Consider the following 57,671-nt stretch of genomic DNA (forward strand, 5'->3'; position numbering starts at 1 on the left):
ATAATTTATTGTCTTATTATTCAATATTTAAATTATAAAAACTAATATATTAGTAAATTGCAATAAAGGAAATACCCAAGACAAGGTATTTTTTCGTAAGTCACCTACAATCTACATGTTAAAAGAAAAAACACAATCTTATTTAATTCAGCAAAATAGCCTTCACAGTATTCAAAACTGGTTCATTTATATAATTCAACCATACTTCGGCACAATATTTCTACCATTTCAGACATTCATCATGTAGCTTTAAGATAATACAGCTAAACATGGATAATCCTATTTTTTTAAACATGAGCAATCCCCCGAATTCAAATGAAACCCAGGCAACCCAGTTCTTAAAGAAAATGGGAATATTAGATCAACTTTTCGAAGCCATTGCACCTTATAGGCCTCAAAACATAGCTACCGAGGCAAAAAACACGGAAATGTTTTTGGACTACGAACAGAAATATGCTGATTTAGAAATTGAAAAGAGGTTATTATCATTGCTAAAGCAATTCTATTCTGAAGCTGACCTCCAAAAATTCAGCGTAATGGATGCCGATTCTATCTATGAAGCCGATAAATCAACATTTAAATCATTCGAAAAACAGATTGAAAGCTTATATGACGAAATCTATATAGCAGGCAACAGACTATCCTCAGGGGTAAAAATCGTTGGAACCCCTGATCAATCAAGACCCTTTGAATTTTTCACTGTAGAACGCCAAAACGGCATCTATGTGGCCAAAGCCTTTGATAGCTTTATGCCTCAAAACATACAACTCAGCCAAGTAGCATTGGTGGATCCTATGCACTTCGTTTCCATAGAGGCCAAAGACCAGGAATTACGGATCGAACTTTCTGCTGAAGGCCAGGAATTAATTTCCAAGCATTTTCAAGACAATCCTTACGAACCATTGGCTCTTTTGTTAAATCAGAGAATAATAAATATCGTGAGAGATACAGCAAATCTTCAAAACAACGTTTTATTAATTTGGAGTCCTTGGTCGGCTCAAGAACTTATTGAATTCACAAAATCAGCTAATAACGAATAAAAACAACATAATTAAACTATATCCTATGTTTGAAAAGACTCCGTTAATTCAGGCCATTGACAGTGGCAACTTCGACAACGCCGTTGAATTGTACAACCAAGGCGAAAGAATCCCCCACAGCCAACATGCCTACGATTATTCCCAGCTTTACGATACCCTAATCAGAAAAAAAGGCTACGAACTAATTAGCCTTATGTTTCAGAACAATGAAATCGAGAAGGACATCTATATGCTCGATAAAATTGATGAAAGTATTTTTTCTAAATTGATCCGAGTTAAAAATCCAGATGAAATATTTATTTCATTTTTCAAGGATCTATTAGAACAAGCTGAAAACATCAATGATGAAGTAGCCGGACAGACCTTGATCAGTTTCGCTGCTGAGAATGCAGCCGATCCGCAAATTATACAAGCCTTAATTGATGCTGGCTGTAGGGTTGATTTCAAGAACCAAGCGGAGGACAATTTGCTGAACATTAGCATTAGAAAACATGGCATAACTCCCGAACAGATAAATCGTTATATTGACATATTCCTTAAAGAAGGTTTAGATGTAAACGAAGCAAACAAGGTTGGCAAAACTTCCTTGCACGTCGCCTTGGAGAGCAACAATAAACATGTTTTGGAAAATCTGTTGCAGAATGGAGCAAGCCCGAACCAACAAGATCATGAGGGAAATTCAGCATTCTTTATTGCCGTTGCACATAAGCATGATTTTGAACAATACAAACAGCTTTCAGAATATGAGGGCATGGATTTCGAACAATCCAACAAACGTGGCGAAAAAGCCCTCCACGCCCACCTTAGAGTGGCAGATGGTGCGGATAACACGGAATTAATTTTGCAGATGATTGAAGATGGTGCAGATTTAAACAACACCGCCCCCCATTACGATAAACAGCTTTCTGCCTGGCATTGGATCGCCGAGAAAAAAGCACCATTTTTTGAACAGGTTTTCAAGGCCGCTCAACCGGACATCAATGAACAGGACGACTTGGGCAACACCTTATTACATAAAGTCGTTATGAAGGACAGCAACTATGATCAAAATGCTGCCAAGGAAACTTACAAAAAAGTAAAATTCCTATTGGATAACGGAGCAACAGCCAGCATCCTGAACAATAAGGAACAATCAGCCATGATGATTGCTTCGGAAGATAATTTAAAAGCAAAGACCGTCGAACTGCTATTAATCGCTCAACAAAAAGAAAACTAAGAAATTATGTCCATGTCATTTATTATCGCCTGTGAGGGCGGCAAACGTAAAATAGCCGAATTACTATTAGAGAACAATGAAGTCGATGTCAAGTATACAGATGAAAAAGGCAGAACCGCCATGCATTATGCAGCACATCGTGGCTACCTTGACCTGGTCAAACTATTGGCAGAAAAAGGTGCTGAACTGGATTATGAGGATCAACAGGGCGAAACTCCCCTATTCTTCGCATGTCTCCAAAAGCAGAAACAAACGGCCATATATCTGATTGAAGAAGATGCAAGGGTTGACATCAATGACCTCAAAGGCAACAGCCTCCTTCATTTGACAGCTTCAACTGGTCAAGGTGATATCCTCAAGACCTTGATCGAAAAAGGACTTGACGTCAATGCATTAAACAACAGTACCGAAAGTCCTTTGATGCTAGCTGTATTGAACAGAAGCCTTGAGGCAGCCAAAATCCTACTTGAGAATGGTGCTAATCCAGAAGCTAGCAACAAATCAGGAAACACGCCTTTATTAATTGCCGTAAAGAACAGGCACCTCCCTATGGTTGACCTGTTATTGGAAAACGGGGCAGATGTCAATCAGATCAATCAATTTGGCGAATCGGCCATCTTGGTTGCATGTTACGAAGGCAACAAAGCCATGGTTAAGACCCTGTTAGAAAATGGTGCTGATGTATCAATTAGCAGTTCTGAAGGAGTTTCTCCTATTTGGTATGCCTGCAGCCATAACCAAAAAGAAATCGTCTCCCTGCTTCTTGATAACGGCCTGGATGTAAACCACAGCCGACCAGTCACCGGAAACAGCCAAGCCATGTATGGATATCTGGACTTTGTAGAAACCAACAACAACCTGTCTATAGATGCCCAATTCAATTTTAATGTCAATGAATCCCAAGGTGGGGAAAGTTTGCTACAACATGCCGTTAAGAATGGACACCTAAGTATGGTCAAATTACTGATTGAACGTGGTGCCAATATCAATCAACAGGACGAGTCAGGAAATACAGCCCTGCACTATGCCGCAGCAAATGGCAAAAAAGATGTACTCAAATTCCTTTTAGAAAACAATGCTGACCCGCAATTGGTCAATGTAAAAGAGCAAAAAGCGATCGATTACTCCAACATCAAGGGTTTCAACGAAATCACGGCCTTACTGATCCAATTTGGATCTACCCAAGGAAAGGAGCAAGCAAATACCGCAACACCAAGTCCAGCGGCAAGCGCAGCAGCACCAGTGGATAAGAAAAAAGCCCTGATGGACCTAAAGGACCTAATGGATGCCGGCATTTTGACACAGGAAGAATTTGATGCTGAAAAGAAAAAGATATTAGCAGGTTAAAATTGTAAAAACATTTTTAACTAATTCATGTTGCATTGGGAAAAAGTTATTTATGACCAACACATCAATTGGAATCCTTCTTCTTCGAATTTTCATAGGCTTAAGGCTTATGTACGGCGTATCGGATAATCTGATCAGCTGGGACCATATGCAGGAATTTGCTGGCTTTTTGGGAAAATATAAATTCCCATTCCCAATGGTTTCTGCTATTACCTCAGTTGCTGTACAGATGATCGCTGGCTTCCTAATGTTGATTGGTTGGCAAACAAAGCTTTCCGCAGCAATTATTTTTATAAACTTTTTGATCGCCATTTTCATGGTTCACTTCCCTAATGGCGATAGCATAGACCTTATGACACCGGCTCTAGCTATGCTGTTTGTTTCGGCAAGCCTCTTTTTCACTGGGGCTGGAAAATATTCAATAGACAAGGTATAATTAAACTATAAAACAATGGAATTGACAAACTTTAAATAGAATCAGAAAAAACTAAACAATATGGCCATGATATTTCTGCTATTGGGAATTGCAGGCTTAGGTTTTGCATACTATAAATGGTTTGTAGACACATCATCCTACGTGGTTTCGATGGGGAAATATGGCAGTATATTTATTGCCATATTGGGCTTTGGGGCTTTTACCTACATGAAGTTATTTGGCAAAAAAGCTGATGAAATCGCCCTAAGTATTGGCACAAATGGAATAACGTCCAATACGACGCCGATTGCTAAGGCAGCGGAATTAATTGAATGGGATGATTTAGTAGATATCAATTTCCATGGAAACTACCTAGACATCCATGTCAAGGACCCCAAGAAATATGCCGACAGAATGAATAACTTCTTTGTCCGTGACACCTATCTAAAAGGCATGAAAGGAGTCATCCGTATTTCCATTGCCGAAGTTGATGGTTCTCCAGAAGAAATGTCCGCAGCCATCGGGAAATATTTAAACCTTTAGGGAGATTACCTGATATCGATACCTGTATACAGGTAATTTCCAATATTTTCTGTCCCTAACTCTTTTATTATTTTAGATTTGTTAGAAACAAAATCTATCCTAATATGAAAAAACAGTTTTTTATGGCATCACTAGTTCTGGGATGCAGTCTATTTGTCGCATGTGGCAGTTCGAATAATTCAGAGGAAGAGGGGGATTCAGAAGATACGGGGGTTATTGAGAACCTAAGCAATGCCGGCGAGGCCATCAAAGGTCTAAGTGGTCTTGAAAAAGCCATGAAGGATATTGAAGTTCAGATGAATGCCTTAAAAGAAAAGACACCTGTAAGTAACGATGAATTAAAAAAGGTCCTACCTGAAACATTAGAAGGCTTGAAAAGGACTTCCATCAACCTAGGTGAATCTGCATCCATTGGGATCTCCAGTGCAAATGCGACCTATCAAGACGAAGGTGCTACAAAAACAATTGAAGTATCCATCTTGGACGGAGCCGGTGAAGCGGCAAGCTCTATTACTGGTCTCGCATTTTATGGTTTCAACCAGGATTCGGAAAGAATCACGGACGATATGACCGAAAAAACGATGGAATATAAAGGTCAAAGAGCAAAACTAACAGAAGAAAAATACTACGATAAGCAGACCTCAAAAATAGAATGGCTCCATAAAAAAAGATACTTGATGAAGGTACAGGGAGAAGGATACAGCATTGACGAGGTGGGTAAGATCATGGATAATTTAGCGTTAGGAAATTTACCTGAATAACAACTACACTACATAACACAGATAAGGGGCAATGAAATTCATCGCCCCTTATCTTTTAATTTTATATTTCTTATTATTTTTTAGGTTTGGATGCCATTACAAACTGCAACTCTCCTCCATTTGAAATATCGGCATGCGAAATCTTAAAATCTTTCAGCTCTTGTCCATTCCACAACACCTTGCTCACATATACATTTTTCTCCGATTGGTTCTTTGCAAAAACCTTCAAGGTCTTCCCATTATCCAATTGTACTTCAGCTGATTTTACCAATGGACTACCCAACCAATAATGTGGATCTCCAGGCGCTACAGGATAAAATCCCAAAGAACTGAAGAGATACCAAGCAGACATTTGCCCGCAATCATCATTTCCTCCTAATCCAGCAGGACCATTATGATATTGGTTACGAATAATCTGTCTGATTCTTTCCTGAGCTTTCCAAGGGCTTTTGGTGATATTATACAGATAGGCAACATGGTGCGACGGTTCATTTCCATGCACATAGTTCCCAATGATGCCTTCACGGGTAATATCCTCGGTATTTTCAAAATACTTATCTGGAAGGTGCATGGTAAACAAGGAATCCAAATAAGTTTCAAATCGTTTCTGTCCGCCCATTGTCTCCATCAATTGAACTGGTTGGTGTGGTACATATAAAGAGTAATTCCAGGTATTTCCCTCAATAAAACCTTGCCCATGGGTATCTAGCACATCAAACTTCTCTCTGAACACCCCTTTGCTATCTTTAGGACGCATAAAACCGATTCGCTCATCATACAGGTTCTTCCAATTCTCGGCGCGTTTGTTAAATTCTGCAGCGATTTCCGCCTTACCCAATTTGTCTGCCAATTGAGCAATACACCAATCATCATAAGCATATTCCAAGGTATTCGACACTGAAGTCCCATTTTTATCATCCGGAACATAGCCCAAGTCGATGTAATCCCCAATACCTTCATATCTTCTTGCATTTGCCGTTTCAACACAGGCATTCAAGGCAGCTTCCGCATCTCCTTTATATACACCTTTCATAATAGCGTCTACCACCACCGATACCGAATGGTACCCACTCATACACCAGTTTTCATTCGCATAATGCGACCAGATTGGCAACATATTCAAGACCGACTGTTCATGATGCGCCATCATCGAAGAAACCATATCTGCATTTCTTTTCGGATCGACCAAATTCAGCCAAGGATGAAAAGCCCTAAAGGTATCCCATAAAGAAAAGGAGGTGTAATTCGTAAAACCCTCAGCTTTATGGATTTCTTGATCCAAACCCTTATACTCGCCATTTAGGTCCATATATACGGTTGGCATCAGGTTCGCATGATAAACGGAGGTATAAAAGTTAACCAGATCCTCTTGGTTCAACATATCGACCTTAAACTTCTCAAGCTCCTTATTCCAATCTGATTTCCCTTTGTTTACAATTTGTTCAAAATTCCAGTTTGGAGTCTCTGCTTGCATATTTTCCAATGCATTCTTCATGCTCACTGGACTCAATGCCACTTTCATCATCACTTGCTCCCGCTCTTTGGTATCAAAATCCAGATGCATCTTGATATTATGTGCGGCTAGATCTGGAAAGTTATCTTCTTGGTTGAATTTCCGCCAAAAGCCTTTGTACTGCACATTTTTATCCAAATACTTCGCTCCATAATTTTTGAATGCTTTGGAAGTTTTGATAGCAAAATAAACGGTTCTGGTTCTTGCCCAACCATTGGTCTGCCTATACCCTGTTATGGTGGAATCATTCAATACCCTGACCACGGTCCAAACATTTTTGCCATCATAGTTATAGATACCCGCTGTCAAGTCTAAGATCAAATGGGATTGATCGGATGCTGGAAAGGTATAGCGATGAACTCCAACACGGGTACTTGTAGTTAATTCCGCCTGAATATTATGCTTATCCAGTTTCACTTTATAGTAATTGGCTTCGGCAATTTCATTATCATGGCTATATGCCGATCTATACCCATCTTGTGGCCTATCGGCTGTTCCTGGGTTCAATTGCACCTTTCCTTGAGTTGGCATCACCAATATATCGCCAAGATCGGAATGTCCTGTTCCCGAGAAATGCGTATGACTGAAACCAACAATGGTTGGATCATCGTATTGATATCCTGCACAGTATTTATATACATCACCTGTGTACTGTCCATTGACTGCATAAGGGATGGTATCTGTCTCCGGGCTCAATTGTACCGACCCAAAAGGAACCGTTGCTCCAGGGAAAGTATGCCCCATTTTAGCCGTACCGATCAATGGTTTGACGTATTGACTCAGGTTTGGCTGCTGGGCATTCGATAATACCGGAATGACCATAAAAGCCAATACCTTGGCAAAATTCATATAGTTCTTTTTCATCATTTTAAATTGCGGGGTTTAAAGCATATTCTGCCCAAAGTTCATCGATCGTTTTTCCGGTTTCATTTGCCCAAAAAGAGTCCGAATAGGTCTTATTGCGCATAGCCAGGTCTAACTTTTTGACAAAGTTCTTTTTCTTATTATGCTCAATCCAATTGAAGAACCGAGCAGTAATCCTGTAAGAATCGGTATACTTCTGTTTTTCATTAAATTCAGGAAGCCTCCAATTGCCTGCTTCATTGGCGACACCATATTTAAATCGAATATAATCAGCAATCCCTTCTGTAATCCACCAAGGACCCGATCCATTTGGATAAGCCTGAACGATATGCATGACTTCATGCGTCACGACATCGATATCATGTGGATTTTTCTTCAACCAATTTGGACTATATCGAACAATCCCTCCTGCAGTGGCTGCAACACCATCATATTCAGGGTCAATAACAAAAGTCACTTCTTTTCTGGTTTTCTTATTGAATTTTTTGGCCAATTTAGGATAGTTGATAAAATAGGTGTCAATAAGCTGTTGTTTAGTTTCTGCACTAAATTCTTTATCCTTATTGATCCAGATCAGTGTATATCCCTTCTTCTTTAACGTGTCTACTTCTACTGCAACCTTGCGGTCGGCATCAGTATGTTCCCAGCTTTGTGCATAACTTGAAGAAACTGAAATACCCAAAAATATGCTTAAAGCAAATGTTAATGTGTTTTTTCTCATTGGGCTAATTGATTTATAAAAATTTGAGTCAACTCAAGTCAATAATTGCTGTTTTGAGCTGACTAAAACGAATAATCTAGTATTCAAATATATTTAAAAAGATTAGTAATACTATAAATTTCTAGGATTGTTACAACAGTATTTATTAACCTAAGTTCATTTTTTGAGCTTTAATTCTCCAGCATAAAAAAAACAACAAGGAAATGAGTCAAGAGGCTAAGCTAGGAAGTGGATTATTTTATATATTATATCTATAATCAAAAAGGGTCATATCATTCTGATATGACCCTTTTTTGATTACTTACAGTAAACCAAGTATAACCCTTTGCAGGAATCTTGACCGGTAAATTCACTTTATAATCTCTTGCTAACTGATACTTTTTCGGGTTCTCTCCTTCAAAAGCAATCTGTACATCCTTGTCCAAACCGGTATAGTAAAGCGGAAGGTCTATATGAATAACCATCTCGCTATCAGTTGGGTTATACAACATCCCCAAACCTTTCTCCTTTCCATTTGGATCAACATGCAATATCCCATCCCAATTTCTGCCATCCGCCCTTCGCAAATGGATGATATCCGCATTCAAGATATCTCTATACTTTTTGTACCAATCAATGACTTCTATGACCGTAGCCTTAGTCCTTTCAGTGTCATACAAACGGGGGCCTCTGTAACAGGCTTGAACCCCAGCTCCATAATATTGCATCATCAATTGTTTATAGTCATCCAAATGATCATTTAAGGGTTCTAAAACGGCATCAGCGCCACCACCATGATAGGCCGTCAGGGGTACAAAACCCCAACCCATCGAAGGTGTTTTTTCCCAAGTACCATCGTAGATATTTTGTCTGTTTAAAATCTTCTGTTGGTCTCGCGACAAAGAAAAATTCACCTCCCGATAGCCCAACGCAATTTTATTCGTTCCATCTAGAAAATACCAGTCCGGGGCATTGATATAAACTCCCATCTGATTCAATTCGTGGAAGATCGACTTCTGTATTTCCATCTGCGCAAATTGGGAATCTTCCAACCCATGGTGACCTGGGTGATCATGGGACGCACAGACATCGCCCGGATATGGCCCATCCATTTCTAAAATACTGAAACCAGTATTCCTGAAAAAGTCTTTAATGGCTTGCGCATAATCTAACCCCCACTGACTGCCAAAACAGGGTGCATTGCCAAAAAAAGCGCCCCCTGGCTTTCCTGTTTTCGGATTGATCACATCCGTTTCAGCGTTAATAGTCCTGGAACTGAATAAGGTGTAACCGCCCAATTTCACGCCTTTTGATTTCGCATAATCGGCCAGTTCCCGCCAATCTTTATGATTCTCTGGGGTATTTAACTCCATTTTCAGATGGCTTCCAAAACTCAGGATAACCGCCTCATAACCTGTTTCAGCACATTGATCGATAGCCGTGATCACCTCCTCCCTATTTTTACTGACTAAATGCATAAAGATTGGGTTAGCATTGGTCCAAGGAGTTAATTGACGGTACATTTTCCGTACAGCAAGCCCTCTACGCTCCTGATCATGGCTATCATGCAACAATTCAAAAGTCTTGACCGAGGTAAACTTCTGTTTCGGTAAAACATCAATCTTCGATACATCCTTCGGATAGATCAAGGCTTTTGCCGGAGTGGTCAGATCATAATTAACTTGAGAGGTATAGCTGCTATCCTGCTCCCAATGCAAAGTCTGTTCAGATAGTCGATATTTCATGGCATTGTTAAAAGCGTAATTGGTTTCAAAATAGATACCCGATTGCTTTTTCATATCCTCTGTACTTCCTACGACCGCTGATTCCTCTTCTACCAAGGAGAGGATTTCATTGACTAAGCGGTTTACCTGAATTTTGTTTTGACTCTCATTTCGCACTACTACCCATTTTCGAAGAACTGGCAATCCATCATAGATCTCATAATGTACATCCACGGAAACCCCAGCTAATTCAGGATGCTGAAATTCTAAAACTAAACCTATCCCTTTTGCCTTTTCAGAATTTGAGGACCAAAACGGACTATTGCTGTTCAAAGCCTGTTCTAGTGGCAGTTCCTTGGCCGACTTAAACACAAAAGCATCTGGATTCGCTTTTAAGGAAGGAAACCATTCTGTCAAGAAATAAGCTTTTTCTTTCTGTCCCTTCAACCCGCCTATCTCATAGTCCTTCCCATTAATATTGACGATTGCCTCTGGTTCTATCGCACGTATCAATTGCTGACCATTGCTCAGGTTGCTAAAATCATAACAAGCTAGGTTGGCAGCTTTCTTAAAGGCTCTTCTGATAAGTCCATTTTCAAGGACAATCCCATCCTTATTGTTAACAATTTTCGATTGAAAGCCTGTTGATTGGATTAACCAATCTTTGTGAACGAGTTGTGTTGTTTGCCCTTCTGCGTATTGAAAAGTTGAAACTGCCAATAAGGCTATCAGGATTAGTTTAGTGTTGATTCTCATAATTCAAAAAAATAGGCAGTAGAAAAAGGATACTACTGCCTGATGCATAATTAATTTTATAATCTAAAGACTTCTTGACAAATCGTTCAATAAGGTCTTAGCATTGTTCAATTCCTCATTCCACCCATCAAATCGCTGATTGGCCTCCATTTTATTGATTGCGGTCTGAAAGCTATCTATGGCTTTTTGATCGTTTTTCTCTTTCAGCGCTTTCATCACAATTCTCGCTTTTTCATAATCTTGGATACCTTCCAACATCCTTTCGTATCGAATTGATGAACGTCCCTTAGGATAGACGATATAGGTATCACCAGCAGGCCAGGTCCTGAACCTGGAATCCGTTAAAGGGTTTTCTACCCATGAATTATAGGCCCACCTCAACATCCCATCAAAGCCGGTTGCTAAAGCATACCAACCTAGGTAGGTCGATTCCGCAGGTTCTGAAAATGTAAACTGATTCGGAAAACCATCCGAACAACAGATATAAAAAGTACTGTTTAACCCTCTTTTATGGCGGTCCATGATATCAGCCTTTGAAAATGGATGCCCCACTGAAATGCTGATATCTTCCGAATTTGGAAACCTTTGATAGGTTTTTTGATTATCAGCATACGAAATCCCGATTTCCGGTGCTACCTTCTCCAATAAAGCAAATGCAGCATCCATTTGTTCCCTTTCGCGTTCATCCATGGCAATATTGGTTTTATCCAACCAGCCCTTTCCTTCAAGATGCTTAACGAAATCCTTTAAAAAAGGTGTCCAAAGTTCTTCAAAAATAGCTGTGCCCGGTTTTGTGACCACATTGACCAACTCTCCTTTAGTGGCATCCTTATAATGGATTTCATTGTTCCAAGGAATAATTGAATAACAGTTTATCATGTCATCAACACCCAGATCCATCATAAATTGCACCCAACGGTCAAATACGGAATAATCATAGGTCCATGTTCCATTGCTATTTTTGGTCCATGTGATCATATCGGCATAGGGATCATAGGTCTGAACATTCCAGGGGTCTTTGTTCAATGTGGTGGTTATTACTTTTTGGCCAGCATCAGCCAGCATTTGCATCACTGGTTTCATCGCTTCAAAATGGGCATCACTCCACATTTCCAAACCTTCAACACGAGCCACAGCTGATGGATGCTGCCATTGGTCTAGGTGATAGCTCCATTCCGTTGCTTTCGGCAAGGTTTGATTGATCACATCCAGCTCCAAGGCCAATTTTTGTGCAGGTTGACCTTTGGCAGAAATTGTTACAATAGCATTGTATAAACCTGCCTGTGCATTTTCGGGAATCTTTACACTAACCCAGACAGGTCTAGCTGTTTTCTTAGGGATATCGAAGGACTTTAAATTATCCAACATATCCGGAGCTAATGAGGAGGCGAAATCCTCAGGTTTCCGGTACCCACATCCGCCCGCAAACTCATCAGTCATGACATAGCGGACAAATCGTGCATCCGTCGCTGCTTGGGGAATCACCGCCTTATTTTTCGATACTAAATCCGAAATATCTACATGAACATCAGCAATATCGGAACTGGTCCATAAAAGGATCTGTGCAGATAGCTTCTCCCCTTTCCAACCTTCAATTTTCACCCTGTTTTGCTTGGCAATTTCTGGTGCCAAGGATTTGGCAAATCGCTTATCGATTGTTACAAAAGAGCTATGCAAACCTGGACCCACCTTTGACCAATCCGAATTGACATCGGCCGTGGGATCTGCTAATTCGATAAATGTTTCTGAAAGCGCAGTTTTACTTTGGGCGTTTGCTTCTTCAACGTTCAAGAACGCTAGGCCTAAACTCAGTAGAACCACCCATTTAGGAGTGTTGATTTTCATTTATTAAAAGTTTAGTTGATTAATCTGCAGCAATGTCTACTGCAAGAATATAGTTAACAATATACAGGAATTTAATTAAAAGTCGCCTTCAATTAGGCTCTGTAAACAAAATATTATCAAACCTTTCAAATACCGAAACAGCTTTATATCATCATGCAATTAACTGAACTTCAATTAATTTATTAATTATATAAAAATTGTTGCAAACAAACATTTTCATTCTATATTTGTACTTGTTTTTAATGAGTCTAAATAAACTAACCTCTACCTGTTAGTTTCGTTTATATTTTAGCACTATAATTCTTCATGTTTGTGGAGGGACGGTTTAAAGGACTGCTTATAAAACAAAATAGCGCCATGCTAAAGACGGCAATCTCTGCATGACGCCAAAAATCTAATATCAGCTGTAACTGCTATTAGTTGATTGACTCAATGAATCAATCACCTTTAACACACTGTAAGTATGAAAGGACCTGCAAGATAAAAAAAATTGGGCGCTCTCCCTATTTATTTATCCCAAGGTTCTTTCATAAACAGTTAATGGAATTTTTAACACTATACATTAACATTTATGATTTACAATCTTTTTTCTAATCACTCCCCTACGAGTAAAACTAGTTTTTTTACAAATCTTTTCTTTTCAGGGACTTGCAATGTACTTTTTCAGACCCTCATGTTTATTCTTTTTCCCTCTATTCTAAAATCGATCCAGTCCTATAATGAAAACTAACCTCTTAACCACTCTATTTATTATATTCTTAATAACATCCTCATACGCCCAAAATGGCATTATCAAAGGAACTATCCTGACACAGAAAGGAAATCCAGCCAAAAATGTGGTTGTCAAATTGAATGGTTCCCAAGAGATGGAAGTCGATTCTCTAGGAAAATACCAGTTCATTAATCTACCGGCTAAGACTTATGAGGTCAGGGCAAAACATATTGGTTTCACCTCCCAAGTCAGCACTATAGCATTAAAGGAAAATGAAACCCGAGTTTTGGATTTTACCCTTGAAGAAGGGACCAATACACTGCAAGAAGTTGTGGTTTCCGCCAAGAAACCCATAGTGGAACATGAATTATCCAATTCCTTAAGGGTTCAGACTCCAATTCTAGAACTTTCCCAGAATGTGCAAACCATAAATGCTGAAGTGCTTGCAAAACAACAAGCATTCAATTTAGCGGATGGTGCATTCAGGAATATCTCTGGGGTAAGCCGACAAACGCATTGGAATGATATGTACGTCAATATCCATATGCGTGGGTCACAAATACAGGCTTTCAGAAATGGGATGAATATTGTCAGTTCCTATTGGAGTCCACTATCTGAAGACATGGCAACCGTAGAAAAAATTGAATTCGTAAAAGGACCAGCCGGATTTATGATGTCCAGTGGAGATCCTGCAGGAATCTACAATGTGGTTACCAAAAAGCCAACCGGACAAAAAAATGCCGAGGTAACCTTTAGCCTAGGAAGTTTTGAAAATTACAGAACCACCTTAGATTTGGATGGCAAGGTCTCAAAAGATGGCAGGTTATTATATCGATTGAATATTGCCGGTTCTTCAAAAGCTTCATTCCGCCCGAATGAAGACAATAAAAGACTTGTAATCGCTCCTGTTCTATCTTACAAAATCAATGATAAGACAACCGCAACATTAGAATACACCTATCAGAAAGCAATCATGACTGATGTTGGATCCGGTTATTTAATGTCTCCTTTTGGTTATAAAACCCTTTCTAGAGAAATCTCCTTTTCTCAAAAAGGAACCGAACCTATGGACATTGATGAACACTCCGCATACATCAATATCGAGCATAAATTAAATGAAAATTGGAAATTAACTGCTCAGGGTGCCTATTTTAATTACAACCAAATCGGCGCAAGCAGTTGGCCAAAAGATATTCTTCCCAATGGCAAGGTCATCAGGAAATCAGACACCTGGGATGCACAAAGCACCATGTTATTAGGCCAAGTCTTCTTAAATGGTTCATTTAACACGGGACAAATCAAACATCAAATATTGGCAGGTATTGATCTAGGTAGTAAATCCTATTTGGCAGACTGGAATCAAAGTATTGTTCTGGATAGTTTGAATGGTGGTGAGTTTGATCCTAAGAATCCTGTTTACGGATTTGACTTTGGACTTCAGAATTTTGACCGATCACATTCCTTGGCCCAACGCGCAGCTGTAGGCGGTGGTATTATGGCCACGGATTACACCTCCGCCTATGTGCAAGATCAAATGAGCTTTTTTGAAAATGCTTTACGTTTGACTTTGGCTGCTCGCTATACCTCCATGTCTATCAGTACCTGGGGCGGAACACCAGTTAAAAGCGAAAAAGTCACGCCGAGAATTGGTCTATCCTACTCCATTGATAAAAATACCGCAGTCTATGCATTACTTGACCAAGCTTTTCTTCCCCAACAAGGAATTTTATTTGACGGTTCTAAAATAAAACCAATCACAGGTAACAATTATGAACTTGGTATCAAAAGAGATTGGTTCAAAGGAAAATGGAATAGTACCATCGCGATCTATCAAATCACCAAAAACCATGAAATAACATCCTATGGACCAAGACCTGAGATGTCAGTCGAAGTTGGGCAAAAAAGAATCCGCGGGCTCGAAGTCGATATCCGTGGTGAGGTATTAAGGGGATTGAACCTGATTGCGAACTATGCATATACCGACGGACAAGTAACCAAAATCAATGAAGGTGTTGATGCCTTTTTTGTTGGACAAAGACTTGATGGTGCCGATGTTCATATCGCCAACCTATGGCTGGACTATGAATTGACGCGAGGAAAGGCTAAAGGTTTGGCCTTCCAATTTGGAGGGATGTCAAATATCCAACGTGCCTTGGAATTCTATTCCAAGGATGAACCCGAAAAAAATATTGAAGACTATTTCCGCTTTGATGCCGGAATGGGCTACCGCATCGACAAATTCAGTGTCAATCTAAATGTACAGAACCTTTTGGATAAATACTTGATTGAGGGCGGTAGTTATTACACCAGCTACTTCAGTACCCCTGTTTACTCTTGGCAAGCCGGTGCACCAAGAAACTATAGATTAACATTTGCATATAAATTCTAAAACCATGAACACAAAAACATTATTGACAATTTTAATAAGCCTTGTAAGCCTTCAATTTGCAAGTGCACATGCATTATGGATTGAAACCCAAACAAATGGCAAATTGAACCAGAAACATACGGTCAAAGTTTATTACGGTGAATATGCCGAAGGTTTGGTAGACCCAATCGATAAATGGTATTCAGATGTCAAGGATTTCGACCTGATTTTAATTGCGCCAGATGGAAGTAAAAAAACCTTAGAGAAAACTGCATCAACGGACCATTTCGAAGCATCATTTTTACCTACTGAAAATGGATCCTATATCCTTTCAGTGGTAAAAGCTGCAAAAGAAGCCTATGAAACCATGAAATTCGAATTTTCTTCTACAGCCTTCGTCCAGGTCGGAAACGGATCGACTAAATTAAATAGCCTTCCTTTCCATGTTGAATCAACAGTCCAAAATCCAAAAGTTGGTGCAAGCCTGGAAGTCCAGGTATTGGAAGATGGTCAGGCTGAAAAAGAAAGAGAAGTGCTTATCATGGGACCTGAAGGATGGACCAAAACGCTCCATACCGATAATCAAGGAAAAGTTTCCTTTAAACCCTTGGTAAAAGGAAAATACATTATCGAAGCTTCTAAAACTGATGATAAAGTTGAAGATTGGCATGGCCAAAAGATTGAAAAAATCTGGAGAGGCAGCACTTATTCCATAAATGTAAATTAAGCTTATGCCTAGTAAAATGCTTGCCGGCATTTTACTAGGCTAATTTCCTTCTCAAATATTATGTACAGCCTGATCATATTTTTCGTTTTCACCGGTTCCTACTTCCTTTATTGTAGCAGCAAAAAAATGAAGAGCATCCATCAAATAGAATTCAGTATTTTAAAAATTTTTCAACCCAATCAACTGAAACTCGCAGGATTTATCCTTTTGGCAATTGCCGCTATCTTAACTCTTTGGAAACAAGGTCTAGAAGCGGGAAGTTTTGCGTTTAGCGTTTATTTAATGACTTTCCTAAGTCTTTTGAATTTGCTCTTCCCCTATAAGACCATTAACTGGAAACATATCCTTCTTCTTTTTTCCATATCCCTGACAATTGAAATTATTTTTTTCTAAATCCATCTTTACCCATGCCCGCAAACAAGAAATACCTAAGCTCTCCTTTCCAACGGTTTTTAAAAATCACCGCAGGTTTCTTTGCAGGATATATGCTCATGCTTGCCTTCCACAATTTCTTGACCCTATTCTGTGAAAGGAAAAACATTGTTATGCTGTCTGGTTTTTCTGGGTATATCATTTGGGCAATCCTGCTCCTATTGGCTTTTTTATCGAAAAATGGTTGGTACATCTGGGGAATATATCTTTGCCTAACCTTCCTTTTATCAATCCCTTTCATCTTTTAATTCATAATGAATACCAGAAATTATAACATCTATTTTAATACCCATACCATCAGTGGGATTATCATCTGTGCGATTCTCTATGTCATATTCTTTGCTGGTTCATTTTCATTTTTCAGAAATGAAATTGCAGCTTGGCAGCAAGGGGATTCGTTCTCAAAAATGACTACTGCCGATGTAGATTGCGATTATTTATTGGATTCCCTCGGACAAGACATGGAACTAAAGGGAAGAGATATTACCTTTTCCTTTTATCATAAGAATGCTCGATCCTACATGAGCTATACCGAATCCAAGGACAGCTTGCAACATGAGAAAAACTTAGCCATAATCAATGAAAAAGTAGCCAACAAAGCAGATTGGACGACTACAGATTCAAAATATTTCGGATATAACTTTATCAACAGGAAGTCCGGCAGTTATAGTGAAAACTATGACCTTGCCGAATTTTTATATAGACTGCATTTTTTGGCCCAATTGAATGAGCTGCCCATCAATATAGGCATTGGCCCATTTGGTTATGTAGTTGCAGGATTTACCTCCTTTATCTTTCTCTTTGCGCTGATCACGGGCTTATTGCTACATTGGGACAAGATCGTTTCCAATTTTTTCATCTTTCGTCCCTTTTCCAAATGGAAGACGGTCTGGACCGACTTGCACACTGCCTTAGGGGTTGTAGGCTTCCCTTTTCAATTTGTCTATGCCGTGACCGGTATCTTCTTAATCTTAAATTCTGTCTTAGCTATCCCATTTGAAAAGATAATCTACAAAGGTGATTCAGAAACGATGTACACTGACCTTGCCTTTAACCATAAAGTCAACCTGCCATACAGCTATTTAGCCTTAGTTCAAACCCCAACGGTCAATCCTTTATTGGATTCAGTAAAGAGAAAATGGCCGGATAGTCGTGTATTTCGTCTCAGCATAAAGAACTATGGGGACCAAAATATGCAAATCATTGCTGAAATTAGCCCAACCTACTCCAAGCACATGGCTGGTTATGGAATCTATAACATACGGGCGATGGATGGGAAAATACTGGAGGAGAAGACCCCCATGTACAATTCCACTTTTGTAGATCATGTCAAGAGTCTCTTGTATAGGTTACATTTTGGAGATTATGCTGGTTACCCCCTTAAATATCTTTCCTTTATTATGGGAATCATGGGTTGTTTGGTCATTTCATCGGGAATCATGATCTGGTTAGTCGCAAGAGACAAGAACAATGTACCAAAGCATAAAAGAAAATTCAACTTCTGGTTGGCGAACATATACCTAGCCATCTGTTTATCCATGTTCCCAACGACTGCAATTACCTTCATAGCGGTAAAATTAACTGCAAATGTAAATCAGGAATTCCTATATCAGGTTTATTTTTGGACTTGGCTCCTATTTAGCACTTATTATATAATCCGTAGAAATATCAACAGAACGAATAGGGAAACCCTATTGATCGGAAGCATCCTTGCCTTTATGATACCCATCGTCAATGGGGTCTTTGGTAAAAATTGGGTATGGAATAGTTTGATTGAGGGAAATATAGATCTGTTCAGTATCGATTTTCTTTGGATCTGTATTGGTCTGGTCGGCATATTTATCTATAGAAAAATCAATAAGCAGAACAAAGCAATAGCATAAGGTCAATTACCTCAATAAAGTCTCTTTAATTAAGATATATAAGCCTACAATAAGGATCATATATCCAAAGCCTTTTTTGAGGTTTTTGTTGCTGATTTTCTCTGAAAGGTAAAAACCAATGAAAATACCGATCACGGTACCACCGGTATAACCGATCAATAATTCCCAATCAAAGAGTTCAAACTTCTCCAGATCACCCATTACGCCAAAGAAAGAATTAATACTGATAATGATCAAGGAGGTAGCCACGGCCTTCCGCATGGGCAAATGGTAAAAATTGACCAATGCGGGAATAATGAGGAATCCTCCTCCAGCACCGACCAACCCTGTCACCAATCCAACCAAAGCTCCCTGAAACACAATAACCTCTATGGGCGTTTTCACATATTCCGGAGGCACTTCAGGGTTGTATTTAGCAGAGCGAATCATACTCAACGAGGAAGCTACCATAACAAAGGAAAACAAGATCATCAACAGTACATTTTGATGAAAGCTATATCCTGCTATGTGGATGACCTCTGGAACCAAAGGAAGAATGAAGGAACGCGTAATAAATACAACAATCAGAGAAGGAACACCAAAGGTCAAGACCTTTGGAAGGTCTGCTTCCTTTTTTATAATCCCCCGCACGGCACCGATCAATGAAGTGATACCAATGGCGAAAAGCGAATAGGTCGTGGAAAGTGTTGGTTCGACTGCCATAATGTAGACCAAGATCGGCACAGTCAATATGGTACCACCACTGCCAATTAACCCTAAAGTTATTCCGACCAAAATTGCTAATACACAGCCAAGGATTATCATATAATCAATAGATTGGTTAAAATATCATTATTCTTCCCACTCATAAAAGTAAAGGAAATTAATTAAAATAAACCATTTCCAAATCTTTTTCCCCAAAGCTGATAATTTTTATTCTTTTCCTTTAAATTGCATTTAATCTATACTACCCTGATCTAAATTTCCCGGAAAAATCGCAGCACATCAGAAATTTATTGGACAACAAAGGGGACTTGTTTTGGACACATTGCTAACCACAGCAATATCTCTCGAATATGCCTCGAATAAGGCCAGGCTAATTCCCGAAAAAAACATCCAAAAGTAGAATGTTCACCCCATCAGATTGGTCAGAAAAAAAGCCTGAAATTGGAAAAATCAGGCTTTGACTAACAAAAATATAAAAGAATGTGATTATTGGGCAGTATCTTGAACTGTAGTATCGACCTCCGTTGAATCTAAATTGATAACTTCAGCATCCGGAGCGTTTATGTTATAGCGTTCTGCATCTCCCCCCTGTTCAGGGTCTGGAAGAACTTCAGTTTCTGTTTCTGTATTTTCGCTATTGTTACAGCTGGTCATAGTAAAGAATCCCATGGCAAATATTCCAATTACTAATTTTAACTTATTCATATGCTTGTCATGTTGATTTGTTAATAAAACCATCCAAAAGAAGAAATGTTTTAATGACGATAAAAAAAACCTGACCTTCAAGAAGAAAGCCAGGTATCATTCAGGTTATTTTTAGTTAATAAAGGTCACAACTTTTCACCATGTTGGGAGATATCCAGACCAACCTCCTCATCGGCATCAGATACCCGTAACGGCGTAATCATATCAGTAAACTTCAATAAAATGAATGCCATTAATAGGATAAATACCGCAGCTAGAACCAGTCCTAGCATATGGGCTGAAAACAACTTCCATTCGCCATAAAACAATCCATTATCTGGGATAGCGGGATTAATGGCATTCGTAGCAAATACACCGGTCAAGATCATACCTACCATACCGCCTACACCGTGGCTTGGGAATACATCCAAGGTATCATCGATCCTGGAGCGTGTTCTCCAAGCAATCACTACCCTGCTGATCACAGCGGCAACAGCCCCTATGACCAGGGAATGTCCAAAAGTGACGAAACCTGCCGCTGGTGTAATGGCGACCAATCCCACTACGGCGCCAATGCAGACTCCCATTGCAGAGGGTTTGATCCCCTTGGCTGCATCAAAGAATATATACGTCAATGCAGCCGCTCCAGATGCGGTAGAGGTGGTAATCAATGCTGTCGCTGCTAATTCTGAAGCCGAAAATGCCGAACCAGCATTGAAACCTATCCAACCAAACCATAGTAATCCAGTACCCAATAGCACATAGGTGATTCGTGCCGGGCTATGACTATGCATATCTTTTCCTTTTCTCAAATATATTGCAGAAGCCAATGCCGTTAATCCTGCAGACATATGGACCACTGTTCCGCCAGCAAAGTCCAATACACCTAGCTTGAACAGGAAACCTTCGGGATGCCAAGTAGCATGTGCCAATGGCGCATAGATAAAAACAAAGAACAAACAGATAAAGAGCACATAGGAAGTAAATCGAATCCTTTCTGCAAATGCACCTGTAATAAGTGCAGGCGTAATAATGGCAAATTTTAACTGATAGATGGCAAAGAGTGCAAATGGAATCGTCGGCGCTGCATCCCAAGGTCCGCGCTCCAATACATTATTGAACATAAAAAATGTGAAAGGATTGCCAATAACCCCTCCTATTGACTCGCCGAAGACCAAACTGAACCCAAAGATTACCCAAATCACGGCAACCACAGCCATACAGATAAAACTTTGCAACATGGTGGAAATAACGTTCTTTTTTTTGACCATACCACCATAAAAGTAAGCCAAACCGGGGGTCATGATCAAAACTAGGGCCGTAGAAGTCAACATCCATGCGATATCGGCATAATTATACCCAGAATTTGAATGGATTTGAGGTGTTTTTGAAAAAACAAGCGATATTAACACTAAAACACTCATAAAAACGAGGGGAACATAAGACTTTTTACCTGACAACACCATAATTATTAAATTTTGTTCAACAAAAATACGTTTTTATTGATTTTATCAAAATTTATTTTGATTTTTTATGAAAATAAATCAATTATTTCGTTTAAACTTTAAATAAATACCAAATTAAATTGAACAAAACCATCAAATAACAGCAAACAGCAACAATTAACAGTGTATTTCGAAGTTTAAAATTGATAATTATTAAAATATTGTAAAAACCTAACCGATTTTAAATAAAGACTAGAAAATACTAGGTGATTTTCAATTACTACCCTATTTTTCCAATTCTATTTGAGTTAAAAAGCTGAAATTTTGATTTTGGAACAAACAATTCGACAAAAATTGAGATATTTAATAGAAACATTGGCTGATACATGGAAGATCTGTTCAAAATATATAAGGTAGATAATAAAGAGGCATTAAACATACAAAGCCAGAGCAATGAGCCCCATAATCATCAATTTGAGGAACTCATCATTGGAATGAAAGGAAAAATTGAGCATTTCATCGATTTCAAAAATGAGACCTATACAGCTCCTTTTGTTTGTTTTGTAAGTCGAGGGAAAATCCATCGGATAGTGCCGATGTTGGAAAATGGAGCCTGTGATTTTTGGGTACTGCGATTTAAAAGTGAATTTATTCCTGAAACCACCTTTAACCTATATGGTTATTTCCATGATAATGCGAACCTGGCTTTCCCTGCGGGACGGTGTTTTGAACGGCTGGAGCAAATCTGCAAAATGATATACGATGAGATGCAACAGGAAAAGCCTGAACTTGCCATTGTAAGGGAATTATTGAACAGCTTATTTACCATGATCGAAGCAGAAAGGAAAAAGCAACAACCCGACCATTTGAACCTCTTTAAAAATCAAGACATTACGTTCAAGAACTTCCTCAACATTTTGGAAGAGAACTTTCGCAGGCCTGAAGGCGTAAATTATTATGCAGAGAAGCTCTTTATGAGTCCCCGGAACCTAAACAGCATCACCCAAAATATTCTCCAACAGAGTGTTTCCGAAATTATTGAGACCCGAAAACTCATTGAAGCCAAAAACCTGTTGATCAGCAGCAATAAAACCATTTCAGAAATTGGTTTTGAATTGGGTTATTCCGACAAGGCCTATTTTACCAGTGTTTTCAAGAAGAAGTCAGGACAGACGCCCACGGAATTCAGGGAAGAAATGAACCGCTTGATTTCCTAATTCTTATACATTTCTTCCAAATTCTCATACCACCGACCAACATATCCTAGCGATATTTGTAAATACATTGGAAAGGAATTTATAATGGAAGATATGACTAGAAAACAGTTTTTAGCTGCAGCCGCCACCTTGCCTTTGGCAGGTGCCGCAGTGAAGTTGAAAAGTCTGAATAAATTTATAGATGGACTGAACAGTAGCAGCAATATGCCGGTGCTGTTTTTGGGCCATGGTAGTCCGATGAACGCTATTGAGGACAATGAATTTGTTCAAGGGTTCAAAAATATAGGTAAGGAAATCGAAAAACCAACGGCTATCCTCGTTATCTCGGCTCACTGGGAAACCAAGGGAACCTATGTAACGGCAATGGAAATGCCAAGAACCATCCATGATTTTGGTGGATTCCCGCAAGCACTGTTCGATGTACAATATCCGGCTCCCGGCTCTCCTGAATTGGCAGCGGCAGTAAAAGATATCGTGCACAGCAAAGAGGTTCACTTGGATGATAAATGGGGCTTGGACCATGGATCTTGGTCGGTAGTAAAACACCTCTACCCCAATGCCGATGTTCCCATTATCCAAATGAGCATCGACTACAGCATGCCTGCCGCCCATCATTATGCATTAGCCAAGGAATTAGCTGCCCTACGCAAGAAAGGTGTATTGATCATCGGGTCAGGAAACAATGTACATAACCTGAGAATGGTGTCTTGGAAGCATCTCAACACGGTTGGTTTTGCTTTTGATTGGGCACAAGAGGCTAACGAAAAAATGAAGGAATATATTTTGGACGGCAACCACCAACCTTTGATAGACTTTCAAAAGCAAGGTTCTGCCTTTCAAATGGCAATTCCTACAGCAGAACACTATCTGCCAATGATCTATGCTTTGGCCCTGCAAGAGAAAAATGAAGATCTACAGATATTCAATGATGCCGCAGTAGCTGGTGCATTGACCATGACATCCTTTAAAATAGGTTAATACCTGATATTTAGAAGGTTAATTGTTAAGAAGCTATCGAGAATTCGATAGCTTCTTTTTTGTTTTCTATTCCTGCCATTCACCGAAACGAATTTTTTGCAGGGTTTTTTCGCCGAATAATCTTCAAGTTTTACCGAGTTTTCCAAAGGCCTTGCCTATTCTCCCTGTTCGCGCCTCTGTTTTACATATACCTTTGAATCAAACAATTACAAACATAAAAACTAATAAATTAAAAATTCAAAATCATGAAAACGCTAATCTCACTAATCGCAGCAACAGTATTTACACTTGTCAGTTCATTTGTATTTGCTAACAGTAAACCAGAACCTGTAAAGTTCATTAAGGTAGAATCTATTATCGATCACTATATCGATGCCACCAACAATGGCGAAGTAGCATTGGTAGACCATCTATTCACTGAAAACTTCAAATACGCAACGCCAAACAACGGTCAACGTGAGCTTGTTGGAAGAAGTACCTTGGTCAATCACTTGAAAAAGCAAAAAGGAGTAAAATTAAGAGCTGAAACATCCTACAATTTCGTGGAGAAAAACGATGACTGTAGCATTGTAAGAATCGCCACTAAATTTGAGCATTTCACTAGATATGATTATGTAACCCTATGCAACAACAAAGACGGATGGAAAATAAGCAATGTAACCGTAACATACCCTGTAAAATAAGTCCCTCTTCGTTTATAAGTAGATTTTTGCCCAAAAGGTGTAACTGAACGTTATGCCTTTTTTCTTTAATACCCCAACCCATTCTTAGTCTAGGCTTAACCTAGTTCCCAAGAGCTAGAACCAATGAATTTGTAATCAGGGAAAATTTCTGTATTTTCAAATTCTTAAACCTATTTAAAAAATGAAAAACACTATTCTTTCACTGGCAGCAGTAGGCCTATTATTTTGCAGCACAAGTCAAGCACAACAAAATCCTGTTTTCGAAGGCTGGTATGCCGATCCCGAAGGCATCATTTATAATAATGAATATTGGATATTCCCAACATATTCTGCTCCGTACGAAGAACAGATTAAGTTTGACGCCTTTTCCTCAAAAGATCTTGTAAATTGGAAAAAGCATCCGAACATCTTGAACAATACGGAGGTAAAATGGGCCAACAAAGCTATGTGGGCTCCATCTGTAATTGAGAAAGATGGAAAATACTATTTCTTCTTTGGAGCCAACGATGTGCATGAAGGAGAAATTGGTGGGATTGGGGTAGCAGTAGCAGACAAACCTGAAGGTCCGTACAAAGATTTAATTGGAAAACCATTGATCAATGAGATCGTTAATGGCGCTCAACCCATAGATCAATTTGTATTCAAGGATAAAGATGGCCAACACTACATGTTTTATGGTGGTTGGGGACATTGTAATGTTGTGAAATTAAGTGACGACTTTAAGAGCCTTGTTCCATTTGAAGATGGAACCATTTACAAGGATGTAACTCCAGAAAACTATACCGAAGGTCCATTCATGTTTATCAAGGACAATAAATATTACTTTATGTGGTCTGAAGGCGGATGGACAGGTCCTGATTATAAAGTAGCCTATGCCATTTCAGACACACCATTTGGTCCATTTGAAAGAATAGGCACAGTGCTTCAGCCTGATCCTAAAATCGCATATGGTGCAGGGCACCATTCGGTGATCAAGATCCCTAATGAGGACAAATACTATATGGTATACCACCGTCGTCCATTGGATAAAAAAGGAGCCAATGAACGCGAAACCTGTATCGATGAAATGAAATTCGATAAAGACGGTAAGATCCTGCCTGTACAGATGACATTTGAAGGCGTAAAGCATGTCTTGAAATAATGGATAAGAACCAAAAAGAAAAGCCATTCCTATACATGGGAATGGCTTTTCTATTTTTAACCTTATCTTAGTAGCCTCAAAGCATTTAACATGAAATTCGGAAAAGTAGACGATCCTAGCCATATTGATTTTTCTCTGCCAGCGACTCCCATAGAGACCGTCAAATTGTTGAACAAATATAAAAAAGATGATGATTTTGAAATGTTTGTGGGCTACCCGAAATGGTCAAAGGCTGATCTGAAAGGCTTTTATCCACGCGGTACGAAAGATGAACTGAACCTCTATTCCCAAAACTTCAATGCAGTTGAATTTAATGGCACATTCTACCGATCACCGAGCAAGGAACAGGTCTTGATCTGGAAGAACAGAACAACGGAAGATTTTAAATTCTGCCCGAAGTTTACCAATAGCATCAGCCATTATTCTAGATTAAACAATACCGATGAAAAGGTTGCGGCCTTTGTGGATTCTACGGTGCTTTTTGAAGAAAAGTTGGGCATGGCATTTCTGCAAATGCCAGAGAACTTTAGACCAAAGGCATTTGAAAGGTTGGAAGGTTTTTTGGAACGATTTCCAAAAGGATACCCCCTCGCCTTTGAAGTTCGTCATGAAGAATGGTATAATGACAAAGAGGTTTTAGAGAAATATCTGAAACTGCTGACCAGCACCAGGACAACCAACATCATTGTGGACACACCCGGGAGAAGGGATATGCTGAACTTTAGGCTGACCACTCCGGTAGCTTTTATACGATTTGTGTCATCTACCGAAATACATGACAAAGAACGGCTTGCCAATTGGGTCCTGAAGCTTAAAGAGTGGAAAGATGCGGGTCTGAAACAGGGTTATTTCTTTATCCACCAAAAAATTGATCCCGAAACTTCTTTCTTATCGACTGATTTTGTTGAAGAACTCAACAAAGAACTGCACTGCAATATTCCAATAGCAAAAAAGACGCTCTAAAAGCGTCTTTTTGTATTTCTGTTAAGGATATACCAAAGCTCCCGAAACGTTCCAAAAGCTAAAGCTATCGCCTTCGCGAGGTCCTTGTGGAATCTGTACTCGTACGGTATGTTTTCCAGCTTTCAGATCTCCCAAATCTATAAAGACAGGATTGGTAACTGTTCCTGGGCACCAATTCGACCTGCTCAAGTCGGAAGAAGACAATCCATCTTCAAAATTCCCACTGACTGGGTTATATAGTCGGTAGCTACCGCAATCTAATCGCCAAGGAGTGAACTGTGCCTGCAATTTACCATCCATAAAAATCTTATTGGGTTTAGGGACAAACTCATCTCCATTCCCCCAACCACCATGGCCAGTAGTAATATATCTTAGCTTTGCACCTTTGATATCCTCTGCTAGGTCAAAGGTCAACTCCAATCCCTTTTCATCAGCAAACATGGTCGGATAGATCTGACCGCCCATTTCCATGATATTAGTCGTATTGAACAATGGCATAATCTTCATACCACTTGCATAATTGGATCCACCGGGATGAATGGTCAGCTCTAAACTAACCTTGTGGCCACCTTTGTCATAGTTTCCAATATAAGTACCGATATATACTTCCTTGCCTGAAAGCACGGAAAGGAATTCGGAAATATCTTGCCGGTAGATTACGCTATCTTGCCAGGTTTTACCCTTTAAAGCCAATCGATCATTAAAGTGAGAGACTCCAAATGGGGTAAAAAATCGCATGAGCTCAAATACTGGCGAGAATTCTGAAGTACGGACCATACCAGGATAACTGACACCTGCAGAGTCTGTGACCTTTGGAAGGGTTTCCATTCCATTTTTCATTCCATCCAAAAAACTGATTTTTTGATCTTCAGCAATCAAGAAAACCGAGCCAGTCCTGTCATAGGCATCGCCATTTGATTTTTCGATCAACTGGATAAAGGCTTGGCTATTTTCGTCGACCTGAGGAACCTGTACTTTTTTGAGTATGACGGTACCTTCTGCAAACCTGAAAATAGAATCAGATTTGATTCCCGGTTGAAAACAGATCTGTTCATTTTGGAAAATAGGAATATGTACGAACCTACTCTTCCAAAGCTCGTCCCTATAGGATAGTTCATCTAGCAAATCTGCCTTATTAATTTCCGGAAGGTCCTTTGGCCAAGCTTTAAGCTTCTCAATTGAAGCAGCGACTAGCCCAGAATTGCCATTTCTGCGGTATTCTAATACCAATCCTAAGCCTTGCCCCAAGTCATTTGGAGCTGCATTGATCGATAGATCATTGCTGTATAATAATTCAATCTTATTGGAATTGACTGAGGTAACCGCTTTTTTAGTCTTATGCTTTAAGATTTCAGTTCCAGCACCCTGTTCTTCATAAGCATACTTAGTCAAGGTTGTACTATCCACGGTACTGATCTGCTTTGAGGCAGATAAATAGGCAATCCGATAGACCTTTTTATTGGAATAATCAAAACTGGAGACCTCTGCAGGATAACGTGCAGAACCCGAAACCAAACTCTCCTTGGTAATGAATGATTTTCCTTTCGTGGCGAAAACCACCACTGGATCTTGCTTCATCATGGCACCATCACGAAAATAATGGTAGGTGATTTTATAGGTTTCTTGGCCAAAGACGAGGTTGGCCAGTGAAAGAAACATTATGAGTACGAATCCTCTTTTCATTTTCAAATATTAATAGACTTCAATAGTAGTACCGTTTTCCATGGGATGTGAGGTACAGATCAAGCATCTTCCATTGTCCACCTCCCTGTCTGTCAAAACCTCATTGTAATCCATCCTGACAGCTCCTTTGGTAACTTGGGAGATGCAGGTACTGCACATTCCCGACTTGCAGGAATATGGCAATTTGATCTTATGCTCTAACCCGATGTCCAGGATCGTCTTATCGTATGGAATGGTCATTGGATAGTCCTTGCCCTGAAACTTCAGGACAATATCATAGCTGGTCATGTCCACCGGTTCTTCTTCCTTCTCGTCCTCGTCTTCCTCTTCTTCAGGGAAATGGAAAGTTTCCCTTTTGATATCCGCTTCCGGAACACCCATTCCCAATAAGGTAAAGCGGACCAAGTCCATATAAAACAGAGGTCCACAGGTGTAGAAAACAGCTTCCTGCCCATCATTTAAATGCTCACGGATAAGATTCAAGATATAGTCCCTGTTCAATCTTGCTGTCAAAAGGTTCTTGCTGTTGGACCAGATAAATTCAACATGCAATCGGTCCGGGTAGTCAGCTTGCCATTTTAGGAGCTCATCATAAAAGATGGTCTGCTCCTTGGAGCTATTGCTGTAGACCAAGACCACTTTAGTGCCAGTTTCCGCCACTAATGCAGTTTTCAGAATGGAAAACAAGGGAGTTACCCCTACTCCAGCCCCGAAAAGAAAAATTGTTCTTTTATTGTCTTCCGAAGGGATATAGGTAAATAATCCCTGTGGGTCCATTACTTGGATTTCATCGCCAACCTGCGTTTTATGGTGAAGCAATCTCGAAATCTCGCCATTATCCACCCGCTTTACGGTAATCTCATAAGGTTCATCAACCACCGGACTACTCGAAAATGAATAGGAACGTCTGACTTCGCGCTCACCAAAAGCAAAAGCCAAGGTTAAAAATTGCCCTGCTTTATATGGGGGATAGTTCCCTGAAATATCTTCAAATCGAATGGATATATTGTGATTGGGTTGTTGAATGATCTCTGAAATCCTGAATGTAAACATGATGTTAAAGATAACAGCTTACAATAGAATTTTCAAATAGAAATAGTCAATAGGACATCAATAAAACATAAGTAGGCAGCATTTTCCATAAATAATTGCGAAGCGGAGGTATTCCATAGTAAGTTTAAGTTGGCTCAGCGAGTTAGGCACAAAAAAAGAGGTTTAACCTTGCAGTTAAACCTCTTGTGTTATTTTGTTGAAGCCTTGGATTAAAGCTTACGTTTTACTTCTACTTGTTCGAATGCTTCTACAATATCTTTCTCTTGGATATCGTTGAATCTCTCAATGCTCAAACCACATTCGTAACCTTGTGCAACTTCTTTCACGTCGTCTTTGAAACGTTTCAATGAAGCTAATTTACCGGTATGGATTACTACACCATCCCTGATTATGCGCACATCGTTATTTCTGTTGATCTTACCATCAAGAACCATACATCCGGCGATTGAACCGACTTTGGAGATCTTGAATACCTCACGGATTTCAACCTCAGCAACGATTTTCTCTTCAAGTTTCGGTGCCAACATTCCTTCCATCGCAGATTTGATCTCTTCGATCGCATCATAGATGATGGAGTAAAGACGGATATCAATCTGTTCGTTCTCTGCCAACTTACGAGCATTTTGAGTAGGACGAACTTGGAAACCGATGATGATCGCATCTGAAGCAGAAGCTAATAATACGTCTGACTCAGAGATAGCACCAACTGATTTGTGAATGATATTAACTTGGATTTCATCCGTAGACAGTTTCAATAATGAATCGGATAATGCTTCGATTGAACCATCCACATCACCTTTAACAATGATGTTAAGTTCTTTAAAGTTACCGATCGCAAGACGTCTTCCGATTTCGTCAAGGGTAATGTGCTTAGTAGCACGCATACCTTGTTCACGTTGTAATTGTAGACGTTTGTTAGCAACTTGACGAGCTTCAGATTCACTTTCCATAACGTAAAGTTTATCACCCGCAGTTGGAGCACCAGACATACCTAAGATCTGTACCGGCATGGATGGTCCTGCTTCTTTTACGCGTTCGCCGCGCTCATTCGTCAAGGCCTTAACTTTACCAGAATAAGATCCCGCTAAGATTGGATCACCAATTTTCAAGGTACCTCCCTGTACAAGTACAGTCGTTACAATACCTCTACCTTTATCTAAAGCAGCTTCGATAACCGAACCTACAGCACGTTTTTTAGGGTCTGCTGTCAGTTCAAGTAATTCTGCTTCTAATAATACTTTCTCTAATAATAATTCAACGTTCTCACCAGTTTTAGCAGAGATTTCTTGAGCTTGGTATTTACCACCCCAATCCTCAACTAAAATGTTCATGATGGATAGTTGCTCACGGATCTTATCTGCATTTGCACCAGGCTTATCCACCTTGGTGAAAGCAAATACGATAGGAACGTTTGCAGCCATCGCGTGGTTGATTGCTTCTTTTGTTTGAGGCATCACCGCATCATCCGCTGCAATCACGATAATAACGATATCCGTTACTTGAGCACCACGAGCACGCATCGCCGTAAAGGCTTCGTGACCTGGAGTATCTAAGAATGTGATTTTCTTACCACCTTCTAATTGTACTGCATATGCACCAATGTGCTGGGTAATACCACCGGCTTCACCTTTGGTTACATTCGCTTTACGGATGTAGTCAAGTAAGGATGTTTTACCGTGGTCAACGTGTCCCATTACCGTAACGATAGGCGCTCTAGGAACCAAACGAGTTTCATCGTTTGCTTCTTCTAGTTCTGTTGTTTCCTCATCCTCAGGTTTGATAAATTCAATTTGGAATCCGAATTCATCCGCAACGATTGCCAATGTTTCAGCATCCAACCTTTGGTTGATCGAAACGAACATACCCAAGCTCATACAAGTACCGATAACCTGAGTAACAGGAACATCCATTAAGTTTGCCAATTCATTCGCTGTAACGAATTCTGTTACGCGCAATACTTTTGACATTGCTGCTTCTTCCATTGCTGCTTCTTCAGCAGAAAGCGCTATATCATCACGTTTTTGACGGCGTAATTTCGCACGTTGAGCAAATTTACCGGATTTACCAGCACCGCTCAAGCGAGCAAGTGTTGCTTTGATTTGATCTTGGATTTCCTTTTCAGTAGGTTCTTCCTTCGGTGTATCAGGTTTTCTGTTTCTATCATTACGACCTCTGTTGTTACCATGACGGTCGTTGTTAGGATGATTTCCACGGTTTGGTCTGTTTCCACCTTGGAATGGAGGGCGATTTCCGCCATCTTGTCTGTTGCCCTGTTGTTGTCCATGTCCCTGTCCAGCTTGACCTTGGTTTTGACCTTGTTGGCCTTGACCTTGATGTCCTTGACCTTGATGGCCTTGACCATGTCCAGGACCACCATGTCCAGTGTTAGGTTTGTTCGTACGCTTGCGCTTACGTTTGTTGTCATGTTGGTTCCCACCAGCATTATTTGACGATGAAGCAACTGGCTTGTGTGGTTTAGATACAGGCAACTGGATCTTGCCGACTACTTTAGGACCGCTTAAAGTCTCTGAACGTGCGCGGATTACATCATCGACAGGTTCGGCTTTAGCAGCAGGTTTTTCTACTTCTTTATTTTTTTTCACCTCTTCAGGTTGTTTTTCTATCTTTTCAGATTTCTGTGGCTGTGCAACCTTCTCAGGCTGTACTGGCTTTTCTGTTTGAACTGGTGCCTCTTCTTTCACAGGTTGAGCAGGTTTTACAGGTTGTTCAACAACCGGCTTCTTCTCTTCAACTTTGGCGACCTCTTCTTTCTTAGGCTCTACTTCCTGTTTCGCAACTGGAGCTTCTTCTTTCTTAACCTCTACTTTCTTCTCTGGTTCAGCAGGTTTTTCTTCTTTAGGCTCAGGTTTAGCAGCTGGCTTACCACGCTTCAAACTATCCAAGTCTATCTTACCTACCACCTTCAGCGCTGATCCCGAATCTTCTTTCTTCGTATCCTCAGCAGGCTGGGCATTCTCCGTAGAAGCATTTTTAATCAGGATTTCCTTCACATCAGCAGGGCTTTCCTTTTCTTCAGTAGATTCAGGGCTAGAGCTAGCAGTGCCTGTGGCTGGACCTTCTTCACGGCGAATCTTGCCGATAACTATTTGTTTAGCCTCGTCTTTAACAATCTTATCACCCTGAAATTCTTTCAAAAGAACGCCATACATCTCAGGGCTCAACTTCGAACTTGGTTTAGAGTCTACATCAAACCCTTTCTTAACCAAATATTCTACAGCCGTGCCTATCCCAATGTTGAGCTCTTTTGCCGCCTTAAGCAAGTTTATACTTTTACCTTCTGTCATCTACTATTTCCTAAATATAATTTCGTACTACAAAAATATGTTTTTTTACAAGGATTTAACAATTTATTATAAATTGTTAAACCCTCAGATTCGAACTTTTTATTATTCGAATTCCGCTTGTAAAATACGTAGGATCTCGCGAATGGTATCTTCTTCTAAATCCGTACGTCTTACAAGTTCTTCTTCGGACAGTGCTAATACAGATCTAGCTGTATCTAAACCAACGCGTTTAAACTCGTCGATAATCCATCCGTCAATTTCATCTGCAAATTCTTCGATGTCCACATCTTCCTCTTCTTCTCCGCTTTCACGGTAAACATCGATTTCATAGCCAGTTAATTTACCGGCCAATTTAATATTGTGCCCACCACGACCAATTGCCAAAGAAACCTGATCTGGTTTCAAGTAAACAGCCGCAGTTTTGTTTTCTTCATCAATCTTGATTGAAGTAATACGCGCAGGACTTAATGCACGCGTAATATATAAAGAGTGGTTGGTTGTAAAGTTGATTACGTCGATGTTCTCATTGCGCAGCTCACGAACGATACCATGGATACGAGATCCTTTCATACCAACACAAGCTCCAACTGGATCGATACGGTCATCATAAGACTCTACAGCTACCTTAGCGCGCTCTCCTGGTTCACGAACGATCTTCTTAATGGTAATCAAACCATCAAAGATCTCAGGAACTTCTAATTCAAACAATCTCTGCAAGAATTCCGGAGCAGTACGTGAGATAATAATCTTAGGATTATTGTTCATCATGTCAACTTTGTCGACAACCGCACGGATGCTATCTCCTTTTTTGAAATAATCCGCAGGGATTTGCTCATTCTTAGGAAGGATCAATTCATTTCCATCCTCATCTAATACTAAGATCTCTTTTTTCCAGATCTGATAAACCTCACCAATCACCAACTCTCCTTCACGATCTTTATATTTCTTGAAGACTTCGTCTTTCTCAAGCTCAAGGATTTTAGAAACCAATGTCTGACGAGCTGCTAAAATCGCACGTCTACCAAAGCTTTCTAAAGTAATTTGCTCAATGTAATCATCTCCTACTTCTAAATCTGGATCATATTTGTGCGCTTCTTCCAATTCGATCTCTAGATCATCATCTTCTGAGAAACCATCTTCCATAACTACACGCGTACGCCAGATCTCTAAGTCACCGTTATCTGGGTTGACAATAACGTCTACATTCTCGTCAGTTCCAAAACGTTTGCGGATCATACTGCGGAACACCTCCTCCAAAACGGTAATTACGGTTGGACGGTCGATGTTCTTAAAGTCTTTAAACTCTTGAAACGAGTCAATCAAGTTTATATTAGTACTCATTCTTATTTAAATGAAATTAACACCTTTGTTTCCTTTATATGTTCTAAGGGAATTTCAGCTTGTTGCAATACAGCTTTCTTTCCTTTTTCTTTTACTTTCTCTTCTATGCTGATCGACCCGTCATTGATTGCCAATAACTGCCCTTCTCTTTTGGTTCCATCCTGCATCTTAACCTGAACATCTCTACCGATATTCTTCTCGTACTGTCTGTTCAATAACAAAGGGGAATCAATTCCTGGAGAAGAAACCTCCAAGCGATAGGCTTTATCAATTACGTTTTCTTCTTCTAAATGAAAACCAACATGGCGACTCACTTGAACACAATCTTCAATTGCGATCCCATTATCTCCATCCAGAAGAATCTCTAAAACGCCATTCTTTAAAAACCGAACACTTACAATAAATAAATCCGGTCTGTCGGCGATTTTCTCTTCTACTAACTCGATTACTCGATTTTCAACCTGCATATTTTAAAAAATGAATTAAAAAAGGGGGCATACCATGCCCCCTTCCTTTCAGATAGTACAAAGGTACAAAATGTATTTCTTATTTACAAACCATGAATTAGATGTTAATTTTTATCGACTACTGAATTGATAGTTTTCTGCATTTGCGCCATCATGGTAGACAAAGCTTCCAAGGTCGGCTCTGGATTAGGCTCAGGTAATTCTGTACTCACAAAACCCTTCGCCTTCCACACCTCCAATATCTCATTTGCAGAAACCCAATATGGTTCGTAGGTCTTATTGTCTGATACCAGTTTCAGACCTTTATCTTCTTTAAACTTCTGACCAATCCTCTTATAAACGATCCCCTCGTCTGAAGACACGATCACATAAGTCTGGCCAGGTTTGATATCATGCCAATTCTCTACATATTCAGCGATGATCAATGATCCCGAGGCTAACGGCAACATGGAATCACCTTTGATCTCAAAAGCCCTATAGGTACCTTGATTGAACATCGGCAAAGAAAACTTTGGCAGCTCACTAACATATTCAGGATCTGCATAGCCATTCAAATATCCAGCACTCGCCTTAACCGGAACTAACTCAATATTTTCTCTATCATTGGAATCAACGGTCACACTTAGTACCCTCAGGTTGGAGGCATTGCTTTTTGGAGTAGGCTTCCATTTATCATCAATCTCATCATTGGCCAATTCATCCATACTCAAATCGTAGAACTCTGCTATCTTTTTTAGCAACTCATATTTAGGCTCTGCCCTATCCTCTTCATACGCGCCTACAGAAGCACGCTTAATTTCCATTAAATCAGCAAACTGCTGCTGGGTTAATCCTTTTTTCTTCCGAAGATATTTAAGATTTGATGAGATATTAGCCATAGATTTTTTTATTTAATTTTTGGAATACTAAATTTATTAGTATTATTGTACCAATAAAATTAGCAAAACGACTGCAAATTACCAAATAATTTAGCTAAAACAAGAATAAAATGAATAAATACTATACTTATATCGCAACAGATTCTAATCGCAAATTCTTACAGGCGGGATTTAGCCAAGATTTAAATTCAGTTTATCAAGATTTTCAGAGCACACAGGAGCCTACGCTCTTTTCCTTTGCCATGTTAAACCGTATCGTTCTAGTGGAAACCCATAACAGTTTGTTTGAAGCCGACAGAAGATTGCAGGAACTAAATTCTATGGGAAGGATTGTTAAAGAAAGATTGATCCGCAAGTCAAACCCTAATTGGCTTAGCTTATGTCCCAATCTATCAAAATTCGGCGCAAACAAAAAAGCCGTTGTTTATGCATAAGCTATAAACAACGGCCTTAACAACCTTTCCCTACACTAATCTCACTCTGCTCTCGCTCTTTTCTAAGTAGTTAGACTACCAACCCGGCGCAAAGTTTAATCCAAAGGTTCCAAATTTCTCCCTTGTAGGATTATTCAACTGAATAGCATAATAAGGCTCTAATATCATTGCCCCAAACAGGTTCACACGAAGTGATATACCAGCACTGAACACTGGCATGGTTACCCTTGGGTCATAACTGCTATAGGTCTGTCCATTGATGTTTTCACTAACGATATCATCATCTGTCTTCTTCCATTTCACGATACTGTTATTGCTCCAAGCCAAACCGCCATCAATAAAGAAGTTCAGGTCTGAAAATAGCAACCCCGAAGGTATTACGGCCAGTTTCTCAGGTCCTGTAAATGGCAATCTCACTTCAAAGTTTCCAACGACCATCTTAGAACCTGACAGGTCATTGTAGCCAATCATACTGTTAGGACCAAATGAATTGGACTCAAATCCACGGACCATATAAGGATAACCTATATATATATTGTAAAGCCTGTCGGCATCGGTTCCCATACGCATATAAGAATACACCCTTGCTGCGATTGTTACCGGTTTGATCCTTTGGTATTTTCTCAGATCGACATTCAGTGCAGTAAAACTATAGGTACCGAAATACTGCTCCGCACCTAGCCTGTATCTGAAGCCTTGCAAAGGAGCTGCAATACCGAAAACGGCGTTATCACCGACAAAACCTGCGTTTACCTGCATGAGGTTAAAAGGATCCAGATTAGATACACCTAAAGCTTTTGCGGCCTCATCATTAGGGACACGCTCGCGGTTGCCATAATAGTTATAATAGCTTTGGGTAAAACGGTCAACACGGTATGAGTTATAAGAAATGGCTCCACCAGTTTCAAAACGATGGTGCCTGTTAAATGGATAGGCCACGAACGCATCAGCCTGGCTCTGGAAAGACCTCACCAAATACTGATCGATCACCGGCTCTACGCCATTACCTAAATCCCTTTGATCAAAGTTATAGAAGCCAAAGCGGTATGGAATATGCGATAAAGATCCACCCCAATTCCAACGGCTTCTCTGATTGATATAAGCTACCTGCCCACCAAAATCATAGATTTCACCATTGATGTTCAAGGCTGCAAAAATCTGGTTGTAACCTAAGATATCTGAAAACATCCCTTGGATACCAGAGTTTATTCCTGCTCCGTACCTAGAACCCACGGACATCCCGACTCCACTATTCGCCAAGTAATCCAATTTGAATTTTGGTTTATATGGGATGTTCTGAATTTGCGAATTTGAGATCCTTCCATAAGCATTGAAGTTGTAAAGGTTGGTATTCACCACATCAACCCCTCTACTCTGAACTGGTGGCAACATGGCTGCCTCAAGGTTCACGACACCCGGATCAACGGATTTGGTTTCAAACTCAGAACTTTTCGCTTTATAAATTGAGAAGGAATTATTCTTGAAATAAGAATAGATGATGTCATCATTGGCAGAAACGCTCATTGCCGGTGAGTATTCCGTAATTCCACTGATCCCCGTAAAGAAATCAGTCATTCTCTCCACATGACCACCGTCTATCACGATACGGTACATATTTCTAAACCCATCACTATTTGACAAGAAATAGATCTCTTTTCCTGAAGATGAAAAATGAGGGTTTAGATTATTTGCCCCTGGAAAAACAGGGATATTTTTTATTTCTTTCGTATTGACATCGACAACAGCCAAGCCCATTGGAATATCAACGCTTCTGCTTGAAGATTCCAAGGACATCCTGTCCGTACTGAATACGATATACTTTCCATCCCTTGAAAAACTAGGTTGGAAATCTGAATATTTATCGTCAGTTAACTGCTTTAGGTCTTTTGACTCCAGATCATAGGTATAGATATCACTTCTTCCATTCTTCAAACCGGAGAAAGCCACCAAACTTCCATTTGGCGCCCAAGTAATATTGGTAAACTCTGTAATATCCCCCATTGCCTGCACCGTCAAAGTCCTACCCGTACCAATATCCACGATCATCAACTTATTCTTTCCCTCACTGAAGACAGAGAAAGCAAACTTCTTGCTATCTGGAGAAAATGTACCGGCAGATTCTATAAAACTAAATTCATCGATATCCTTATTGGTGAGTCGGCTCCCCAGCTTCCTTACAATATTACCCGTTTCGGCATCGGCCAGGAACAGGTCGATACTGAACATATCCATCTCAGACAAGAAAACCACATATTTACCATCAGGAGAAATTGCAGGAGAAACATTCATCCTTCCTGCATTCTTGGTAGATAGCAATAACTTACCAATCGGATTAGAAGTCGTATCCTTACCTATATTTCTATAGGAGTTCTCCATACTGTTCTTCCACAAGGTAGACATGGTCTGGGCATCATAGCCAAAAACACGTTTTATTGCGTTCTCATATCCGTATTTTGCAGTCTCAATAAATAGAGGCATAATTACGGTATCTCCATAAGTTGACCCTAAATACGACCAGAAAGCCTGGCCATACCGATAAGGGAAATACTTGCTTGACTGTTCTGTCATCTGCCTCAAGCTAGGCAGGTCATTTCTAGCATACGAATCGCGCATCCACATGGATGTAAAAGCATCTTTCTTTCCAATTGAAAAGTACTCAGCCATCCCTTCTACCATCCACAACGGCAGGTTTGCAATATTCTCCAATCGCGTTGAATCGCCACCTTCGATCAACACCCTATACTGGAATGCATGGACCAATTCGTGCCCCAATACATGCCTAGTCTGTTGGTTGATCTGCATGATCGGCATCACGACACGCTGTTTAAAAGCTTCCGTTACACCACCCGTACCTACACTGATCTCTCCCGAAATAGCGGTTGTTTGCTGGAATTCAGGATGGTTATTATATAGGATAATTGGGTTTTTTCTCGAAAAGGTATCTTGAAAGACCTGTTGATGCAATTCATACCACACCTCAGATTCCTTTGCAAGCCAATTCATCATGGAATCATTTTGCAAATAATAATAAATATTGAAATGTGGGGTATCATAAACTTTGAAATCAAGCTTCTTATACCTCATCTTATTCTGCCCGAAATATTGGGCACTAGCTTGTCCTGGCATCAAGGCCATACATACTGCCAAAACAAGATTAATGCATAAAATTCTCGCAAATAGCATATGGTTAAATTTCATAACTGATTATTAGTCAATAAAAATAATAAAATCAATTCACTTCAGTCGATTAATTCGTCTCCTCCTGTTGCTCTTCCGTGTTATTTTGATTAAGTAAATCAGGTAGAACAATATTAGGAATCTCAGCATCAGGATTCAAGCCCTCGGTACTGCTACTATCCTGACGAACACGCACTCTAGGTCCTGGACAGTTGTATTTCTTGGTAATTTCAACTGTTGATTCCGGAAATTTCCCAAAGGTCACCCCTAATTCAGGATGTTTATAAAGCTCTTCCATAAACAGGGCATAGATCGGTAATGCAGTCTTAGACCCTTCTCCAGTTGCAGAACTCTTAAAATGTATGCTTTGTTCATCACAACCTACCCACACTCCAGCAACCAAATCTTTCGTTACCCCCATGTACCAACCGTCAACATAATCTGAAGAAGTACCTGTTTTACCACCGATTTGATTCTCATCCTGAAAAAGGTCCCATTCCCATAAAGCTTGGGATGTGCCCCCCGACTCTTCGATGGTACCCCTAAGCATATAGCCCATTAACCAAGCATTTTCAGCAGTAATTGCCTCCTTCGTAGTGGTTTTGAATTCAGCCAATACCTTTCCATCCTTATCTTCAATCCTTGAAACCAATACAGGCTCCGTACGCTTTCCTTCATTCATGAAGGTGCTATAACCCCTGACCATTTCAAAAACGGAAACATCATTCGAGCCCAATCCAACTGACGGCACCGACTCCAATTTACTATCAATACCACATTTATGAGCCATCTCCACAACCTTATCCCAACCTACTTTCTCTGTGATCTGTGCAGTAACCGTATTTAATGAACGAGCCATGGCATGTCTTAGCGACAAGTCACTGTGAGAAAATGACCAATCCGCATTTTTTGGCTCCCAGATCTCATGTTCCCCTTTATTGTTTATGAATTCAATTTTTACTGGCTTATCGGTGAATTTATCACATGGTGCCATACCAGACTCCAAGGCTGCTGCATAAGCAAAAGGCTTAAAGGTAGATCCAGCCTGTCTTTTCGCTTGGTTTACATGGTCAAATTTGTAATAGTTGTGATTGATACCACCAACCCAAACTTTAATATTTCCATTGTATGGGTCCATGACCATCATTCCTGTATTCAACATGGTCAGGTAATGTTTCAGCGAATCCATGGTCGAATAATCCACTTTCTCCATTCCATCCCAGGTAAAGACCTCCATGGATTTTTTCTTGTTCAACTCCTCAAAAACCTTGGCTTCATCATTGTATTTTTTCATCAATGATGCATAAGCCGGAAGTTTTTTCGCATGGTCTTCCAAAAAATTAGGGATCACATTACCTTCTTTATCTCTCCATGGCAGATCATTTCCCCAAACATTGTCCAGACGCTGTTGCAATTCCTTCATCTTGGTTGAAACAACAGTTTCAGCAATTTCCTGCATCCTGGAATCAATAGTTGTATATATTTTCAGACCACTGGTATAGATATCAATTTCGTTTTCTTCACCCCATTCTTCCAACCATTTTTCGACTGCCGTACGAAGGTAGGAATCGTTGGAATTGCGAACTTCCTGATTATTCAGGTTCAAGCCCAAGGAATCTTTACTCAGGGTTGCTACTTCATCCTTTTTCAGATAACCTTCTTTTTCCATTTGGTTTAGAACGACGTTTCTACGTTGCAGAGCGTTCTTAGGATTTCTGATTGGATTATAATAGGTAGTACCCTTCAACATACCGACCAAAACAGCAGCTTCATTGACGGTAACTTCACTTGGCAGCTTATCAAAATACCTTACAGATGCCGACTTAATACCGTAGGCATTATTGCTAAACGAAACGGTATTCAGGTACATCGTCAAGATTTCTTCTTTGCTGTATTTGCTCTCCAATTTGAAGGCAGTCATCCATTCCTTGTACTTTGTGACCAACAGACCAACTCCCGGGATCTTCCCTAACAGTCCTTGAGCATCCTTGTAGCGAGTTCTATATAAATTCTTTGCAAGTTGCTGGGTAATAGTACTTGCACCTCGATCACTTCCACTTAAAGTTGAAAACACTCCGCCAAACAACCCAATAAAATCCACCCCATGATGCTTTCTAAAACGAACATCTTCAGTAGCAATTAGGGCATTAACGATATTTGGAGAAATACTATCATAAGGGACAGGATCACGATCTTGCTTGTAATAGCGACCGACTAAAACAGAGTCGGCGGTAAAAAGTTCGGAAGAAACATTCAGTTCAGGCAACAATATTTCTTTCTTAGTAGGCGATGATCCGAACAAGCCTAGGAAGTTAATTTGTACCGCGCAAGTAAATAAGATAATAAAGTAAATAACAATCAGTGCGATACGCAAAAATTTGTTCCGGACTCGTCTAAACATACGGTAAATATGAACAAAACTTTGGAAAAAATCATATCAATTCGCCCAAAAATGAACCTTGAAATGAAAATTAACGAAATTTAACAAATGAAATTTTTGGTTTTTAACTAGGCTGTTTTTCCGAGACTTATAATAGCAAAAACTGTTCCTAAATTCTCTTTTGTTTACAACAATTTTATCTTATTGAATATTATTCCCTATTTTTACCTGACTTATTTATCGGGGACATGTTAAAGCAAACACTACAACAAAAATTATTACAGAAACTTTCACCGCAACAAATTCAATTCATAAAATTGCTTCAGGTACCTACTGTATCATTAGATGCCCGTATCAAAGAAGAACTTGAAGAGAATCCAGCCTTGGAAGATGGTAGTTTGACCAACATGAACGACCCTGTCGAAGAATACCCAGACAAAGATCCGGATGACGACTTCAACATGGAAGACAATAGCTATGATGACGAATTCAGCGTAGATGAATATATCCAGGAAGACGACTATAAAGATTACGGTGGAGGTTATGACCATGATGATGAGGATGGTAAAAAAGAAATCCCTATCGCAGTCCAAGACTCCTTCTTTGAAAATCTTCAAAATCAGCTTGACTTACTTGCCCTTTCTGATAAAGATTATGTACTAGGCCAACAAATCATCGGTTCCTTGGATGATGATGGTTATCTGCGCCGACCTATCCTTTCTCTGATCGACGACCTAGCCTTTTCCCAAAATGTCATCGTTGAAGAAGATGAGGTTGAAGAGATGCTGAAAATTGTTCAAACCTTTGACCCAGCGGGAATTGGCGCCAGAAATCTTCAGGAATGCTTGAGCATACAACTTCGTAAGAAAGATCAAAATAATCCAATAATTCAACAGGCCCAATTGGTTGTAGAGAACTACTTGGATGAATTCACCAAAAAACATTACGATAAAATCGAAAAGCAATTGGGAGTAAACTCCGAAGAGCTTAAAGAAATTGTAAACGAAATCTTAAAACTGAATCCTAAACCAGGCGATTCAGGAGCTGTTGCTGGTAAGCAATTGCAGATTATCCCAGATTTCCATATCTCCAACAACGACGGTGTCCTGCACCTGACCTTAAATGGCAGGAACGCACCAGAGCTTCGTGTGTCCCGCTCCTACCAGGAAATGTTTGAACATTACGAAAAAGCCGAAAAGAACGACAAGAAAATGCGTGAGGCCGTTCAGTTTGTTAAACAGAAACTGGACTCTGCAAAATGGTTTATCGACGCCATCAAACAAAGACAGCAGACTTTGTTGAAAACCATGAATGCCATTATGGAATATCAATATGACTATTTCTTAACAGGTGATGACAGAATGCTGAAACCTATGATCTTGAAGGATATTGCCGACAAGATCGAAATGGACATTTCAACGGTTTCCCGTGTTGCGAATTCCAAGTATGTCCAAACCGAATTTGGCACTTTCCTTTTAAAATCTTTCTTCTCTGAAGCCATTCAGACTGAGTCCGGTGAAGAGGTTTCCAACAAGGAAGTCAAGAAAATCTTGGAAGAATGCATCGCCAATGAGGATAAGAGAAAACCTCTGGCAGATGAGAAACTAACAGAGATTTTAAAAGAAAAAGGCTATTCCATTGCCCGTAGGACAGTTGCAAAATATCGCGAGGCCATGAATATCCCTGTTGCCCGCCTGAGAAAAGAATTATAGAAAATTTTTATTTGACACTTGCATATTAAAATATAATCTACTAAGTTTGTAGAGTATTCAGAATTGCAGATGCAATACCAACCGAGTGACAGACACCGCGGTGGTAAATCGATACGGGCAACAAGCCAAAATAAACGAATATTGCAAAGTCTTTTAAGACGCCTCTGAATGCAATTATGGTTAAACCCTTTAAACATTAATTGTATGTCGAACACAACAAAACCCTTACACCAGCACCTAGTGGAGAAATTCCACCACTATTCCACCAACGAATTAGTTGTATTGAACAATGATTTGGTAAAATCCAATTGGGGTGCAAACAAAACAGCTTTTAGGACTGCATTGATTTCCGCACTATCCAATCGCGGAATCGATCTGTCAGCCATAATCAGTACGGAAGACGGCTTTACCCAGATCCAAAGTGTCCCAGTGAAACTATCTGAAAATAAATTAATTCCTTTATGTTAGGTTAGGGAGATGTGAGATATGAGATCTGAGATGTGAGATATAAAGGTTAATACCTTTGTACTCACATCTCAATACTTTAAAAATGAGTCAGTACGGTTAATATCTCAATACTCATATCTCACATCTCAATACAATAAAAATGAGTCAGTACGGTTAATATCCCAATACTCATATCTCACATCTCAATACTATCCCTAAAACCTCCCTATCGCGTACAGTGCGAACGTTCCTAGCCAATGGCTTCCCATATAGTCGTCTTCAGCACTTAAGTTAGCTATGGAGAAGTTAAAATGTTCTATAGCATTGCCTTTTAAATGCTTCAAACTTCCATCGATTTTACTGATGCCGGAAAGACATGCTGCTCGGCTATAATTCAAACCATCCAAATGAACCAATTTACCGTCCGTCCTATCCTTAACTATTTCGGGTTTCAATTCGAAGGAAGGGTCAAACAATCCTGGCATAAATCCTTTCAACCACGTTAAATACTCATTCTTTTCCATCAATTTACTCATCAAATAAGCTTCTTCTAAACATGGGGAAAGAAAATCATATCCACTCGGTTCATAGGCCAGATCACAATTCTTATCGTTTTGGAACAAACGCATTGAGTTTTCTTGAATGGATTTCTTAAAGGCCTCATCCCCTACGGAATTGGCATAATCCAAAGAAAGCGATAAACTAAAGGCCGAATTATCATGTTGTCCCGCCCTAATTGGGTATACCAATTTTGGGAGATATTCGATATATCGCTTGACCAACAGATCCACTAATGGCTGTAAAGCCACTTTCCAGCGCTGCCCATCCTCATCTTCCCAATTTGCCAGTTCTTCTTGCAACTTGAACAGCCAAGCCCAACCATAAGTCCTTTCAAACCCTAAATTGTTCTTGTCATTGAAAAAAGCAATTTCAGTTTGCACATTCTCAGGCGTAATATGGCTATTCAACACTTTCCTCATATTCCCTTCTTTATCTAGTTCAGGAAATGCCTTCAGCAATTTTATTACTGACCAATAACCATGAACAGAGGAATGCCAGTCAAAACATCCATAAAAGACAGGCCGAAGGGATTTGGGCGATTTAAGATCAGCTCCTGACCCCAAGACTTGGCCTAACTTATTGGGATACTCCACCTCAATACAATGGGTCGGCATGGCATAAATTTCCTGTGCTAATTCAAGGGATAATTTCACGTCTTCGACTTGCACTCCTTCTTCATTTTTCGATGGGTTATTGCAACCATAGAACAAAAGAACCGTAAGCGCAAAGATGTTTGAACATATTTTTTTCATACTAGTAAAATTGGCAATATATTTGAGTTATAAAAATAACATTTATAAACAATAACAATCTACAATATGAACATTAGTGACTTAATTTCAGGAAGCATTGGTTCACAAGCTACTGAAGGAATATCAGAAAAATTAGGACTTGATAAAAACCAAACCCAATGGGTTGTTTCTGCAGCTATCCCATTGATGATGTCTGCCTTGAATTACAATGCGCAAAAGGGCCCTGAACAAGCTCAAGGCATACAAAAAGCATTGGATAACCACTCTGGGGGGATATTCGATAACCTAGCAGGATTATTTAATCAAGGACCAACAGAAGATGAAGATAAAATTGTAAATCACATCTTTGGTCGCAACACCGATACGGTAAAACAATCCCTTTCTGAAAAATCAGGAATTAGCATGGGGAAAATCGGTGGCATTTTAGCACTATTGGCTCCTTTGGTAATGGGTTATTTAGGTAAAAAGAAACAAGCTGACGCTGGAACTGGCGGCGGAGGGATTGGAGACCTTTTAGGAAGCATCCTTGGAGGTGGCTCGTCAAATGCCGGTGCTTCAGGAGGCGGAATCGGTGATTTGATCGGAAGCGTATTAGGAGGCGGTGGTTCTAGCACTGCTAGCTCATCACAACCTAATATTGCAGGTGGTTTAGGTGATTTAGTTGGACAGTTTTTCGACCAGAAAAACGACAATAGTGCTAAAGGCAACATCTTGGATAGCCTTGCTGGAATGTTTGGAAAATAAACGAATAATTATACAACCACAAAGGGATTGGTCAATTTGATCAATCCTTTTTTTATTTTATTCCATCCGATTGCGAAAACGATTATATTTACACATGCAATCTAAAATAAGCTTCAAAAACGATTATAGTGAGGGTGCTCACCCCAATATATTAAACCTTCTATCCCAAACCAATCTTGATCAGGAAGCCGGTTATGGGGAAGATAACCTCAGCCTAAAAGCAAAATCTTTCATCAAAAAAAGAATCAACAATCCAGATGCTGAGATCTATTTTGTTTCTGGAGGTACCCAAGCAAACATGCTGGTCATTAGCCATCTCCTTAAACCATACGAATCCGTGATTGCTGCCGATACCGGACATATTGAGGTCCATGAAACTGGTGCCATTGAAAATACAGGACACAAAATCAATTGTATCCCCAACAAAGATGGTAAAATTTCCATTCCGGGAATACAAGCTGCCCTAGATTACCATACCGACAACCATATGGTCAAACCTGCTATGGTCTATATTTCGCAGTGCACAGAAATCGGAAGCATCTACAGCAAAGCAGAATTGGTAGAAATCTCCTCATTCTGTAAATCAAATGGATTGATATTATTTGTAGACGGTGCTAGGCTGGCTACTGCACTGACTTCAGCCTATGCTGACCTGAACATCGAAGATTTAGCAATTCTTGCAGATGTATTCTACATCGGGGCAACAAAAAATGCTGGATTATTAGGTGAAGCCATTGTATTCAAAAACAAAGAACTCGCTCATGGTTTCGATTACTATATCAAGCAAAAAGGAGCTCTAATGGCTAAAGGTCGAATCTTAGGGGCACAATTCTACGCACTGTTTGAAGACAACCTGTTTTTTGACCTAGGAAAACATGCCAACCAAATGGCCGCTAAAATAGCTGATGCATTCCAATCCAGAGGCTTTGAATTCTCTAGCAAACCCGTTAGCAACCAAATCTTCCCTATCCTTCCATATTCCGCCATAAAAGAACTCCATAAAAAATATGAATTCTATGTTTGGCAGAAGTTAAATAGTGATAAGGCCGTGGTACGGATAGTGACCTCCTGGGCAACAGCTGAATCAGTCATAGATCAGTTTATCGCAGATCTTCCTCAGGCTTTTTAGGTTAAATAGCCATAATTCCTTATTTTAGGAGAATACCCTAAATCTAGACTATGACTGTAGAAGAATTTGTGATATTGGTAGATCAACAGGACAATGAAATTGGCCAAATGGAAAAACAAGAGGCTCACCTTCAAAACCGAAAACATCGTGCTTTCTCTGTATTCCTTTTGGACGATCAAGGTAATCTGATATTACAACAACGTGCGGATTCAAAATACCACAGCCCCGGACTATGGACCAACAGCTGCTGCGGACATCCTCGACCTAATGAGACAACAATAGAAGCTGCCAAGAGACGAACTTTTGAAGAACTGGGAATCCACATAGACATCAAAGAGGTTTTCCAGCTGAGCTATGAAGAACACCTAGAAAATGGCCTTTGGGAAAATGAATTTGACCACATCTTCATCGGTAATTTCAATGAGGATATCCCAAACCCAAATCAAGATGAAGTTCAAGCTCTAAAATATAGCAGTGTTGCTCAAATCGAAAATGACCTCAAGAAAAACCCACAAGACTATACCTTCTGGTTTAAACTGATATTCCCTAAGATTAAACATTTATTAGAGAAATAAGACCATAGACATAAGACCTCAGAAGTGTAAACCTTCTATTTTCTCACTTCCAACTCTGAATAATAGCAAGATTCTGTTCGATTCTCTTTAATTCATCTAATCAGCCTTTTGGATAAAAGGCATTAGATTACTAAAGCTCTTGTGTCTTATGTCTTAAATCTCCTAACCTACCACCATTCTGCATTTGGCAAATAATAGTGGGCTGTATCTTTTTCATTTTGCCAAGGAGCCAATTCAAATAAATAGCCTTTTTGACTGACTTTCCAGGGATAATTGTAATCATATTCACCCCAACGAAATTCAACCTTATAGGTTTTTCCATCTGAACTCGTCAAGGTCCCAAACAGTCTGGGATAAGATGAACCAGAAACCCCATTGGTATACATGACAGCTTTATCAAAAACTAACTTGGCATTGGCCTCAACCGAATCGCTCAGTTTGATGACAGGTTCTTCGGCTTGCAACATAGCTGTATAGGACTTCCAAGAAGTTTGATTGGTATCAGACATCGCATAAGGATAATCCTTTTTTGTAGGGGTTTGCTCCATAAACAATCGCACTGGTCTATTTGTTACCAATTCCTTGCCCAAAACCTCCTTATATGGTGCTTTTTTACTGATGTTGGTAGACTTGGTCTTAACGGTCTGAATTATAGCAAGTACAAACAGAAAGAAGCCAACAATAATGCAAATAATAAATATCTTGATCACCTTTTTTGCAGTTATACCCTCTTTTATTCCCATATATTATTTTTTCTCGGTCAAACTAACTTCTAAACTACCGTCTTCAGAAACCAGGTCGATTTGATAGCTTTCCTGTCCTATTAATTTCATTGGCACAGTCTCCGTGTCAAAATCCGTACTATTCATTTCCATAGAAGTTTTAGCAGTAGTACTTTTTTCCCTTCCTTTAGCTATCAACAAGCTTCCTTCACCTGCATCCATTACCTTAAACCAACTAAAACCCGAACTTTTTGGAGCGCCTGTACCCGGGTTCTTTTCCGTAAACCTGCCAAAATACAAATCTCCGCCATGCATAGGTTCGGATAACTTGGAAACTCGCTCTTGCTGGTATGGATTCGGCTTCACCGTATCATATACTAAATAAGCAAAAAATCCAATAAAAGCTAGAATAAAGATATAACCAAAAATCGTTGGCTTCAGTCGGAAGGGGGCCTGACGTATATGTGGTTCACATTCCTTTACATAGCTTTTCATCCCATCGGACCATTTCCGCTTTGGGATAAACTTATCGGTTACACGATCATAATAACTAGGAGCAGCATTCTTGGAATAACCAGTATAGAATGCGGTAGAAAAATATGATCTATAAAACACCAAAATCATTTGATTTCCCGGATTCACAGGATTTTGCAAATGATCCGCTGAAAAACTCGCCTCTTCAATTTTCTTAAAATAAATAAACATATATGTTGCGTCTAGTTCTTATTGATTTTTTGTTCTGATTACCTCTGATTCCCAGCCACTATAGATTCCATTGAAGGATTTAGCTTTCTCCCATATCGGAAGACATAATTCGTCAATCTGTTCATAGCTTACATAGTCTTGCCTGGATATCCCTAATTTCCATAATTCATCCCGTTTCTCTTTCAAAAAGAGAACAAAGCGTTCGCTTTCCGCAAATTGGAGAAACTCATCCATATCCTTTTCTTCCCTGAAATCTAGGTAATGATGGACATTCCTGGACTCTTTAAGGTCATCCCCTGCTTCGGTCAACTGCCTCAGCACAATTCTGTTCTTGATCATTTCCATCTGGAATGGCAATGGATACGCCAAATTGAAATAATCACTCCAATTGGGATCATGTCTATGGTCAATTTGATAGGTTAATTTTTCACCAAAATCCTTGTCTAATTGTGAAAGAAAGGCTTTGCTATTTTCTACCTTATGACAATAATACATCTGTAATCGTTCTGAATTCATGGTCAAGGTTGAGACATGCAACATATTCTCTCCATACCGTACGATCAAATCCGAAATCTTATCTTCAACTTCATTGATTAGCTTATAACTTTCTATGGTAGGCAAGCCTTCCTCATTGGCATAGTCAAATGGGATAATCAGATAAAAAACTTCCGACAAGGAATTTATAGGGGCAATTTCAGCTACATTGATATCTACGATGACAGAGGTAACCTGGTTATTGATCCTAGAAAAATAAACCTGCCAATTTTCATCATGACTAGGTACCTGAATCTTTTTCCTGAATAATGATTTGAACATGCTTTCCTTTAGATAAATCAATCCATGGTGAATTACCCAAAAGTAAGCTCCTGTTTTTACTTGTCCGAGTGAAGGGTTGTCGAATTTATATAAATGAAACAGATAGAAACAGCTGAAAAACGCTATTTATTGGGTTCTTCTTTCAGATAGTCCAAAAATTGGGATGGAGTAACTCCAGTACTTTTTTTAAACGCTTTACTGAATATACTATGGGATGAGAATCCACTGACCTCTGCCAAATATGAAATCTTGTACTGCTCAAATTTTGGTTCGTTCTTGATTCTTTCAATTATATATCGGATCCTCAGACCGTTGATATAATCATTGAAATTCATTTCTTTATAGGTATTGATTATTTTAGAAAGGGTGATGGTATTTGTTTCTAGATAACTCGCTAAAAACGCCAAACTCATTTTGCTGTCAACAAATAGTTCTCCTTCCTCAAAATCCTCTAGCTTGTCCAATATTCTGCTAGTTTTTTCATCCATCTCCTTGGTCTGGGAGCTAGCATTTGGCTCTTGATCAACGGTTTCCTTTTTTCGGTTGGCAACCTCATCCTTATTCTTTTTATCTTTATTTAGCTGTTCCAGGTAATCAGAAATCTTTTGTTTGTTCTTCTTGTTTTCCTTCATTTGGTAAACCAAGATAATGGCCAAACCTGCAATCAGAACAGCTAATCCAAAAAGGATATACCTCAACATAAAATTGGTGCTGTCTTTTGCAGATATATCTTTCTGCAATTTGCCAACCTCCAGATTATTGATAAATGTATTGATGAAATTGGACCTTTTATTATCATTTAGCGCTTGATCTTGCTCCATAAACAGGCCTGAATACATCAGCGATTTCTCTGTATCCCCCAGCTGTTTGCTCGCCAAATAGGCATATCTATAGGATTCCATTTCATATTTGATGTAATCAGCGACAAGCATGTGGTTTTGGATGGCATCTTCCAAGTAATTAAGAGAAGTTTGATAATCTTCCAATTGATAATAGATCATGCCCAGAAAGACTTTCGCCATGTAGGCATATTCCTTGAAATCCTTTCGTTCATTGATATCTATCACTTCTTTAAAAAATGGAATGGCCTGATCAAATTCCTTTTTAAAGAAATGGTATTTACCTTTTACCAAGATCTCATGGACAAAGGTAGTGGTGGTATCTCCCTTAAAGTTTTCAGAATAGATATCTTCTACCAACTTCAGGTTCTTTTCAGCATTACTGAAATCTTCTTTCAGGATATAGCCACATGCTAAGTTCACGGAAAGAGTGGCGATTGCATTTAAATGAAAGCTTTTTTCCTCTTCGGGCAAACGGTCACTTTTCAACTTTTGGAGTTCCCCTATCAGTTTTTCCAATTCATGGTTATATACATCAAAGTTCCCACTCAGATAGTAGAAGTAATTGTACTCCGCATTGGCCAGTACACGTTCGATGCCAGGAGGATAATCATCTATGAATTTTTGGGCCTGCAAAAATGCTTCTTTACTTTTTGCATAATCAGACTTCTTATAATACACCTCGGCAATCCCCATTTTTGCAACAAATTGATTCACCGGATCTTTTGTTGCAACAGAAATGGAATCAAGCTTATTTAGATATTTTAAGGTACCATCCAAGTCACCATTCCCGGCCATAAGATAAAAAAACCAAGTGTAGACTTCCTTCTGTTGATCGGTAGTCAACTTCTTTTTCTCTAAATATTCTAAATAAACCGTGGAACGGGTTAGGTAAGCTTTATCCAATAATTCATCATGAGAATAATTAACCAAACTATCTGTTTTGTCCTGACCTTTTGTAACAAAACCATGAAACATTAAGCTTATAAAAACAATCCAATAAAATATTGAAATTTTCTTTCTCATGCACTGAACCTCAGTTAAATAATCATAGATATAGATGCCTTGAATTAATTTATTTACGAAGAACAATGGTAACTATTCGGGCATTTACGTAAATATAATTTTTTTTACCAATTATGACGTAGCATACCATCAAATAGATGCTATTTTTAAAATTTTAATTAGATGTTTGGACATTTAATTAAAATTCCATTTTTACACTGATCAGGAACATTGCTTTATGCTCATTACTTTCTTCATGACTGCCGGTAATTGCAATAGATCAAAGTCATGGTCAAAAAGAAGGTATCTTTTCTCCCATTTATTGGAATATTTATCCTTAAAGTCCTTTTGATTCTTGTATTTACGGTATCGTGGAAAAGTATTCGAAACGAAATGCATGATATGCTCTGCAGCAGTATCTGGCTCTTCAATCCCTACCAAAGGCACCATTCCCAAATTAATATATCGATAATCCTGTGACTTGGCATATTCAATAAGCTTAACGATCAATCCGTCCATACAGGCACTTGGAGCATCCATTTTTTTCCGAAACAGGTCATAAGTGCATTCATCCATTGCATAATCTGGAACGATGTTTAAAAAGGAAACTACATTTCCATCTTTATCATGAATACAGATCATATCTAATGAACGTAAGGTCTCATTGTCAAACTGCCCTTGCGAAAAGATCACCTCGCTCCGATTATTTCCTAATAACCATTCATCTGATACCGATCTTAATTCAGTGATAAACTTCTCGCTGTGTGGCGCATGATGGATCAATGCATGGTAGCCATTCTTCTCCAAAAAGTTCAATCCGTTTCGAAGGGACTTCCTTGATTTCCCATTTAAATTAAATTGAGATACATCTATGATCCCTTCAATTCCAATAAGCAATTTCTTCTTTCGCAGATACTGGAAATTGAACAAATTATCTTCTGAAACCCTAAAGTAAATGCTCTTTAGCCCCTGCTTACGGCAGTACTGATCAAATTCCTGGATGATATTTACCTTATCTGTCCAATGACAGACTGGCTCGTCCAATACTACAGCATATTTATTGGCAACCCGATAGGAAACAAAACCCAAAGCCAAATCCGAAAAATAAAGCTCCTTTTCCTTGGAGATCTTAAAATAATCCAAGGATGAATTACCAAACTTATCCAAAAGCATTTTAGCCATCGCTTTCTCATCCTGCCCATGGTCCTTTGCTATATACTTCTTCGATTGGAGGATCGTATAGAAAAACAAGATCCAACATGCAAAACCCAGAACATGGATGATATGGAGAAACTCCCGGCCAAAATTTGTCTTTGGTTCCAAGCCAGCATCGGAAAACAATAAAAAACCATTCAAGGCATATAAAAAAGATTCCTTCCAGCTAAAGTCTATCCCAAAATGCCTTTTATCAATAATATAAAAGCTAATGGTTTCAAAAAACAGAACCGCCAGAAATGAAACCAGAAAGGATAATATCCCGATCCGGACCCAATAGATATTGGCCTGAATGCGGTATTCTTTTCGATTATAGATCAAAAAGAGCAATGTAATTGCCGCAACAATGGACTCCTCATAGTCAATGCCCTTCATCAAGTGACCAAACAACGATAAAATACAGAATATACTAGCAAACCAATACGCCGTCCTATAACCCTTTAACAAATAGGTGGAACTCACCAATAGGCCAATTCCAATAATTAAAACGAGAAGTTTAGAAATTGACAAGGTCTCTGCAGGAAAGTAAAACTTTTCTAAATGTAACCTATCAGCAATTGGAGGTAATAAGACCGATATGATATTGAGAATCCCCAACAAGAAAATCATCACTGAAGGACCAATTCGGGTTATCAATTGTGCCCCTTTCATGGAAAAGGAAATAAATCCAAACAAGAGCGGCAACCAAAACTCAAAAACCCTATACAGCAGGGTAATTCCGAGACCTGCTTCTTGGCTATATCCAAATTTCTTAAAAATTAAAAACATGGAAAGCTCAACAGCTCCTAATCCTCGCAAAAATGGCGATACAATCATCAATAAAGTTGAAATGATATAGCCTAAAATCGCCGCTTCAAAAGAAAGTGGCAAGCCTAAGGCTTTCATGGCTATCAAAATATGGAAGATCCCACAAAATTCGACCAGAACAGAAAAGAACAAGGATAAAAACAGGTACCTTTTGTCCACTTCACTTGAAAACAGATTTGAAATCTGAATAACGGTATTCGGAAACCTTCTTTCTAAAAGTTGATAAAGCCTCGTTCTATACCTAATGCAATAAAAAACATAAAATGAAACAGCTAAAATTAAAGCCAATATGAGGAAGGGGACCAGCAAATTGCCGACCTGATCACTCTTCCATAGGCTATATAACAAAATTGGAATAGCAAGTAAAAAGACCGAAAACAAGGCAAGATATCCATAAAGGATGCTGGTCTGGTGGATTTGGGTCTTATTGAGGTTCATCCTTCTCAATTGAGTGGTATTATAAGCCAAAGAAGAGATTCCTCCGGCTGGCAAAAAAACACTCAAAAGATTCCTTTTCAAGAAAAGTTCCAAGGCAACTTTGATACTGATCTTGAGGCTCATCGCTCTAAAACTGGCCACATACATATAGCCTTCCATCAGAATAAAAAATAAAGTCAGTAAAACACCAGCTATTACCCAATAGATATTACAATTTTGTAAAAGCGGCATGATCTGTTCTATTTCCTTCCGCTGATCCCGAAAGAAAACGAAGGCCAATAAAATAATGAGAATTCCCAAAAGCTCCTTCCAGTATCGTAGGGGACTTATATTCTTAAGGTTTACAACTATTCTTTTTGGCATACTATAAAAAAACAATGCGATAATTTCTATAAATCTAATCAGCTCATGTTTACAATTAGTTAAAATTTTATAATCTAATTATAAACTATTCTTTTCTTTAAAATTCTTTAAAGGACTTTCCCTAAAATGTGTATGCTTTCCGTCTCATTTTAGTATATTTACTCTGATGATACATGTTGCTTGTGCCTTAATAGAAAAAGATCAACAGATATTGATCTGTCAGCGATCCGCAAAAATGAAATTGCCTCTAAAATGGGAGTTTCCAGGAGGAAAATTGGAAGAAGGTGAAACCCTGGAAGAATGCCTGGTTAGGGAAGTTTTAGAAGAGATCAATCTGAACATACAGATCCATGAACCCCTCACAAGAGTAGAATACCATTATCCCGACTTCTCTTTAACCCTTTACCCTTTTATTTGTTCCATTAAAAGTGGCAAACTGAAAGCCAATGAACATGAACAGGTAATCTGGGTTGATAGAACTGAATTGTTCCGTTTCGATTGGGCAAATGCCGACCTCCCTATTATTGAAGAATATATCAGGACACGAAGGGAAGAGGTGTAATCTCCTAAGGCAAATACCCAGAAAAAAATTAACAAATCAATAAAGATTGCATTGGCGTACTGCTCCTGCACCTTCGGTTTCCCCTTCCTGTCGTCCTGACGAAGGAAGGATCTCGGAATATTACAGACCTTTTCGATTAAGATATTGGGGATTGCATCGGCGTACAGTTCCTGCACCTTCCGTTTCCCCCCTTCCTGTCGTCCTGACGAAGGAAAGATCTCGGAACCATACAAATAAGATTGAATTAGCGTACTGCTCCTGCACTTTTTGCCTTACTGTCATGTTGAGGCACGAAACATCTCGGACCATTACAAACATTATCTAATAATAAATCAATAAAGATTGCATTGGCTGGCGGAAAGTTCCTGGACCTTCGGTGCAGCATGACATGCCTTAGTAGTAGAGAACCGTACAGATTCTTCACTGATCGTTCAGAATCAAAATTCGCTAAAGAGGGATTCAGAGTGAAACGAAGAATCTATTTTTTGTTTTTTAGGATCGCTGTCATCGTGAGCACAGCGAACGAACCGTTTTCTTTCTTTAACAAGAACTACTGAAAAACATTTCACCCACACTGTGGGTTGGCCATTACACACATCCAATTTCTACAAAGATTCCACCCCCTCTGGGGATTCACAAAACAAACAACCATTCTTCCGAAGGAAGCCCATTAGCTACTGGCTCATTTCAATTGGCGGAAAAATGGAAAGAATGCCGTTGCCTGGAGCGTTGGGATCGGCTTCCTCGACATCAAGACATTCTTTTCATGTGTTGTGGCTGCTGCGAAAAGCCATCATAAATTGGCCGAAGCGTATTTTAGAAAATTTGCAGCAATGAGAAATGGTGGTATTCACCCATTTGGGTAAATAATTATTGGAATATATGCGGCGGGCGAATGCTATTCGCCCCTACAGCATTGGGGACTTTCCAGTGTCAAGTTAATCAAAATCATGGTCCATCCGTTGGGTGAGCGGAGCCGATCCCTATCCTGGTTCATATCCAGTTCTTGGTCCATCCTCTTATCCGTTTCATCCTGGTTCTTTTCCAGTTCTTGGTCCATCCTCTTATCCATTTCATCCTGGTTCATTCCCAGTTCTTGGTCCATCCTCTTATCCCTTCCATCCTGGTTCAAACCAACGTTATAATTTCTTTTTCATAGATCATTACTTATTTATATTCTCTACAATTTGCCAACGGATATTTAATAAAACCGCCTATTCTCTCAAAAAAATGGCCCCGCAAAATCAATCAAAAAACAAAAAAGCCAGCAAAAACACTTTGCTGGCCGACTATTATTTACTATTCATCAACTATAGCAATTGCCTCAAGGCTAATTCATAAGCTCTTGAGGAAATGTTTATTTTAGTTTCAGGGTTATAGCTATGGATCTGCTCCAATGCTTTTCGGATAACATCTGAAACATCCTGAAACAGGGAGTCATCGCTGATCTCAATATTAGGCTGCATCAGGTAGGCAAAGACCCTTGCCATGCCACAATTGGCAACAAAGTCTGGGATCACTGCAACATGTTGATCGGCATATTCCATTACAGGGCCATAAAAAATCTCACGATCTGCAAAAGGAACATTGGCGCCAGAAGCAATTACCTCCAGGCCGTTATCGATCATCTGCTGGATCTGTTCCTTAGAAACCAATCTTGAAGCTGCCGCAGGGATAAAGATTTCAGCAGGAATACCCCAGATTTTGGAATTGACCTCCTCAAATGGAATCATATCTTCGGCAAAAAGTGAATTTCCGTTTCGGGATAATAACAAAGATTGAATTTCCTCTTCGGAAAAGCCCTCTTCTTTGATCAAACCTCCTACCCGATCGATGATACCAACAACTTTCACTCCTTTTTTGCTCAGATAAAATGCAGCAGAAGCTGCTACGTTGCCCCAACCTTGGATGATGGCCCTTTTTCCAGAAACATGACCCTCAAATAAATCATAATAATGGCTAACCGATTCTGCTACGCCGAAACCCGTAATCATATCAGCAACCTTAAATTTCCTTTTCAGGTCAGGGCTATAGTGTGAGTCTTCCAATACCTTGGAAACTCCATATCTCAATTGCCCAATCTGATGGATACGTCCATTCTCCCGAATATCAAAATGACCATTCAGGACACCCTCTTGAGGATGCCATAAGCCAAATTGCTCCGTCAATGGAATGACATCATGGATTTCATCCACGTTCAGATCACCGCCAGTGCCATAATAATTCTTCAACAGAGGAGTTACCACTTTAAACCAGCGTTCCAATACACCATGTTTTCTTGGGTCTGCAGGATCAAAATTAATCCCTGATTTTGCCCCTCCAATTGCAGGTCCAGAAACCGTGAACTTCACTTCCATTGTCTTTGCCAAGGATTCAACTTCATTCCTGTCCAATCCCGAACGCATCCTTGTACCACCTCCGGCTGCTCCACCTCTCAAGGAATTGATCACAACCCAGCCTTCTGCTTCAGTTTCAGTATCTTTCCATTCAAAAACAATCTCAGGCTGTTTCTGCTCAAACTCCTGCAATAATTCTTTCATAATCAATAGGTTCATTAAATTGAAATCTTATAGGTTACCTCTTTTTTCTTGTTCTCTTTCAATCGCCTCAAACAGCGCCTTAAAATTTCCAGCCCCAAAGCTTTGGGCCCCTTTACGCTGAATGATTTCAAAGAACAAGGTCGGGCGATCCTCCACCGGCTTGGTAAAGATCTGCAACAAATAGCCCTCTTCATCACGGTCAACCAATATCCCTAAATCTTGGATAGCCTTGATCTCCTCATCAATTTCGCCTACCCTTTCTGAAAGCATATCATAATAGGCCTCCGGTGGAGCTCCTAAAAACTCAACACCTCGTTCCTTTAATGCTTTTACCGTTTTCATTATATCATGCGTTGCCA

The 57,671-nt window shown here is 39.5% G+C and carries 46 protein-coding genes and 1 riboswitch (1 of these 47 running past the window's edge); of the genes, 21 read left to right on the forward strand and 25 right to left on the reverse strand.

Going from position 1 to position 57,671, the window contains the following annotated elements:
- Positions 1-269 precede the first annotated feature (269 nt).
- The 6 genes from ACWIB3_RS15500 to ACWIB3_RS15525 all read left to right on the forward strand — a co-directional run bounded on the left by ACWIB3_RS15500 (position 270) and on the right by ACWIB3_RS15525 (position 5,322).
- A complete protein-coding gene (locus ACWIB3_RS15500; protein ID WP_454292060.1) occupies positions 270-1,040 on the forward strand; it encodes a hypothetical protein in 771 nt (256 codons plus the stop codon).
- Positions 1,041-1,065: 25 nt separating this feature from the next.
- Entirely contained in the window at positions 1,066-2,256 is a 1,191-nt protein-coding gene (locus ACWIB3_RS15505) for an ankyrin repeat domain-containing protein (protein ID WP_454292061.1), read from the forward strand.
- Positions 2,257-2,268: 12 nt separating this feature from the next.
- The gene (locus ACWIB3_RS15510) at positions 2,269-3,603 is read left to right on the forward strand and encodes an ankyrin repeat domain-containing protein (protein WP_454292062.1); all 1,335 of its coding nucleotides are present in this window, start codon (positions 2,269-2,271) and stop codon (positions 3,601-3,603) included.
- A 52-nt stretch (positions 3,604-3,655) separates the two neighbouring features.
- Positions 3,656-4,039, forward strand: coding sequence for a DoxX family protein (locus tag ACWIB3_RS15515; RefSeq protein ID WP_454292063.1), 384 nt, complete (start codon positions 3,656-3,658; stop codon positions 4,037-4,039).
- Between the two features lie 60 nt (positions 4,040-4,099).
- The gene (locus ACWIB3_RS15520) at positions 4,100-4,561 is read left to right on the forward strand and encodes an STM3941 family protein (RefSeq protein ID WP_454292064.1); all 462 of its coding nucleotides are present in this window, start codon (positions 4,100-4,102) and stop codon (positions 4,559-4,561) included.
- 122 nt (positions 4,562-4,683) lie between these two features.
- Positions 4,684-5,322, forward strand: a complete 639-nt coding sequence (locus ACWIB3_RS15525; protein WP_185213736.1) for a hypothetical protein — start codon at positions 4,684-4,686, stop codon at positions 5,320-5,322.
- A gap of 73 nt (positions 5,323-5,395) precedes the next feature.
- Here ACWIB3_RS15525 and ACWIB3_RS15530 read toward each other — a convergent pair whose 3' ends face one another.
- The 4 genes from ACWIB3_RS15530 to ACWIB3_RS15545 form a co-directional block, all read right to left on the reverse strand.
- On the reverse strand, positions 5,396-7,699 hold the full coding sequence (locus ACWIB3_RS15530; protein ID WP_454292092.1) for a GH92 family glycosyl hydrolase: 2,304 nt from the start codon (positions 7,697-7,699) through the stop codon (positions 5,396-5,398).
- Between the two features lie 4 nt (positions 7,700-7,703).
- Positions 7,704-8,420: a basic secretory protein-like protein gene (locus ACWIB3_RS15535; RefSeq protein ID WP_454292065.1), complete on the reverse strand. Its 717-nt coding sequence runs from the start codon at positions 8,418-8,420 to the stop codon at positions 7,704-7,706.
- 272 nt (positions 8,421-8,692) lie between these two features.
- A complete protein-coding gene (locus ACWIB3_RS15540; protein ID WP_454292066.1) occupies positions 8,693-10,879 on the reverse strand; it encodes an alpha-galactosidase in 2,187 nt (728 codons plus the stop codon).
- A gap of 63 nt (positions 10,880-10,942) precedes the next feature.
- The gene (locus ACWIB3_RS15545) at positions 10,943-12,724 is read right to left on the reverse strand and encodes a glycoside hydrolase domain-containing protein (protein WP_454292067.1); all 1,782 of its coding nucleotides are present in this window, start codon (positions 12,722-12,724) and stop codon (positions 10,943-10,945) included.
- A 719-nt stretch (positions 12,725-13,443) separates the two neighbouring features.
- Here ACWIB3_RS15545 and ACWIB3_RS15550 point away from each other — a divergent pair.
- On the forward strand, positions 13,444-15,825 hold the full coding sequence (locus ACWIB3_RS15550; protein ID WP_454292068.1) for a TonB-dependent siderophore receptor: 2,382 nt from the start codon (positions 13,444-13,446) through the stop codon (positions 15,823-15,825).
- A gap of 4 nt (positions 15,826-15,829) precedes the next feature.
- The gene (locus ACWIB3_RS15555) at positions 15,830-16,531 is read left to right on the forward strand and encodes a DUF4198 domain-containing protein (RefSeq protein WP_454292069.1); all 702 of its coding nucleotides are present in this window, start codon (positions 15,830-15,832) and stop codon (positions 16,529-16,531) included.
- A gap of 379 nt (positions 16,532-16,910) precedes the next feature.
- On the opposite strand, the gene ACWIB3_RS15560 is transcribed toward ACWIB3_RS15555, so the two are convergent.
- Complete coding sequence (locus ACWIB3_RS15560; protein WP_313261826.1) at positions 16,911-17,204, reverse strand: hypothetical protein; 294 nt, start codon at positions 17,202-17,204, stop codon at positions 16,911-16,913.
- Between the two features lie 13 nt (positions 17,205-17,217).
- On the opposite strand from ACWIB3_RS15560, the gene ACWIB3_RS15565 reads away from it, so the two are divergent.
- Positions 17,218-18,846: a PepSY-associated TM helix domain-containing protein gene (locus ACWIB3_RS15565; RefSeq protein WP_454292070.1), complete on the forward strand. Its 1,629-nt coding sequence runs from the start codon at positions 17,218-17,220 to the stop codon at positions 18,844-18,846.
- A gap of 6 nt (positions 18,847-18,852) precedes the next feature.
- On the opposite strand, the gene ACWIB3_RS15570 is transcribed toward ACWIB3_RS15565, so the two are convergent.
- From ACWIB3_RS15570 to ACWIB3_RS15580, 3 genes are all read right to left on the reverse strand, one after another.
- A complete protein-coding gene (locus ACWIB3_RS15570) occupies positions 18,853-19,650 on the reverse strand; it encodes a sulfite exporter TauE/SafE family protein (RefSeq protein ID WP_214648505.1) in 798 nt (265 codons plus the stop codon).
- A 387-nt stretch (positions 19,651-20,037) separates the two neighbouring features.
- Positions 20,038-20,256 carry a hypothetical protein gene (locus tag ACWIB3_RS15575; RefSeq protein ID WP_185213726.1) on the reverse strand — a complete coding sequence of 73 codons (219 nt, stop codon included), beginning with the start codon at positions 20,254-20,256 and terminating at the stop codon, positions 20,038-20,040.
- 125 nt (positions 20,257-20,381) lie between these two features.
- The gene (locus ACWIB3_RS15580; protein WP_454292071.1) at positions 20,382-21,659 is read right to left on the reverse strand and encodes an ammonium transporter; all 1,278 of its coding nucleotides are present in this window, start codon (positions 21,657-21,659) and stop codon (positions 20,382-20,384) included.
- A 407-nt stretch (positions 21,660-22,066) separates the two neighbouring features.
- On the opposite strand from ACWIB3_RS15580, the gene ACWIB3_RS15585 reads away from it, so the two are divergent.
- The 5 genes from ACWIB3_RS15585 to ACWIB3_RS15605 all read left to right on the forward strand — a co-directional run bounded on the left by ACWIB3_RS15585 (position 22,067) and on the right by ACWIB3_RS15605 (position 26,662).
- Positions 22,067-22,897 (forward strand): helix-turn-helix domain-containing protein, encoded by an 831-nt coding sequence (locus ACWIB3_RS15585; protein ID WP_454292072.1) that lies wholly within the window; start codon positions 22,067-22,069, stop codon positions 22,895-22,897.
- A 93-nt stretch (positions 22,898-22,990) separates the two neighbouring features.
- Complete coding sequence (gene ygiD / locus ACWIB3_RS15590) at positions 22,991-23,875, forward strand: 4,5-DOPA-extradiol-dioxygenase (protein ID WP_454292073.1); 885 nt, start codon at positions 22,991-22,993, stop codon at positions 23,873-23,875.
- A 245-nt stretch (positions 23,876-24,120) separates the two neighbouring features.
- Positions 24,121-24,558 (forward strand): nuclear transport factor 2 family protein, encoded by a 438-nt coding sequence (locus tag ACWIB3_RS15595; RefSeq protein ID WP_185213722.1) that lies wholly within the window; start codon positions 24,121-24,123, stop codon positions 24,556-24,558.
- A gap of 181 nt (positions 24,559-24,739) precedes the next feature.
- The gene (locus tag ACWIB3_RS15600; RefSeq protein WP_185213721.1) at positions 24,740-25,699 is read left to right on the forward strand and encodes a glycoside hydrolase family 43 protein; all 960 of its coding nucleotides are present in this window, start codon (positions 24,740-24,742) and stop codon (positions 25,697-25,699) included.
- A 90-nt stretch (positions 25,700-25,789) separates the two neighbouring features.
- Complete coding sequence (locus tag ACWIB3_RS15605) at positions 25,790-26,662, forward strand: DUF72 domain-containing protein (protein ID WP_454292074.1); 873 nt, start codon at positions 25,790-25,792, stop codon at positions 26,660-26,662.
- A gap of 21 nt (positions 26,663-26,683) precedes the next feature.
- Here ACWIB3_RS15605 and ACWIB3_RS15610 read toward each other — a convergent pair whose 3' ends face one another.
- The 6 genes from ACWIB3_RS15610 to ACWIB3_RS15635 all read right to left on the reverse strand — a co-directional run bounded on the left by ACWIB3_RS15610 (position 26,684) and on the right by ACWIB3_RS15635 (position 35,389).
- The gene (locus ACWIB3_RS15610) at positions 26,684-28,345 is read right to left on the reverse strand and encodes a PNGase F N-terminal domain-containing protein (RefSeq protein WP_454292075.1); all 1,662 of its coding nucleotides are present in this window, start codon (positions 28,343-28,345) and stop codon (positions 26,684-26,686) included.
- A 9-nt stretch (positions 28,346-28,354) separates the two neighbouring features.
- Positions 28,355-29,398, reverse strand: coding sequence for a 2Fe-2S iron-sulfur cluster-binding protein (locus tag ACWIB3_RS15615; protein WP_454292076.1), 1,044 nt, complete (start codon positions 29,396-29,398; stop codon positions 28,355-28,357).
- Positions 29,399-29,607: 209 nt separating this feature from the next.
- Positions 29,608-32,703: a translation initiation factor IF-2 gene (gene infB / locus ACWIB3_RS15620; RefSeq protein WP_454292077.1), complete on the reverse strand. Its 3,096-nt coding sequence runs from the start codon at positions 32,701-32,703 to the stop codon at positions 29,608-29,610.
- Between the two features lie 102 nt (positions 32,704-32,805).
- A complete protein-coding gene (gene nusA, locus ACWIB3_RS15625; RefSeq protein ID WP_313261810.1) occupies positions 32,806-34,044 on the reverse strand; it encodes a transcription termination factor NusA in 1,239 nt (412 codons plus the stop codon).
- Between the two features lie 2 nt (positions 34,045-34,046).
- On the reverse strand, positions 34,047-34,511 hold the full coding sequence (gene rimP / locus ACWIB3_RS15630; protein ID WP_185218373.1) for a ribosome assembly cofactor RimP: 465 nt from the start codon (positions 34,509-34,511) through the stop codon (positions 34,047-34,049).
- A 104-nt stretch (positions 34,512-34,615) separates the two neighbouring features.
- Positions 34,616-35,389: an XRE family transcriptional regulator gene (locus tag ACWIB3_RS15635; RefSeq protein ID WP_185218374.1), complete on the reverse strand. Its 774-nt coding sequence runs from the start codon at positions 35,387-35,389 to the stop codon at positions 34,616-34,618.
- A 110-nt stretch (positions 35,390-35,499) separates the two neighbouring features.
- Here ACWIB3_RS15635 and ACWIB3_RS15640 point away from each other — a divergent pair, with 110 nt between their 5' ends.
- Entirely contained in the window at positions 35,500-35,823 is a 324-nt protein-coding gene (locus ACWIB3_RS15640; protein ID WP_185218375.1) for a GIY-YIG nuclease family protein, read from the forward strand.
- 75 nt (positions 35,824-35,898) lie between these two features.
- Here ACWIB3_RS15640 and ACWIB3_RS15645 read toward each other — a convergent pair whose 3' ends face one another.
- Positions 35,899-39,021 carry a peptidase MA family metallohydrolase gene (locus ACWIB3_RS15645; RefSeq protein ID WP_254527810.1) on the reverse strand — a complete coding sequence of 1,041 codons (3,123 nt, stop codon included), beginning with the start codon at positions 39,019-39,021 and terminating at the stop codon, positions 35,899-35,901.
- 49 nt (positions 39,022-39,070) lie between these two features.
- Entirely contained in the window at positions 39,071-41,401 is a 2,331-nt protein-coding gene (locus ACWIB3_RS15650) for a transglycosylase domain-containing protein (RefSeq protein ID WP_454292078.1), read from the reverse strand.
- 227 nt (positions 41,402-41,628) lie between these two features.
- On the opposite strand from ACWIB3_RS15650, the gene rpoN reads away from it, so the two are divergent.
- Both rpoN and ACWIB3_RS15660 read left to right on the forward strand, forming a co-directional pair.
- Positions 41,629-43,092 carry an RNA polymerase factor sigma-54 gene (gene rpoN, locus ACWIB3_RS15655; RefSeq protein ID WP_185213712.1) on the forward strand — a complete coding sequence of 488 codons (1,464 nt, stop codon included), beginning with the start codon at positions 41,629-41,631 and terminating at the stop codon, positions 43,090-43,092.
- Between the two features lie 48 nt (positions 43,093-43,140).
- Positions 43,141-43,235: riboswitch (SAM-I-IV-variant riboswitch) on the forward strand.
- Positions 43,236-43,296: 61 nt separating this feature from the next.
- Complete coding sequence (locus ACWIB3_RS15660) at positions 43,297-43,560, forward strand: 5-oxoprolinase (protein ID WP_185218377.1); 264 nt, start codon at positions 43,297-43,299, stop codon at positions 43,558-43,560.
- Positions 43,561-43,754: 194 nt separating this feature from the next.
- On the opposite strand, the gene ACWIB3_RS15665 is transcribed toward ACWIB3_RS15660, so the two are convergent.
- Positions 43,755-44,852, reverse strand: a complete 1,098-nt coding sequence (locus ACWIB3_RS15665) for a DUF2891 domain-containing protein (protein WP_454292079.1) — start codon at positions 44,850-44,852, stop codon at positions 43,755-43,757.
- Positions 44,853-44,918: 66 nt separating this feature from the next.
- On the opposite strand from ACWIB3_RS15665, the gene ACWIB3_RS15670 reads away from it, so the two are divergent.
- The 3 genes from ACWIB3_RS15670 (at position 44,919) to idi (ending at position 47,300) form a co-directional block, all read left to right on the forward strand.
- Complete coding sequence (locus ACWIB3_RS15670; protein WP_313261803.1) at positions 44,919-45,596, forward strand: DUF937 domain-containing protein; 678 nt, start codon at positions 44,919-44,921, stop codon at positions 45,594-45,596.
- A gap of 94 nt (positions 45,597-45,690) precedes the next feature.
- Complete coding sequence (locus ACWIB3_RS15675) at positions 45,691-46,725, forward strand: threonine aldolase family protein (protein ID WP_454292080.1); 1,035 nt, start codon at positions 45,691-45,693, stop codon at positions 46,723-46,725.
- A gap of 50 nt (positions 46,726-46,775) precedes the next feature.
- Entirely contained in the window at positions 46,776-47,300 is a 525-nt protein-coding gene (gene idi, locus ACWIB3_RS15680) for an isopentenyl-diphosphate Delta-isomerase (protein ID WP_454292081.1), read from the forward strand.
- Between the two features lie 167 nt (positions 47,301-47,467).
- Here idi and ACWIB3_RS15685 read toward each other — a convergent pair whose 3' ends face one another.
- The 5 genes from ACWIB3_RS15685 to ACWIB3_RS15705 form a co-directional block, all read right to left on the reverse strand.
- Positions 47,468-48,043 (reverse strand): hypothetical protein, encoded by a 576-nt coding sequence (locus tag ACWIB3_RS15685; protein ID WP_185213707.1) that lies wholly within the window; start codon positions 48,041-48,043, stop codon positions 47,468-47,470.
- A gap of 3 nt (positions 48,044-48,046) precedes the next feature.
- Positions 48,047-48,727, reverse strand: coding sequence for a hypothetical protein (locus ACWIB3_RS15690; protein ID WP_185218383.1), 681 nt, complete (start codon positions 48,725-48,727; stop codon positions 48,047-48,049).
- A gap of 18 nt (positions 48,728-48,745) precedes the next feature.
- A complete protein-coding gene (locus ACWIB3_RS15695; protein ID WP_185218384.1) occupies positions 48,746-49,543 on the reverse strand; it encodes a DUF695 domain-containing protein in 798 nt (265 codons plus the stop codon).
- Positions 49,544-49,665: 122 nt separating this feature from the next.
- A complete protein-coding gene (locus tag ACWIB3_RS15700) occupies positions 49,666-51,360 on the reverse strand; it encodes a helix-turn-helix domain-containing protein (RefSeq protein WP_454292082.1) in 1,695 nt (564 codons plus the stop codon).
- Positions 51,361-51,609: 249 nt separating this feature from the next.
- Positions 51,610-54,210, reverse strand: coding sequence for a phosphatidylglycerol lysyltransferase domain-containing protein (locus ACWIB3_RS15705; RefSeq protein ID WP_454292083.1), 2,601 nt, complete (start codon positions 54,208-54,210; stop codon positions 51,610-51,612).
- A gap of 166 nt (positions 54,211-54,376) precedes the next feature.
- On the opposite strand from ACWIB3_RS15705, the gene ACWIB3_RS15710 reads away from it, so the two are divergent.
- The gene (locus ACWIB3_RS15710; RefSeq protein ID WP_454292084.1) at positions 54,377-54,772 is read left to right on the forward strand and encodes a (deoxy)nucleoside triphosphate pyrophosphohydrolase; all 396 of its coding nucleotides are present in this window, start codon (positions 54,377-54,379) and stop codon (positions 54,770-54,772) included.
- 898 nt (positions 54,773-55,670) lie between these two features.
- On the opposite strand, the gene ACWIB3_RS15715 is transcribed toward ACWIB3_RS15710, so the two are convergent.
- The 3 genes from ACWIB3_RS15715 to hppD form a co-directional block, all read right to left on the reverse strand.
- Entirely contained in the window at positions 55,671-55,904 is a 234-nt protein-coding gene (locus tag ACWIB3_RS15715; protein ID WP_454292085.1) for a hypothetical protein, read from the reverse strand.
- Between the two features lie 178 nt (positions 55,905-56,082).
- Complete coding sequence (locus ACWIB3_RS15720) at positions 56,083-57,312, reverse strand: Glu/Leu/Phe/Val dehydrogenase dimerization domain-containing protein (RefSeq protein WP_185213700.1); 1,230 nt, start codon at positions 57,310-57,312, stop codon at positions 56,083-56,085.
- A gap of 27 nt (positions 57,313-57,339) precedes the next feature.
- Positions 57,340-57,671, reverse strand: partial view of a 4-hydroxyphenylpyruvate dioxygenase gene (hppD, locus tag ACWIB3_RS15725; RefSeq protein WP_214648506.1) — the final stretch only. The gene runs 796 nt beyond the window's last position; only the last 332 of its 1,128 coding nucleotides appear in the window; its start codon lies beyond the right edge, outside the window — the gene reads right to left on this strand; the stop codon is at positions 57,340-57,342.

It is taken from the genome of Sphingobacterium sp. NPDC055431 (assembly GCF_053644255.1).

Coding starts and splice junctions, on each gene's coding strand:
- ACWIB3_RS15690 (WP_185218383.1), bottom strand. CDS start 48,727: ATGTTTATTTATTTTAAGAAAATTGAAGAGGCGAGTTTTTCAGCGGAT.
- ACWIB3_RS15595 (WP_185213722.1), top strand. CDS start 24,121: ATGAAAACGCTAATCTCACTAATCGCAGCAACAGTATTTACACTTGTC.
- ACWIB3_RS15700 (WP_454292082.1), bottom strand. CDS start 51,360: ATGTTTCATGGTTTTGTTACAAAAGGTCAGGACAAAACAGATAGTTTG.
- ACWIB3_RS15720 (WP_185213700.1), bottom strand. CDS start 57,312: ATGAAAGAATTATTGCAGGAGTTTGAGCAGAAACAGCCTGAGATTGTT.
- ACWIB3_RS15555 (WP_454292069.1), top strand. CDS start 15,830: ATGAACACAAAAACATTATTGACAATTTTAATAAGCCTTGTAAGCCTT.
- ACWIB3_RS15605 (WP_454292074.1), top strand. CDS start 25,790: ATGAAATTCGGAAAAGTAGACGATCCTAGCCATATTGATTTTTCTCTG.
- ACWIB3_RS15710 (WP_454292084.1), top strand. CDS start 54,377: ATGATACATGTTGCTTGTGCCTTAATAGAAAAAGATCAACAGATATTG.
- ACWIB3_RS15525 (WP_185213736.1), top strand. CDS start 4,684: ATGGCATCACTAGTTCTGGGATGCAGTCTATTTGTCGCATGTGGCAGT.
- ACWIB3_RS15530 (WP_454292092.1), bottom strand. CDS start 7,699: ATGAAAAAGAACTATATGAATTTTGCCAAGGTATTGGCTTTTATGGTC.
- ACWIB3_RS15670 (WP_313261803.1), top strand. CDS start 44,919: ATGAACATTAGTGACTTAATTTCAGGAAGCATTGGTTCACAAGCTACT.
- ACWIB3_RS15570 (WP_214648505.1), bottom strand. CDS start 19,650: ATGATAATCCTTGGCTGTGTATTAGCAATTTTGGTCGGAATAACTTTA.
- ACWIB3_RS15520 (WP_454292064.1), top strand. CDS start 4,100: ATGGCCATGATATTTCTGCTATTGGGAATTGCAGGCTTAGGTTTTGCA.
- ACWIB3_RS15565 (WP_454292070.1), top strand. CDS start 17,218: ATGAATACCAGAAATTATAACATCTATTTTAATACCCATACCATCAGT.
- ACWIB3_RS15575 (WP_185213726.1), bottom strand. CDS start 20,256: ATGAATAAGTTAAAATTAGTAATTGGAATATTTGCCATGGGATTCTTT.
- ACWIB3_RS15640 (WP_185218375.1), top strand. CDS start 35,500: ATGAATAAATACTATACTTATATCGCAACAGATTCTAATCGCAAATTC.
- ACWIB3_RS15610 (WP_454292075.1), bottom strand. CDS start 28,345: ATGAAAAGAGGATTCGTACTCATAATGTTTCTTTCACTGGCCAACCTC.
- idi (WP_454292081.1), top strand. CDS start 46,776: ATGACTGTAGAAGAATTTGTGATATTGGTAGATCAACAGGACAATGAA.
- ACWIB3_RS15560 (WP_313261826.1), bottom strand. CDS start 17,204: ATGAAAGGGATTGATAAAAGGAAGGTTAGGCAAAGATATATTCCCCAG.
- ACWIB3_RS15660 (WP_185218377.1), top strand. CDS start 43,297: ATGTCGAACACAACAAAACCCTTACACCAGCACCTAGTGGAGAAATTC.
- ACWIB3_RS15705 (WP_454292083.1), bottom strand. CDS start 54,210: ATGCCAAAAAGAATAGTTGTAAACCTTAAGAATATAAGTCCCCTACGA.
- ACWIB3_RS15695 (WP_185218384.1), bottom strand. CDS start 49,543: ATGTTCAAATCATTATTCAGGAAAAAGATTCAGGTACCTAGTCATGAT.
- rimP (WP_185218373.1), bottom strand. CDS start 34,511: ATGCAGGTTGAAAATCGAGTAATCGAGTTAGTAGAAGAGAAAATCGCC.
- ACWIB3_RS15550 (WP_454292068.1), top strand. CDS start 13,444: ATGAAAACTAACCTCTTAACCACTCTATTTATTATATTCTTAATAACA.
- ACWIB3_RS15515 (WP_454292063.1), top strand. CDS start 3,656: ATGACCAACACATCAATTGGAATCCTTCTTCTTCGAATTTTCATAGGC.
- ACWIB3_RS15540 (WP_454292066.1), bottom strand. CDS start 10,879: ATGAGAATCAACACTAAACTAATCCTGATAGCCTTATTGGCAGTTTCA.
- ACWIB3_RS15585 (WP_454292072.1), top strand. CDS start 22,067: ATGGAAGATCTGTTCAAAATATATAAGGTAGATAATAAAGAGGCATTA.
- nusA (WP_313261810.1), bottom strand. CDS start 34,044: ATGAGTACTAATATAAACTTGATTGACTCGTTTCAAGAGTTTAAAGAC.
- ACWIB3_RS15645 (WP_254527810.1), bottom strand. CDS start 39,021: ATGAAATTTAACCATATGCTATTTGCGAGAATTTTATGCATTAATCTT.
- ACWIB3_RS15665 (WP_454292079.1), bottom strand. CDS start 44,852: ATGAAAAAAATATGTTCAAACATCTTTGCGCTTACGGTTCTTTTGTTC.
- ACWIB3_RS15675 (WP_454292080.1), top strand. CDS start 45,691: ATGCAATCTAAAATAAGCTTCAAAAACGATTATAGTGAGGGTGCTCAC.
- ACWIB3_RS15505 (WP_454292061.1), top strand. CDS start 1,066: ATGTTTGAAAAGACTCCGTTAATTCAGGCCATTGACAGTGGCAACTTC.
- ACWIB3_RS15545 (WP_454292067.1), bottom strand. CDS start 12,724: ATGAAAATCAACACTCCTAAATGGGTGGTTCTACTGAGTTTAGGCCTA.
- ACWIB3_RS15615 (WP_454292076.1), bottom strand. CDS start 29,398: ATGTTTACATTCAGGATTTCAGAGATCATTCAACAACCCAATCACAAT.
- ACWIB3_RS15510 (WP_454292062.1), top strand. CDS start 2,269: ATGTCATTTATTATCGCCTGTGAGGGCGGCAAACGTAAAATAGCCGAA.
- infB (WP_454292077.1), bottom strand. CDS start 32,703: ATGACAGAAGGTAAAAGTATAAACTTGCTTAAGGCGGCAAAAGAGCTC.
- ACWIB3_RS15600 (WP_185213721.1), top strand. CDS start 24,740: ATGAAAAACACTATTCTTTCACTGGCAGCAGTAGGCCTATTATTTTGC.
- ACWIB3_RS15500 (WP_454292060.1), top strand. CDS start 270: ATGGATAATCCTATTTTTTTAAACATGAGCAATCCCCCGAATTCAAAT.
- ACWIB3_RS15650 (WP_454292078.1), bottom strand. CDS start 41,401: ATGTTTAGACGAGTCCGGAACAAATTTTTGCGTATCGCACTGATTGTT.
- ACWIB3_RS15580 (WP_454292071.1), bottom strand. CDS start 21,659: ATGAGTGTTTTAGTGTTAATATCGCTTGTTTTTTCAAAAACACCTCAA.
- ACWIB3_RS15635 (WP_185218374.1), bottom strand. CDS start 35,389: ATGGCTAATATCTCATCAAATCTTAAATATCTTCGGAAGAAAAAAGGA.
- rpoN (WP_185213712.1), top strand. CDS start 41,629: ATGTTAAAGCAAACACTACAACAAAAATTATTACAGAAACTTTCACCG.
- ygiD (WP_454292073.1), top strand. CDS start 22,991: ATGACTAGAAAACAGTTTTTAGCTGCAGCCGCCACCTTGCCTTTGGCA.
- ACWIB3_RS15535 (WP_454292065.1), bottom strand. CDS start 8,420: ATGAGAAAAAACACATTAACATTTGCTTTAAGCATATTTTTGGGTATT.
- ACWIB3_RS15685 (WP_185213707.1), bottom strand. CDS start 48,043: ATGGGAATAAAAGAGGGTATAACTGCAAAAAAGGTGATCAAGATATTT.